Below are 43,778 nucleotides of genomic sequence, written 5' to 3' on the forward strand. Positions count from 1 at the left end.
TGATGGCGTATCTGGGCCTGGTGCCAAGCGAGCATTCCAGCGGCAAGCGCGAACGACGAGGCGGCATCACCAAGGCCGGCAACAGCCATGTGCGGCGGGTGTTGGTCGAGGCGGCCTGGACTTATCGTCATCCGGCGCGTAAGACGGCCATTCTCCAACGGCGCGCAGAGCGCACCACCGCACAGGTTCAGGAGATTGCCTGGAGTGCGCAGAAACGCTTGTGCCAGCGCTTTCGTCATCTGACTGCTCGCGGCAAACTGCCAGTGCAGGTCTGCACGCGATTGCGCGCGAACTGACGGGATTTATTTGGGCGATCGGCCAGCAGGCAGAGATCGGCGGGCCCTAAGCGAACCAATACAGCGCCAGTGTGTTTGGGCCAGGTCCGGCAGCGGTGGAGAACCCTCGCGGATACTAGGAGGCAACTGGAAACAGCACAACCCTCGAAACTAGACGGAGGCAGCTCCTCGACGAATCATTTGTCATGCGGTAACCAACCCGCGCATATCAGAATGACCCATTGTTCGTGGAGAAGGTGCGCGATATCGTGGGGTTGTACCTCGACCCACCGCTCAAGGCCATGGTGTTGTGCGTTGACGAGAAGAGCCAGATTCAGGCACTGGACCGCACGCAGCCCATTCTGCCGCTGGCGCCAGGCATCCCCGAGCGACGCACGCACGACTACATGCGCCATGGCACGACAACGTTGTTCGCCGCGCTGGACATCGCCACAGGAAAAGTTATCGGCGAGTTGCATCGCAGACATCGCAGCAGTGAGTTCCTGCAGTTTCTACGCACGATCGAAACCAACGTGCCACCCAACCTCGATGTGCATCTCGTCATGGACAACTACGGCACGCACAAGACGCCATCGATCAAGGCTTGGTTCGCTCGCCATCCGCGCTTCCATGTTCATTTCACACCGACCTCCGCCTCATGGATCAATCAGGTGGAGCGCTGGTTTGCAACCATCACCGAACAATACATCCGTCGCGGCACACATCGCTCAACCCGACAACTTGAGCAAGCCATCCGCCAATACCTTGACCTGAACAACGCCAACCCCAAGCCTTTCGTCTGGACGAAGTCCGCCGATGACATCCTCGCCAGCATCAAGCGATTTTGTCTACGAATTTCTGACTCAGGACACTAGTACAACATTCCGTAAATAGATTTAATAATTATCGGGCTGCAAATATGGCTCCAGTAAGGTGATGATCACCTCGGCCATCTCGTCGAGTGTACCGGCGCCTGGCAGAGGTTCCCAACGCCCACTATGGGTACGAAAGGCGGCGCCATAACGATTGCGGCTGAGCTCGGTCAGCCGAGCCACCACCGTCGGCTCCTCGTCGTCCAGACGTTTGATCAGCAGATGACGCCCGTAGGCCTGCGTGACGATCTGCTCGTGGCCGAGCAGGGTGCGTAGTTGCCGCTGCAGTTCGGCAGCGTAATGTTTGGCGGTAAAGCTGGCATGTCGATCCTCGATTACGATGCGCCGGTTTGCAGCGGATAGCCCCGGAAAGTCCATTTGAACGGGCGTGCCGCCTGATTGTGCGCGCGGACAAACTGCTCGGTGCGCTCGCGCAGGTGCGCGGTGCTGGTGTAACTCGCATGGCGCAGCACTCGGCGCGTGTAGCGGGCAAACCAGAGTTCGATCTGATTGACCCAACTCGCGTGCAATGGCGTGAAATGGAAGTGAAACCGCCCATCGTGCCGCGCGTTGAACGCCTGCCAGACCGAAATCGACATACAGCGTGCTATCGTTTTCCATGCTGGCCTCCGTGCCGAAAATCGCCGGGTGTGGCGCTGTCCACACCGTGCGGCTCTGGCAGAAATGCTAACCCGCGTCTGATTCCTCACGGCGGGCCAGCCTCTGCCTCACGGAAATGTTCATAAGGACTCGATCACGGTCGCCTATGCGATCGGTGCAGGCGAGGTTGAACTGCTCGGCAAGACCGGTGCGGACGCACGTCGCCGGCCTCCAGAATGCGCTGCACCTGGCTGCGGCTGATCTGCCCGACGACGCCGCGCTCCATGGCGCGCGTCACAATCTCGTCGAGCGTGGGCGTGACCCGTCCCTCAGGTTCCTGCGTTTCACACGCCAGCGCGATTACCTGTAGCCGCTCCTCGTGCGTGATGCGTGGCGGACGGCCACTGCGCTCGCCCCCGCGAATGCCTTGGGCATCTTGCTGGGCAATCCGCTTGCGCCACAGGCAGACCGTTTGCACCGACACGCCCAGTTCCCGCGCAATGATCGTATTGGAGTGGCCCTCGTGGGCCCACAACACGATTCCGGCGCGCATCACATCTCGCTGCGCAGCCGTCTTGCGTTCGATTAGCGATAGCAGTTCCTGTCTTTCTTTCTTCGCCAGCTTCACTGGCGTTGCATGGCGGCCTCGACTCATCCCGCCATGATATCCGAGGCAATTAATTATTCAACCTATTTACGGGATGTTGTACTAGGCCCGGACAAGCGAGGTGGTAAACCGTACAACTTGTTGGCCGAAGCCATGCGAAAGACGGGGACCTGTGCGCTCGCGCAGTGGGTCTGGAAAAGCAAGCAGTACCACGAAGGACGCAGCGCGGCGTCCGGCGCCAAATCCCCGTTTACTCGGGGGCCAAATTCAACAGCCTGTTAGGCGTTGCCCGCAGTGCGGGGTAGTAGCGCTACTTCGCCGCCGTCACCCGCCAAATTACATTGCCGACATCGTCAGCAACCAGCAGCCCCCCGCGCTTGTCGATCGCCACTCCCACTGGCCGCCCCTGCGCGTTACCGTCCTTGTCGAGAAAGCCCGTGAGCACGTCCGCAGGCGCGCCTGCCGGCTTGCCATTGGCAAACGGGACGAAGATCACCTTATAGCCGCTATGCGGCTTGCGGTTCCACGAGCCATGCTGGCCGACGAACATGCCTTCCTGGAAAGGGGCGGTGAGCGCGTTGCCTTCCGACGAGGTAAGGCCGAGCGATGCCGTGTGCGGGCCCACCGCGTAGTCGGGGATAATGGCCTTGGCTACCCTCTCCGGTTGCTGCGGTTGCACGCGTTCGTCGACATGCTGACCGTAGTAGCTAAAGGGCCAGCCATAGAAGGCGCCGTCTTTCACCGAGGTGATGTAGTCGGGCACGAGGTCGCTGCCGATTTCATCGCGCTCGTTGACTGACGTCCACAGCGCACCGGTGGCAGGTTCCCACGCCATGCCGTTGGGATTGCGCAAGCCACTGGCGAAGATGCGATGCGCGCCGGTATGGGGATCGACTTCCCAGATGGCCGCGCGCCCTTCTTCTTTGTCGATGCCGTTCTCGCCGACATTGCTGTTGGAGCCTACCGTGACGTAGAGCTTGCTGCCGTCGTTGCTGGCGATGATGTTCTTGGTCCAGTGGTGGTTGATGGGACCAGCCGGCAAGTCGACCACTTTAACGCCGGGCTGAGTGATCTCTGCCTGGCCCGCCACGTACGGAAAACGCAACACGCCATCCGTGTCGGCCACATAGAAATCATTGCCCACCAGCACCATGCCGAAAGGCGAATTCAGGTCCTTGAGGAAGACCGAGCGCATATCCGCTACGCCATCGCCATCGGTGTCGCGCAGCAGCGTAATGCGATTGGCGCTTGGCTCGCCGGCGCCCGCCCGCTTCATCACCTGCTTCATCATCCAGCCCCGAATGCCCTTGCCGTCGTCCGGCTTGGGCGGCGCATTAGTCTCCGCCACCAGCACATCGCCATTGGGCAGCACATAGATCCAGCGCGGATGGTCCAACTTGTCAGCGAACGCCGCGACGGACAAGCCGTCCGCTGCAACCGGCTTGGCGCCATCGGGCCAGCCTTTCGCGGGAGCGATCTCCACTGTGGGCAGCATGGTCTTGATCGGCGCCGGCAGCCGCGGATTCAGGCCGGTGCCGGCGGAGACCGGGAGGGTCGCGGTGTCGCCGCATGCCGCAAGCCCGGCGGCCACCAGCGCGCTGAGAGACAAGATGGACAAGCGCTGCAAAGACATGATCGGTCCTCCGGCAATAAGCCGCGGCGCCGCGGCGACGTGCACTACGCGGTGTATTGTAGGACGTATGCGTGGCCGCGCCTGTCGGCGGATCGGCAGCCGCGCTGTAGGGACAATGGTGGCCGCGCGCTCAACCGTTGACCACTTCGCCGCCGTTGATGTGCAAGATCTGCCCGGTGATGTAACTGGCGGCGTCCGAGGCCAGAACGACGTAGCCCGCAGCTACCTCGAACGGCTGGCCGGGCCGACCCATTGGGGTCTTCTTGCCAAACTCGGCCACTTCCTCGGCCGGAAACGTGGAAGGAATCAATGGCGTCCAGATGGGGCCGGGCGCCACGCCATTGACACGGATGCCGCGTTCGACTACCTGCAGCGCCAGCGACCGCGTGAACGACACGATGGCACCCTTGGTCGCCGAGTAGTCGAGCAGATGCGCGCTGCCGCGATAGGCGGTGACGGAGGTCGTATTGACAATGGCCGCCCCTTTCTTCAGATGCGGCAGCACGGCACGTGTCAGGTGGAACATGGCGAAGACGTTGGTGCCGAAGGTCGATTCCATCTGCTCCGCATCGACCTCTTCAAGCAACGCCTGCGGGTGCTGCTCGGCGGCATTGTTGATCAGGATATCGATCTTGCCGTACTGCTTAAGCACGTCCTGCACCACAGCTTCGGCGTGGGCCTTGTCCGCCAGGTCGCCGGCAATGGCCACGCACTTGTGGCTGCTTTGCTCCACCAGCGTGACGGTTTCTCTCGCATCGCTGTGCTCGTTGAGATAGGCAAACGCAATATCCGCGCCTTCGCGTGCAAACGCCACCACGATGGCGCGGCCGATGCAGCTGTCGCCGCCGGTGACCAACGCGACCCGTCCAGCCAGGCGGCCACTACCGACGTAGTCATCGGCGCCGCTGTCCGGCTTCGGGCGCATGCTGCTTTCCAGGCCCGGCCGGCGTTGCTGATGCTGCGGCGGAGGATTCTTCAGCGTAGGCACGAGGTGCTCCTTTGTGATTCGAATGCAGGCATGCGCTGGGGCGCAATTTCCATGCCGCTAGCCGAGTGTGCCATTTGTGCCATTGCTTCGCATCGGTGCTCGTGTGCAAGGTCCGGCACCAGGCACATTTTTTGCGGATCGAAGCATTGATCAAACGATCCGTAAGCGTCACCACATAGGAGTTCGACGATGACAGACAAGATTGTCAGGCCCAGTGCGAAGCTACAGGCGAAGTCCGGTGGCCGCAACCATATCGAGCAGCCGGGAGAAGGCCGCAAAACCACGCAGCCGGGTGAGCGCGACCCGCAAAGCGAACAGCTGGCGGATCCGATTGAGCCCTCCCGCGGGCACATGCTGCAGCGCTAGCGGCAGCAGCCGGTGGGGCGTGTAAATATTCTTCGCCTGGTAAAGGAATTCCATGAAGACCTTTCACTGCGATAGTTGCTCCAATCTGGTTTTTTTCGAGAACGTCACCTGTGAGCGATGCCATTGCGCTGCTTGGCTATGTCTACAACATCTCGCAGATTTGCGCGTTCGAACCGGCGCAAGGTAACCTGTTGCGCAGCTTGAATGCCGTTGCGCAAGACAAGAAGCTCTACAAGCAATGCCAGAATTACGCTGTAGAAGGTGTATGCAACGGGATGATTCCGGCCAATTCGGAAGACGTACTTTGCGAGTCATGCAAGCTGACGCGCACCAGGCCATGTTTGGATAGGCCTAATAACCGGCTCTACTGGGCCCGGCTTGAGGCCGCCAAGCGCCGCGTGCTCTATACACTTGATGCCCTGCGTCTGCCCTACGTATCCCGCGAAGCCGAACCGGAATTCGGATTGCAATTCGACTTCCTGGAAGACCTTGGCGAGGCGCGCGTGATGACCGGGCACGACAACGGCCTCATCACCATGAACATTGCCGAGGCTGACGACGCCCATCGGGAAAAGACGCGTTCGCTGATGGGCGAGCCGTACCGCACGTTGCTGGGCCACTTCCGGCATGAGATCGGCCACTATTATTTCGATCGCCTGATCGCCGGCACCCATTGGCAGGCACCGTTTCGCGAGCGCTTTGGCGATGAGCGCGCGGACTATGGCGAAGCCTTGAAGGCGCACTACGATCAGGGCGCGCAGCAGGGCTGGGAGCAGAACTATGTCAGCGCCTACGCGGCCATGCACCCGTGGGAGGACTGGGCCGAAACCTGGGCACACTATCTCCACATCGTCGGCACCATAGACACCGCCGTGGCATGCGGCCTTGCGCTCAAGCCAGGCACTGCAGGAGAGCCCACCCTGACGGACCAGACGCCGGTCGAGAATGCCAGCTTCCGAAGCCTGATGAACCGGTGGTTTCCGCTTACCTACGTGCTCAACAGCCTGAACCGGAGCATGGGCATGCATGATGTCTACCCGTTCGCGCTGAGCCCTGTGGCGGTCGATAAGCTGCGTTTCGTGCATGACGTGGTGTCGGCAGGGCCGAAGGCCGCATTGCCATATACGCCGTCTCCCGGCGATGTCAGGGAAGCGGGGCGCTCAGCCCCTGGCCCAACTTGCGTAGCGGGCTACCACGGCAACAGGCCCGGAGCGGGGGCCCGCCTAGCTTGCCATCCTTCGGATGGAAGGACCTAGGTTAGTTGCTTATGTGGACGCCTCCCGGACTGCAAGCTGATTGACATGGTGGTCGACAGGTGAAGGCAGCACGCTTATGTCCGGCCCGTTTGTGCAGGCCGTACAGCCTGCTGGCCCATATGGAATTCGCTGACGAGGTCCTGGTTTTCCTCGTCTCGGTCCAACGTGTTAGCCATCATGCGGGCGCGAGCGAGTGGCCTCACTTGGCCACCGGCACGCGATCGGAGCCGTTGGCCGTGGTATGGGTCTTGCGCCCGATACTTGGCGAAAGGCCATCCAAGGTGCTTCAGCCGCCTGACGGGATTCGGCCATGCGGCCGGGGGCATGCACTGCTTGCCAGATGCATGTGCGCACCCTTACCCTGACTGGCAGCCGGCAATTCATACAAAACATGTAAAACCGGGAGAGCAACATGGTGAAGCCGCGATGGCAAAAGTCCCGATAGTCATCTATGGCGCGATCGCGGCAAATATAGCCATCGCAATCACGAAATTTATTGCCGCCAGCGCCACGGGCAGTTCCGCCATGATGTCCGAAGCTATCCACTCTGCAGTAGACACAGGCAATGAACTGATCCTGCTGGTGGGGTTGGTACGCAGCCGACAGCTACCGGATATTGAACACCCATTCGGCTACGGCAAGGAGTTGTACTTCTGGACTCTGATCGTTGCGGTACTGATCTTTGGGCTCGGCGGCGGCGTCTCAGTCTACGAAGGAGTGCTGCACATCCGGCACCCGGAGCCGCTGCGGGATCCGCATTGGAACTACATCGTCTTGGGCTGTGCTGCCATTTTCGACGGAGCCAGCTTCGCGATCGCGCTACGCGAGATCTTCCATGAGAAGGAAGAGGAGTCGCTCTGGACCGCCATCCATGCCAGCAAGGACCCCACGACCTTTACCGTGCTCGCGGAGGACGGTGCGGCGCTGGTGGGGCTCTTGATCGCGGCTACAGGCGTTTACACCAGCCATCGGCTGGACGAGCCAGCGCTCGATGGTGTGGCTGCCGTCGCGATTGGTATCTTGCTGGCGGGCGTGGCTTCCGTTTTGATCTCGGAAAGCCGCAGCTTGCTGGTCGGTGAAGGTGTCGACCGGGAGATGGTGCGCGCCATCCAGATATTGGCGCAGGATGACCCGGCGGTGGTCTCTGCCGCGAATCCCCTCACCATGCACCTTGGGCCTGCGGAGGTCCTCGTTACGCTCGATGTACGCTTCGCTGATGGCGCATCGAGTTACGAGATCGCGATGGCCGTAGAACGCATTGAGGGTCAGATTCATGCTCGATTCAGCGAGGTGAAACGCATCTATATCGAGGCACGGCTGCTGAGTGCCGCCGCGCATGAGGGTCCGCCGGCGGCGCCACCGGGGTCGGCGAGGTCGGCGGGGAAGGCAACGACATGAGCTTCCGACCGCGCCGGAATACCAAAGCGGTCATCATGTCGAGCACACCGTCTTGTCGTCCAGGATTTTCTCGCGCCTGTCGGCCGAAGCCATTGCCAGCGCGGCACGCACGGTCTTGGGCACATGGCGATAGGTCAGGATGCAAAGCTGCGGTGCAGCGCTGTCGGCAAGGTGTGGGCACACGGTTGCAAGTTGGCCCTGGCAGGTTTTCTCTTCCTCGAGACAAAACCAACAAGTCCTGCCCATCGGTATCGTTCCGGTATTGTGCCTCCCTCGCTGGCTTCGGGAAGGCCACGCAAGCCCTGCCGCCTCCGACTTCTCAAGGTCGCGGTCAAACACGAGCGCTTTCATCGAGCTCTGCTAACGCACTGAAGCGAACACGCTACTCTCAGCCCGCAACGATGGATAGAGAGCTTGCGCGTATTCCTCCGCAGTGGCCCTTGTGGAAATCCGCTTCGGCTGCCCTCGCATGACGCCACCGCTCGACAAGAGACAAGCATACCATCCGGTCCCCACCGGGCCGTAGATTGCGACTTTTCCCGTGACGGCCACGCCACGGAGGGAGACTACGCTTTTACAGTTAGGCGATAGACCAAATGGACCACATGATGATGACGGCAAACCTTGGCAGCATTGTCCTTACCGCGGCCGATCTGCTGGCGCTTCGGGGTCTCGGAATTCCGCATCTGGGTTGTCTCATTCAAGGACGCGATGCCGCATCCTTCAGCTGATTTCCTGATGCCACTATGGTGGACGCTGGGCATCTGCCTGGTGGTGCTCACACTTAGCAGCTTCGGTGAAGTGGTTCGGCGCGCCATGGAGATGAGCGGCCGGCCGGTCGGAGAGCTGGCGGTGGTGCTGCCTGCGGTTTTTTCGAAGACTCACTTTGGGCGGGTGTGGCTGCTCCGGCCTGTCGCACTGGTGGTGCTATGGCCTGGCTGGGGACGAAGACGCCGCCTCGACTCGCCAGGCTCCTCGGCCGCGATGTTGGCGGCGGCCTGCCTGATTGCAGCCAGCCGAAGCTTGTCGGGCCATGCAGCCGACTGGGGCGATATCACGCTCCCTGAGCTGGTGGACTGGACGCATTTGCTAGCCGTATCCCTTTGGGACGGCAGTCTCAGGCCCAAGCCCTTGCCGAGCCGAGCCAGGCCGTGCGGTTCGGGCCCCAGCGGATCGAAGGCCCCCAGGAAGACGGCCTCCATCAGCAGCAGCGCGGTCCTGGGCGCATCCCTCGCCATTCCGACAGGACGCTACAACGCATCGCCAACACCCGACATAGGCACTGGCAATTTCTATACGCTGCGGGCGGCGGTGCGAGTGGCCTACCTGCCAACGCCGGATATCGCTCTCGCGGCAAAGATGACCTTGGGCCTGAATACGAAGAATCTGGACAATGGACTCCATAGCGGAAACTGGATGGGATTGGAGACGCGGCGGCATACCAGACCGGGATTGGCGTATTCGGACTGCACACCCTCTTCGCTAAACAGTGCCAGGACGACTCGAACAATTCCTGGGGCCCGAGCCGCTACCGATCGCTCAATGCCGGTGCGTTCTATACCGCGACGGTACCTGGCATTGACCCTGCTGCCAACCTTCGCGTTTCGCGAAGTGGTTGTCGCCACATTAACGCTCCGACGCGAAGGGAATAAGGTAGAGGTGCCGTCTACTAGGTAGGACAGTGCCCGATGGCATTTTTTACAAGCCTCTCCTATCCCTTTAGGCATCCCCCTCAAGAGACAGCTGAGATGCGACGAGATATTGTGGTTTGTGCAGCGCGCGCCGGTTGGGTCTTGAAAACATGCGGCGCGGCCACTGCGATCCTGGAATTTGAAGAAGCAGGCGAAGCGTTAAGTGTCGGAAGCGCCATAGCTGCCCGCAACGGCGTGGACCTGATCGTCGAGGAACCTGGCGGCCTGCAGCGGTATGTCCGGCAGTCACCCCTATTGGCGGCGTGACCGAAGTTGTTTTCTAAAGATCGCCATGACACAGAAAGGCAATTTTCACGTCATACCTCATGACACAGGCTGGGACGTCAAGCAGGAAGGGGCGTTGCATGCACGATTCCACTATGAAACCCAGGAGGACGCGATCCAAGCTGGGAGCGCGTTCGCCCAGCGCGAGAATGTGGAATTGCTGGTGCACGGTAGCGATGGTCATATCGTCTTCAAAACTGGCCCCGACAACTGAACACCTCGATCGCGACGCCACGGACTCATGTTCAAGAGGCGCACCTCTGCGACGCATGCCCTCTGGCAGGGTGAATACCCCCGCAGGCCGGACCTCTCCCCCTTCGCCCCGTCGGTCCCCGCCAGGCATCGGCGGGGCGCTTTTCTTGTCAAAAGCGGTCAGGGACCGCTCGTACCAGCGCGACTATTTGCCGACGACCTGCAGTCCGTCCACCACGGATTGCACGCCCTCTCCACGGCGCGGACCGCGTTCAAGGCTGTCAGCTTCTCTGAATCGCTTTAAGATGCACGACACCATTTTCAGTTCTCACGCGAATTCCAGTTGGTCGGAGTCCCTTCGCGGCAAGGAGTCCAGCTTTAACCTTCATGGTGATCGTGTTGTCGTTGAGCTTCGTCGCTAATTCGGAAGCCGGCGGCTTGCCGTCAAAGTCGGGACGCCCCGGCATTCCGGATGGGCTGTTCATGGGCGGGAACGCTATCTGATGCGGCAAGTGTGGCTGCATCCGCAAGGCTAGTGCTAGTGGCATCGCACACTGCACAGCAATCCAACAACGCTAGCGAGGCGTACCTTTGGGATTAATTTCAGTACTGTTTCCTGTTGGTACTTCGGTAGGCCGCAGCGCTTAGCGGCCTGCTCACACCGCTCCCCCGCGCGCTCTATCCACTGTCGCCAAGAGGCGTTGAACGACCGCCTATGTGGGCACGCAGGTGAGGCGCGCCACTGTCTGCCCGGATCGCCAGTGGCGGCGCTGGGCGCATCCGGCGATGCAAAACAGCCAGCGGCGACCAAGTCGGCCGGTGTCATCCCGTGTCGTTGACGCCGGCGGGCATCGGTAAAGCGCGGAGGCCCTGCCGCTCGGCCGGAGTCCGCTCGTGCTGGGCCAGCTGGATGTGAACCACGTGATCGCTTCCGCGCGCTCCCGTCAAATGCCAGAACCTGACCTCGACTCGCCGCGCGTCTGTCGTGGCGCAGCTGGCGCGAATCCGGCCGCGCAGGCATCCCATGGACCACGTTTATGGGATAACCTAGCCTTTCCCCGGGCCGTGCGTCCCGGAACAGTGCCTTCCGGGTCTAGACCGCAGTATCGCGAAGGGGCATCCGGGCGCCATCGCTGCCTTCCGCTCGGCGTTCGGGCGAATGCCGAGTGGTTGCAGATGTATTCTTCCGGCGATGTACCGGCGTTCTTTCGGACCTTCAGGCCACTCGCCAAGAGACGTCTGTATCTCGGATGCGTTGCGGCACGCCGTGATCATTGTGAAGACGAAGAGTCCGGGAGGCCGTCGCAGCCAGCTGACCCCTTTTGGAATTGCCCTCATCGAGGAGTTCGACAAGATCGATTCAGCTTGCCGAACCGCGGCCCAGCGAGGAATCGCGGCGATCAGAAGGCAGATTGACAGAGCGCCAAACGCTTTTTCCTCTGAGTGACCAGACAGGCAAAGAAGAGCCCTCCGGCCAAAGAGTGGTCGGAGTTGAATACCAAAAGTGGGTCGGTATCGGCGTATCAGCAATATAGTTAAAAAATGCTTGCGATTGCTCGCAAGTGCATCGTCGCACGTGGGGGCGGACTCGCTCAGTGCCGCTCTCCGGCAGGTATGGAGATGCCTAACCGGGCACGAAGGCGAAAGCGGGAGGCAGAAGGCTGCCACCCATCCACGCTAAAGGCGGTAAGCTGGCGGCAGTCGGCACTTCACGAGCGCAAAGGGATCGCGAATCCGGTTTTCCGAACCCTTCATGCGTGCCTCGTCGCACCGCACCAGGTAGGCTGCATTGACCACCACATCCGGGTAGGACACCGCGCCAGGCGTGGCGCCGCGCGAGCGGGATGGTGCTGGCGGACTGCGGCACCAAATTTTGCTCGGGAACACAGGGTCATGTTGTCATCGTTGCGTGAGAGATCACCATCACAGACTGCTATCGGATGTGTTCCGGCATAGGCATGCATCCACGTAGCGCGTAGAAGTGAGCAGTCGACCAACAACCTTCCAGTAGCAAAATGGCCCAAGCTGGGGCAGGCTACACGCGCCGGCTTGCTTTGTTAGCCATTGACAATCTCGCCCCCATTGATGTGCAGGATCTGCCCGGTGATATAGCTGGCCGCGTCCGACGCCAGGAACACGAAGCCCGCCGCTACCTCGAACGGCTGGCCCGGCCGCCCCATCGGTGTCTGCTTGCCGAATTTCGCCACTTCCTCGGCAGCGAAGGTCGACGGGATCAGCGGGGTCCAGATCGGGCCTGGCGCGACGCCGTTGACGCGGATGCCGCGCTCCACCACCTGCAGCGCCAGCGAACGCGTGAACGACACGATCGCACCCTTGGTGGCGGAGTAATCGAGCAGGTGCTCGCTGCCGCGATACGCGGTCACCGAGGTGGTGTTCAGGATCGACGCGCCGGCGTTGAGGTGCGGTAGCACGGCGCGCGTCAGGTGGAACATCGCAAACACGTTGGTGCGGAAGGTGGCCTCCACCTGGCTGGCGTCAACCTCTTCCAGCGAGGCCTTGGGGTGCTGCTCTGCAGCGTTGTTGACCAGGATGTCGAGCTTGCCGTACTGCTGCAGCGTCTGCCGCGCCACCGCTTGGGCATGCGCATGATCAGCCAGGTCGCCGGCAATCGCCAAGCATTTGCGCCCGGCTGCCTCGACCAGTTCGACAGTTTCGCGCGCGTCGGCATGCTCGTTGAGATAGGCGATGGCGACATCGGCGCCTTCGCGCGCAAAGGCCACCGCAATGGCGCGGCCGATGCCGCTGTCGCCGCCAGTGACCAGCGCCAGCCGTCCGTTGAGCCGGCCGCTGCCGACGTAATCATCCGCCCCACTGTCCGGTTGCGGGCGCATCGGAGCCTCCAGGCCGGGCTGGCGCGGCTGGTGCTGGGGCGGGACGCTCTGGGGTGTGGACATGGCCGTCTCCTGTCTGCAAGGCCGGGGCTCGGCCCATACAAGGGTGCCCGGGTAGCGCGCAAGTTCCATGCCGCAAACGGGACGGCGACGCCCACCCCGGCAGCCGCCGCTGCCGCTGCCGGCCTGCCGCGTCGCCCGTAATCTTTACATTAACCGGCAATCCTTACAGCACGCCGCGCTGCCAGGCTGCGTCACAGCGTTGGGGGCACGGATTTTGCGGCGATTGGTAGGCATCAACGTTATTGGTAGGCACAACGTTAACGGTTCCGGCGCGCCGCGCACTGCCTCGCCAGGCGGTGCGGACAGCGCCACGCCGCACAACCAGGAACGCAAACATGTTCAACTTCCGCGATGACCGCGGCAGCCGCAGCCGCCCCGGAGCGGAGCGCCGCGAACGCGGTCCGGCGCAACGGATGCACGACGAGAGCCGGGGCAGCAGCTCGGAAGACTGGAGGCGGGATGGGGCGAGGATTGGCACGCAGGGCTCCGACCACCCAGGCCGGCCATTTCGTTCACGACGAGATCGACGCCGTGCGCAAGGGTAAGCACGGCGTACGCTCGGCCAAGCAGGCCATCGCGATCGGTTTATCGGAGGCGCGCCGCGCTGGCGTGGATGTGCCGCCGAAGAAGGCTGCGACCAAGGCAGAGACCAAGTCCGCCGCCGCCAAGGCAGGCGCCACAAAGGCCGCGCCGCGACGGGCCAATTCAGAAAGCACGGCCAAGCGCGCCAGCGCTGCTTTGAAGGCGCTCAAGCGCGAAAGCACCGTCGGGGCTTCGCCCAAGGCGCTGTCCGCCCAAGCCAAGCGCGCGGCAGCCACGCGTACTGCGGCGGAACGTTCCGCTGCCGCCAAGAAGGCCGCCAGCACCAAGGGTGCCGCCGGCCGCTCCAAAGTCGTGCGGGCACACACATTGCATGTGCCGAGCATTCTCCCCCCATTTAACCGAAGGAGCACAACATGCAAACGCATACCCCAAGCACCCAGGGCGCCGCCATAGTCGGTTCCGGCGTGGGAGCTGGCCCCGGGCCGGAAGTCATGGCCGCATCCAGCCTTGATGGCACCAAGGCGTTTTCGTCCGACGGCGAGCACGTCGGCAAGATCTCGGAAATCATGCTAGACGTACGGCGTGGGTGCATCGCTTACGCAGTGCTGACGACTGGTGGTTTCCTGGGTATTGGCGATACGCTCCACGCGATTCCGTGGAGCGCACTTGTCATGGATACCGATGAGAAATGCTTCCGCATCGCCACGACTGCCGAGCTCATCAAGGCCGATCCGGGCTTCAATAAGGACCGTTGGCCGAGCATGGCAGACGAACAGTGGGGTCTGACAGTGCATGCATACTACGGTCAGAGTCCCTACTGGAACAGGCCGCTGTAATGCCGCACTCGGCCCGCAAATATGCTCGCGACCCGCAGCAGAGAGTTGCCTGAGCGGCATAGCGGCACGCTGCGGCTTTGTGATCAGGCCAGAGATCTCTCGGTGTTTGAGCCTTGGTCATATCGACCTTTAGGCGACAGGAGGCCCCCCATGGCGTTCCAACCTGTGCGGTAAGTCCTGTCGTAAGGTCAACCCAATCCACGGAAGGCTTTCAACTCGCCCTTGTCGGTGCTCGTCAAGGGCCTTTTGACTTCCTTGGGAAAACTCATTTCCCTACGAGGTGCTGCGCTGACGCAGCCCCGTCCCACCAGGAGCCCTTTATGACCGATAAACCGTTTCTTACAGACGTCAAGACCCTGCGTGAGCGTGCCCGCCAGCATATCGACGACGGCGCGGTGACCGCGGGTTACGGCGCAGACCGCGAGACCGTGCTGAAGCTGCTCAACGACGCGCTGGCCACCGAGATCGTCTGCGTGCTGCGTTATCGCCGCCACTACTATATGGCCAAGGGGCCCAACTCGAAAAGCGTGGCCGATGAATTCCTGGCCCACTCCAATGAGGAACAAGGCCATGCCGACCAGATTGCCGAGCGCATCGTCCAACTGGGCGGCGAGCCCGACTTTGCCCCGGACGGCCTCGCCAGCCGATCGCACGCGGAATATGTGGCGGGCACCTCGCTGACCGAAATGATCAAGGAGGACCTGGTGGCCGAGCGGATCGCCATTGACAGCTACCGGGAAATCATCCGGTTCCTGGGCGAGCGTGATCCGACCTCGCGCCGGATGATGGAAGGCATCCTCGCCGTCGAAGAGGAGCATGCCGACGAGATGGCCGACCTGCTGAGCCGGCATTCCGGCGGCTGAGCGCGGGATTGCCGCGCACTTGATATTGGTCAAGCCGCGGCGGCGGCCGAGCCGATAAGATGGAGATGGGGCGCTCTTCCTGGCTTGTCTATCCGTTTCCAGAATAGAAACTTGGGCCCGCACCGGCTTGCCGGTGCGGGCGCTGCCGCAAGCGGCTCGTGGTCAGCAATCTCGATGATTACGGGAACCTGACGGATCCGGGCTTCCTCGAATCGACCTGATCGACGCCATAGGCGCGGAAGCGCGATCCTCGTTGGGCAACGACGAGGGCACGGTCACAATCGCCGGGCGCCCACCGCGCTGCGTAAGGAAGGTGCTCAGGTGAGCGAAGGCGGCTCGCCGTACGATCCCTCGTTCGTGGCGATCAGCATCGTCGGCCGCCAGGGCATCTGCTGCCGCTTTGACGAACCGCTTGCTAACCACCTGGTTAGCCAATAAGCCGGTCAAGCCGCGACTGCGGGCCGGCATCCATTGGCGGCGACGGCGCGTAGCCACGTGGCAATTGCCACGCGTGATGCACAACCGTCAATTCCGCCGCGCGAGGGAGCGATGCCATGGCCCGAGAGCATGCGCGGCGCCCCATGGCGCAACGAGGCCATTGACGTCATTGCCCGAAGCGGCCGGCGCGAATGGAAAAAGTCCTGCGGCTATCACCGGCGTTCGCTGGCCGAGAACTTGATGTACCAGCTCAAGACGCTCACCGCCAATCGCTTGTGGGCACGCGAGGTCGGGTCGCAGGCGACCGAGGTGGCGATCCGCGTAGGCGTGCTGAACCGCTCGCTCGCCCTCAGTCCGTCCGCATCGCAGTATTCAAGACCACCAGAGCCCCATTAGCTTCAAACTCAAGCGTCGGCGCAAGACCAAGCCGCCTGCCAGACGCGGTGATGCGTGCCGAACAGATTCCCCACACCGTGTCGGAGGAACGAGGACGTATGATTCGGCGTTTGCCTGAACGAGAGATCATATCGCCGGCGGTAGATTGGAGAAACGAACATTCTTCAGGAGGCAATCATGAAACGCGGCTATATCATCGCCCTTGCACGTCGTCACGCATCATGCCCCGGTGATGGATTGGCATCGGGACCGCTATTGGGACGGTCATCGTTGGTGGTCACGCAAGGAGTGGAATGAGCACCGTCACGGCCGTCACCATGATGAGAATCATCACCATGATTAGGCCGACTGAGAGAGGCGGGATCACTCGCCTACGCTCCAGAGGCGGCATCGATTCCCAGTGAACAGCCGTGGACAGCGAACATTCCGCAGCCAGTATCCAGAGCCTGATAGACGCGTTCACACCGCGTGAGGGGATCCCCTTGCCGGGGCAAGGGCGGACGCTGGAGCGGTGGAAACTGCTGTCAAACGTGGCCGCGGCGCATGGCGCGGTTGCGATCAAGCTCTTTGAAGCCCATGCGGACGCGCTTGCGATTCTAGCGGAGGTCGAGCAGGCCATCCCCGCGCCCGGCACCAATTGGGCGGTATGGGCGGCCGAGCCACCCGACGCACGCGTCCGGATGTCCACCGTCCCGGGCGGTCACGGCCAGGCACACCGTGCGCTCGCCGCGAGCGCGGGGATGGCGGGCCATGCCGCGCCAGTCCGGCTGCACGGCCGCAAGGCGTGGTGCTCGGGCGCCAATCAGGTATCGCACGCGCTGCTGACTTGTTGGGACGAAGCCGGTGCTGCCCGCCTGGTTGCCATCGATCTCCATGCGCCAGGCGTTACGGTCACTACCGATGGCTGGCATGCGGTAGGCATGCGCGATACGTGCAGCGGCGACGTCGTGATGGAACACTGCGCGGCCCTTTGCCTGGGCGGCCCCGGCGCCTACTATGACCGCCCAGGCTTCTGGCAGGGTGGCGCGGGCATCGCAGCTTGCTGGTATGGGGCGGCGATACCGTTGGCGCTCGCCGTGCTTGGTATCGTGCAGTGCCGCAAGGATCCTCATGCGGCTGCGCACCTGGCAGCCATCGACGGGGAGTTGCACGCCGCGGCAGCATTGCTGCGCGAAACAGCGGCGTGGATCGATGACAATCCGGCGGGGGACGCCTTCGCTGCGGCCATGCGCGTGCGCGCGGTGGTGGAAGGCGCGGTACAGCGTGCGATCCATCGCGCCGGCAATGTACTGGGTGCCGGCCCGCTCTGTCGCAACGACCGGCTGGCCAGGCTGTATGCCGACCTGCCGGTATTCATGCGCCAGAGCCACGCGGAACGCGACCTGGCGGCGTTGGGTGAGCGGCTTGCGCAAGGCGCTGTCGACCATGGATTCGACGCTTCGCTATGACCCCGGCAATGCCTGCACCTGTCCCGGTCGATTTCGATGCCATGTTTGAGCAGGAGGATCCTTGGGGCCTTGCAACGCTGTGGTACGAAGCCCGCAAGCGCGACGTACTGCTCGCCGCGTTGCCGGATGCACGCTATGGCCGTGCCTTTGAAGCCGGCTGCGCTACCGGCATCCTGACCGAAATGCTGGCGGCACGCGCCGATGCGTTGCTTGCGATGGACGTCGCGCCGCGCGCCGTGGCACGCGCCCGCGCTCGCCTCGACGGGCAGCCGCAGGTTGAGGTGCGTGCAGGCAAGCTTCCCGCAGACTGGCCGGAAGGCAGCTTCGACTTGGTGGTGCTGAGCGAGCTGGGCTATTTCTTTGCGCTCGAAGACTGGGCAGCCATCGCGGAGCGAGCGGCCCAGTCGATCGGCACGCGCGGGACGATCGTCGCCTGCCACTGGCTGCGGCGATTCGAGCAGCGCCGGCTCTCTACGCGCTCCGTGCATGCTGCGATTGCCCGGCAGCCCGGGCTGCATCGGCATGTCCGCCATCTGGAACCTGACTTCCTGCTCGAAGTCTGGTCGCGCGATCCCCGCGCATTACGGCAACGGGAACAGACGTTATGATCGGCGTGGTGGTCCCGGTACACAACGAGGAAGCTTGCCTGGAGGCTTGTCTGATCGCGCTGACCGTAGCCTCTGCCCATCCCATGCTCGGCGGCGAGCCCGTCGTCGTGGTGCTGGTGCTGGATGACTGCAGCGATCGCTCGGCCGCCATCGCCAACCGGCATGCCACCCGGCATCGCCCCAACGGCGAGCTCACTTGCCTGACGGTCGCGGCGCGCAACGTCGGCAAGGCGCGTCATGCGGGAGCCGAACACCTGCTGGCGCGAGACGCGCGCTGGCTTGCCTTCACTGACGCGGATACACGCGTGGCTCCTGACTGGCTTGTGGCGCAACTCGCCTTGCGTGCCGATGCCGTGTGCGGCCTCGTCACCGTCGATGACTGGAGCCTGCACCCGCCGCATGTGCCGGATCGCTTCTTCGCCCAGTACCGGCGGCAGGACGATCATCGGCACGTTCACGGGGCCAACCTGGGTGTCTGCTCCCAGGCCTATCGACGAGCCGGCGGGTTTCCCCCGCAAACCGCCCATGAAGACGTCGCCCTGGTGCAGCAGTTGATGGCCATCGATGCCCACATCGTCTGGAGCAGCCACCCGCAGGTCATCACCAGTGCCCGCGCCCGAGGCCGCTTGCGCGGCGGATTCGCCGATCACCTCACCATGCTGGCCGCCGCTGCGGATCATCCTGGCCTTCGCCAGACATCTTGCGCCGCCGACACCGGGGACGACACAAATGCGGAAGTTGCTTGATCGCGTCGTCGTGGTCTCGCCCCACCTGGACGATGCCGTTTTCAGCTGTGGCTGCCTGCTGGCGGCTGCGCATCGGCCGGTGGTCGTCACGATCCTGGCAGGCGTGCCGGACTCGGCGAGCCCGCTGCAGGAATGGGATCGAAGAGCTGGCTTCGGCAGCGGCCCCGAAGCGGTGTGGGCGCGCCGCGAGGAAGATCTGCGCGGTCTGTACATACTGGGTGCCACGGCGCATTGGCTGGACTTTCTCGACGGGCAATACGGCGTGCAATACGCGCCCGCCGATCTGGCTTATGCGGTGGCGGAATGGCTGGCAAGCAATAAAGGGGGTACCGTGGTAGTGCCGATGGGCCTATTCCACAGCGACCACGTCCTGGTCAGCGACGCCTGCATGCTGGCGCGGCAACTTGTCGATAGGAAAGGCAGCGCGCGATGGCGTTGGCTCATCTATGAGGAAGCGATCCATCGCCGCCATCCAGGCGCGCTGCAGCAGCGGCTCGAAGCATGGCACACGGAGGGCCGGTTCGCGGCTCCCGCGTTGCCTGGCTTCACGCAATTCCTTGGCCAGAAAATGCAGGCCGCAAGCGCATACAAAAGCCAGACGCCACTGTTTGATCCGGCGTCCCTGGCCGATATTGGAACCCCTGAACGCTACTGGAAGCTCGACCAAGCCGCTGCTGACACATCGGTCTCGACAACGCGGCACGGAACTTGCTGAGCCAATGCGGGCCGAATCGATCGGCCTGCAGCCTCGGAGGCAAACCATGAACAAGAGTCAGATCAAGGGTGTCGGAGAGAAGGTCAAGGGCAAGATCAACGAGGTCGTGGGCAAGGTTAAGGGCGACAGGGTACAGGCAGTAAAAGGCCAGTTGCAGCAGGGGGCAGGCGAAGCCCAGAAACAAGCCGGGGACGCGAAGGAGCAGGTAAAAAAGAACAATCCGTGAAGTATCTTCGTTAAAGATTGCCATATGTTGCACCTGGCCTGATTTCAACTACCACGCGGATGTGCGCAATTCGACACCGGCTGCGGAGGGCTGTTATCGCTTAAAGGAAGAGCAATACTGTTCGGCCGCCCTCGGGCGGCTTTCATCTCTTAGATTGGTCGCGACTGTCTTTCGGCGAGGGTGCCTCGAGCAGCGGAGTTCGAATGGAAACCGATTTTACTCCTGCGCCCGTACCGGGCGCTCAGCCCAGTCCCTGGCTCGAGAAACTGGGGCCCGGCATCGTAACGGGCGCCGCCGATGACGATCCGAGTGGCATCGCCACGTACTCGCAGGCAGGTGCCGCTTTCGGCTTTAACATTCTCTGGACGGTCCTGTTTACTTATCCATTGATGGTCGCCATCCAGATCATCAGCGCGAGAATCGGTCGGGTTAGCGGCCACGGCCTTGCGACGAATATCCGTCGCCACTATCCGTTATGGCTTCTCTACGGCGCCGTCGTCCTCCTGCTTGTGGCCAATACCATTAATATTGCCGCCGATCTGACGGCCATGGGTGCGGCCATCAACCTGGTTGTGGGCGGCCCGACGCGCCTCTATACCGTTGGACTTGCCTTGTTTTCACTCGTGCTGCAGGTGTTCGTTCCCTACAAAAGCTACGTGCGGATACTCAAGTGGCTAACACTTGCGTTGTTTGCCTATGTAGGCGTCGTGTTTGCCGTCAGGATTCCCTGGACAACCGTCGCGATCCGGACGGTGTTCCCACATCCGTCCTGGAGCAGTGTCTATCTCACCACCATCGTCGCCGTGTTCGGGACGACCATCAGCCCCTATCTGTTCTTCTGGCAAGCCTCACAAGAGGTGGAGGAACTCCAGGCAGCGCCCGGCCAGCACGCACTGAGCAAGGCGCCTTGGCAGGCGTTGGCGAATCTCAGGCGCATTGGTTCTGATACGCGGATCGGCATGGCGTTTTCGAACCTCATCGCGTTCTTCATTATCCTTGCCACCGCCGTGACGCTCCATGAACACAACATCACCGATATCCAGACGTCGTCGGAGGCGGCGGCAGCGCTTAAACCGATCGCAGGGGAGTTCGCATTTCTGCTATTTAGCCTGGGCATCATCGGGACAGGACTGCTCGCATTGCCGGTGCTCGCCGGCTCTGCGGCTTATGCAATGGCCGGCGCCTTCCGGTGGAAAAACAGCCTTGAACTGGAACCGCGCCTTGCCAAGCGATTCTACGGAACTATCGTGTTTGCCACCGTGGTGGGCCTCGGACTGGGCTTTACATCGATCGACCCGATCAAGGCGCTGTTCTGGAGCGCTGTCATCAATGGCGTGACCTCGGTTCCGATCATGGTACTCCTGATGAAAATGGCCGCGCGCGTGGACGTGATGGGAAAACTCACCATTTCGGGCAGTCTGCGAGTCGTAGGCTGGCTTGCGACCGGAGCAATGGGCGCTGCGGTATTGGCAATGTTCATATTGCCAATGCTCAGTTGAATCACGGCAGGCTGGCCGACTCAGGCGCACCCGAGCATGGTACGGGATGCTAAGATGATTTTAACCGGGGCTCATTTGCTGGCGTAGACGTACCGCGAGAAGGTCATTGGTATCATGCTCAAATATCTGCGTCGCCGACGGATCTTTCCCATCGCGGTGGTTTTACTCGCGGCCCTCTCAATGCCCCGTCATGCAGCGGCGGAAGATGATATTGACGCCACATCGAGCCTGGAGGCCATAGCGCCGGCCAGCGATAGTGAAATCTCAAAACCCGAGGAGAGGTTTTCAGTACACGGCCAGACCACCTATGTTTGGCAGTACAAACCAGCATTTTCCGCCGCATATTCCGGTGCCAAGAGCCTGTTGCCAGTAGCCGAACACGGCTATTCCTGGACCGCCACGCTGAGCGTGGGCATGCGTCTGTGGCACGGCGCCACCGTGTACCTGGACCCCGAACTGATTCAGGGAGTGGCCTTTTCCGGATCGCAAGGTCTAGGCGGGCTCGCTAACGCTGAACTGGCCAAAGCGGCAGTTGCCAGCCCGACCATTTACAGGGCCAGGCTCTTCCTTCGGCAGGAGATCGGCCTGGCTGGAACAACTGAGACTGTGGATTCTGGACTCCATCAGTTGGCAGGCCAGCGGAGCAGTCGCCGGATAGTCCTGACGGTTGGAAACTTTTCAGTGTTGGATGTTTTCAACAGCCTAGAATACGCTCACGAGCCCAGAAGCGAATATCTCAATACCGCCTTCGCCTCGCATGCTTCATTCGATTATCCGGCCGACTCCCGAGGCTACACCTGGGGCGCATCCGTTGAGTACATTGACGGCGATTGGGCTATACGAGCTGGACGATTCCTGCAACCTCATGAGCCAAACGGCTTGCAGCTCGATACCCGCTTCTTTGAACATTACGGTGACATGCTTGAGGTGGAGCGTGGCTACAAGCTATATGGCAATGCGGGTAAGCTGCGCCTGCTGGTTTGGCGCAACCACGCTCACATGGGTTCGTTTGTTGATGCCCTCAGAGCTGCCGGGGGTGGCGCTCCGGACGTGGCGCAAGTGCGCCGCGAGCATGCCAAGGTTGGCCTGGGTATCAGTCTGGAACAGAAAGTTGGCGAATCTCTGGGACTCTTTGCGCGGGCCGATTGGGCCGACGACAAAACCGAAAGCTACGCTTTCACAGAGGTAGGCAGGAGTGCTTCCGTTGGAGCCATCCTGCGGGGCTTGGGCTGGCACCGGGCCACTGATGCCGTGGGCGTTGCGATAGCCGCCAACGGGCTTTCGGGGGACCATCGAGCCTATCTGGCTGCTGGCGGCCTGGGCGGGTTTCTAGGGGACGGAACCCTCAGGTACGGGGCAGAACAAGTGTTCGAAGTCTTCTATAGCGCAAGAGCCTCGCCGCATCTTTTCATCAGTCCGGATTTCCAGTACATCCGACACCCCGGCTATAACAAGGATCGCGGCCCCGCACGATTCTACGGTGTCCGAGTTCATGTCCAATTCTAGACCAGTCGCAACGGAGCCGATCAAGGAAGCAGAGACAATCGGAGCGGCGCCCTCACGTCAAATTTTGCCCCTCCTCTTTGCCAAACTAGACATGCTGTTGGATCAGGGCTCGGACGATGGGATAGATCGATAGATCTCATTACGCCAGTGTAGCCCCGAAAACGGATCGTATGACCACATCGAGGTACCCTAGCCTGCCGCTTGTGGCATGGATGGCGTACCTGGGAAAAGTTGGGGGACACCAAGCCCGATAATCGAACGAGGCCATCGCGCGCGTCCTCTACGGACCTCGCACGACCTGCGATATTGCAACTGCTTGATCCGCAAGAATTTTTAGGACCAAACCGCCAGAATTTACTGGGATGGACCCGACGCCTCCCTTCGGGGGACACTGAGGGCCTCAAACCGGACGTCTGGAGGTTCAGCATGGAAATCGATATGCTCGGCATTGATCTCGCGAAGCAGGTTTTCCAACTCCACGGAGCCGATCGCCGCGGGCGAGCAACACACCGGGGGAAGGTCTCCCGCGGTTCGCTGTTCGAATCCGTGCGCATCCTAACGCCCAGGATGGTCGTGATGGAGGCGTGCAGCACCGCCCACCATTGGGCACGGCGTTTTCAGTCGCTGGGCATCGAAGTCCGGCTGATCAGCCCGCAATATGGCGCCCCGTTCGTCAAGACGAACAAGAATGACCGCAATGATGCGGAGGCAATCGTCGAAGCCGCGAGTCGGCCGGCCATGCGCTTCGTCACGGTCAAATCGGTCGAACGGCAGGATATCCAGGCGGCGCACCGTCAATCGCGCTCAGGTGCTGCAGAAGTTCCGTGAGCAGCGTCTGGCAAAACGCAGTCAGTTCGTCGCCGCTCACGCGCAGCAGCTCCGGAATCGCGCGCTTGAAGGCTTCCGGCGATCGGGCAATGGCATGGCGCGCGACCGTACCGCGCTGATCAATCAGATGCGCGGCCTGTACTCGTCCGGAGGCAAATCACGCCTGCAGGGCATCAGCCGGCGCGGCGACACATACTTGCGCACGTTGTTGATTCACGGTGCACGAGCGGTGCTCAGATACATGAAAAGCAAGACTGACGCCCCCAGTATCTGGCTGCAGCAGTTGATCGCGCGACGCGGGTACAACTGCACCGCGGTCGCGCTGGCCAACAAGAATGCACGCATCATTCAAGCACTACTCAGCAGCGACGCAAGCTACCTTCCGCGAGGCACGCCCGTATAGACGAACAGAACAACTCTGAAGGAGAGTACTACCCACCTTGGTTTGCGAAGCTTCTCAAAAGCGATGACGAAATAGGTTGAGCCAGCACCCTGAATCCTGTTTTTTGTGCCGTTCGGCGAGCCGTGAATTTGCTAAGGACGAGGTGCGCGGGTCTCATCGAGGCTGCGGGCGTGCTTCGGCTATCGCCCAAGTGCAAGCCGGATACATGCATGCAGACCGTTTCGACATCACGAACAAGAAGCTTGCAAAAGGCGTCGGGTCCATACATGCACGAAAGGTGCGACTACCCCGGCCAGCCCGCGAATTAGTCAGTAGTTCAGCAAGGACGGCGTAGTCCACCGGCTTGACGAGATGGGCGTTGAAACCAGCTTCGCGGGATTTCTCCCGATCATCATGGCGGCCCCATCCGGTCATTGCCACCACACCATGTGCTTACCCCAGGGCATTGCGCGAATTTGCCGAGCAGCCTCGTAACCACTAACAACCGGTAGATCGATATCGAGCAGGGCGACGTCCGGTCGGAGCGAGGCCGCACTTTCGACCGCGTCACCACCATCAAATGCGGTGAATACCTGATGACCGGCCAGCTTGAGCAATACGCCGAGAGATTCTGCCGAATCCCGGTTATCATCAACAATGAGAATGCGGCGTGGCGCGGGACCTTTTCGCTCGCCATCGGCCGGCACTGCCGACTGTCGTGGTGTCGCAGCCGAGAGCGGAAGGCGCACAGTAAACTCGCTACCCTGACCGACGCCAGAACTGCAAGCTTTTACCGTTCCACCATGCAGTTCCACCAGGCTTTTCACCAGTGTCAGGCCAAGACCAAGGCCGCCCTGCGCGTGTTTCCCAGCCGAATCCACCTGAATGAATCTGTCGAAGATGGGCAGCAGCATGTCACTGGCGATGCCAATGCCGGTGTCACGCACCCGGATAACGGCATCTCCACCTTCCCGCTTCAGCGTGAGCCGAATCCGGCCACCCTGGGCCGTGAACTTGCAATCATTGTCTAAGAGGTTGGCGACGACTTCCACCAGTCGTGCGGCGTCTCCATCCAGATACAGTGGCGTCGCTGGCACGTTGACGACGAGTTTGTGTTTCGCTTGCTCGATAGCGGGGCGACTGGCTTCGAGCGCATGCTGTACCACCGATGCCAAATCGACCAGTTCTTTGCGCAGCGCGATCTTGCCTCGGCTGATACGGTGCACGTCTAGCAAGTCGTCGACGAGGCGGACGATCTGCCCGATTTGACGCTGCATCATCTCGGTGATTGGTTTCACCTTTTGCTCGTCGCCGCCCACTTGGCGCAGAATGTCCACCGCGCTTCGGAGCGGCGCAAGAGGATTGCGTAGTTCATGGCCCAGTTGCGCGAGGAATTCGCTTTTGCAGCGGTCAGCCTCCGAGAGTGCTTTTACGGCACGCTCACGCTCGGCGATTTCCGTTTGCAAGTGCGTGTTGGCCATGCGGATTTGGTATGCGGCTGCGGCAAAGCGTGCAAAACTTTCGAGCAGCCGCTTATCTTCACGATCGAATTTGCGGGTCTGATCATGCGTGACTACCCAGACAGTGCCGACGGCTTGGCCTTCGATGTGGAAGGGCGCCAGCAGTCCTTCCACCAGCATCGGACGAACATCCGCGAACTGGGCATAGTAGCGATGGGATAGGTGAATAGCAACACAGTGTCGCGATCGACAACGGTGCCGCAGGGACCATTGTCGCGTGGCGTGGTCGTGTGCCAGACTAGCGGCGCCCATTGCCCCGCGACAGCGTACCAGCGGAAGTGGTCCCCTCTTGCGCTCAATTGCCCTGCGGGGCCGGCTTCCTCCAACAGGCTGATCCCCGCGGAATGGTCTTTGCATAAGTTCAGTGCGATGTCCACGAGCTTTTGCAGAACATTGGCCGACGAATGGGTCAACTCCTGCATCAAGACCAGCAGCGCTGCATTTTCGGCTTGGAAATCGGGCGGCGCGACGCCCGTGTATTTAAGTCCCCGGTACACAACACCGATTCAAGTGGCACACGCGCGCTGCCAGCACTGAATATGTCCACGAGGCAACTCCTTTCGATGCGTATCTTCGGCCACTAGGACGGACGAACCGGCGCAACCGTTGCGGGTCAGCGCCAGGGAACGACTGTCGTGAGAGCCTCGCAGCACACGCCTGGCTGACCGATCTCGACGGACCGCACTTGCCTTCCGCGTCCCGCCACCGAGCAGCGTTGGGCCCGGGCATAGAGCTTGCTGTGGTAACTGTTTGGGGCCGAGACATGAAAGTACTGATTGCGGACGACGATCGAGCTGCGCGTGAAGCGCTTGGCGCGTTAGCACAGTGCTATGGGCACGAAGTGTTTTTCTGCGCGGACGGAATGGAAGTCATAACCGCTGTTGCATGGGTCTGGCCTGATCTGATCATTCTCGATATCGATATGCCCGGAATGGACGGGATCTCTGCGGCTCGGCGCTTGGGTGGGCTATATCCATCCGCCAGATGGTGCCTCATTGCCTATACTGGCAAAACTCACCAGCACAGCGCGAAGCTACAATCGCAGCGGGCTTTACCGAGCATTTCTGCAAGGGACGCGAGTTGGCAAAGCTCAAGCATATCCTGGAAGGTGGTGCGAGCGCGGGCAGCGCATCTTAGGACCGGGCTGCAGTTACTGCGGCAGGGGTGCGCGGTTCGTGGGCTGACTTCTCGCCCGGCCACGCGCCACTTGCGCCGACGCCTGCCGCGTGGCGTTCGAGGCCGTGACAGTAGCATTGTCCCAATTGCTTTGGGCAACGTCGATCGCATGTTTGGCCGTTGCCGCGTCAGCCCGCACCCTGGCGCCCGCCAAACTCGCCCGGCTCCCCTCTGACCTCGTCATATTCATAGACCCCATAGGCACTCACATAATGGTTGCGCGTGTCGGCTTCGGGCACTGCGCGCTCATGCCATGGCTGAGCGCGCCAGTTGTCTCTGCGATCCATCATCGTCCCTTGCCCCGGCTCATTGGTCAGTTTGCATTCTGCTACTTCTGCCGGGGTGGCACCAGGCCTTGGTCGGGCGCGCGCAAGTCGCCTGCGCGCAGCTGCCGCACCGCGCAGGCCAGCGCGCGCGCCACGTTGTCGACCTCACCCTGCACGCCGAGATCCTCGTCCAGCGCGACGTGGCTGGTGGCATAGGGCTCGTAGTAGCCGATATACCGGTCCAGCCGCGCCTGCGGGCCCGCATCGATCAGTCCCATCCAGTCCAGCCAGTCGGACAGTGCGCGGCGCACGCCCTCGATGCCGGCCACGTCGCCGTGCACCACCAACCCGTAGGCACGCCCGGACAAGTGCTTGGGATAGTCCCACCCTGACAGCTCGATCGCCTTGGCGCGCACCACGTCCTTGCCGTGCGTGCTGGTGGGATCGGGATTGCCGCCATCGGCACAAACCAGCCGGTCCATCATCAGCTTCAGCGGGCTGGCGGCCTGGTACCAGTACACCGGTGTGACGATCAGCACCCCGTGACAGGCAGTCCAGCGCGGATAGATTTCGTTCATCCAGTCGTTGACCTGGCCCAGCGCAGGGTTGGGATAGCAGCTGCATGGCCAGTGGCACAGCGGCATCGCCGTCGATACACACCCCTTGCAAGGATGGATGTGCAAGTCGGCATCCGATGTAAGGTGGCTCAGGTCGAGCAGATCGACCTCGATGCCCTCCGCCTCCAGCCATTCGCGCGCTCGCCCGGCCAGGCGCCAGGATTTCGACATTTCCCCCGGGCAGGTGTAGTCGTTGCGCGCAGAGGCACAGACCAGCAGCACGCGCGATGGCAAGGCGGGATCGGCCTGGCGCTGCTGGGCGATGTGCACCGCCTCACTAGCGGCGCGCCATTCGTCAGAGAGGTCGTAGCCGGGGTCGGCATAGCCAAGTCCGGCCTTGTGCGTCTGGGGCGCCTTGCGGCCTTCGTGGTAGGCGTCCCAGGCAATGCGCTCGAGGCGGTCCAGCGCCTCGTCTTCCTGCCGGTAGGCGGGGTCGGTGAAGCGCGCGAGAAAGCGCTGGCGGAAGGTGTCGCGCGGCAGCGGGCTGGTCACCTGGCCCTTGCGCACATCGTTAGGGTTGCCGGGATGGCTCGGCGCACGTGGCGCATCCTGCGAGGGCCGGAGTGGCTTGGGCAACTGCTCGGGCATGGCGGTCTCCATTCAGGTTATGGGGAGCAGACATGCAAGATGAGCGCCATCGCCGCGCCCCCCGCGCCCAAGGCGCGCGCCCACGCAGCTTTTACGGGCCCGGTCCGGCGCTGCACGTAGATTTTTCCCCGCATTCCTGCGCGAGTGCGTCGTTTGTGGCGCGCGAATGAGACATGTACCGCAGCACGACCAGCGCCGTCAGCCTGGCACGGAACCTGCGACCCCACTCAGAAAATCGACTGCGGACTCCAACATGGACAGCATGGAAGTGATCGCCGATGTGATGCGCAGGCTTGTCGGCGAAGGCGACAACCTGGCCTGGTGGCAAGGCGCCGTGCGTGCCGCCATCATCTTCGCCGGCACCTGGGCGATGTTGCGGCTGGCCGGAAGGCGGGCCTTTGCGCAGAAAACGTCGTTCGACCTATGTATCGTGCTGCTGCTGGGCGCGGTGCTTTCGCGCGCTGTGGTCGGGGCGACTTCGTTCGGGGTGGCATTTGCCGCGGCGCTGGCGTTGGTGTTGCTGCACCGGGCCGTGGGCTGGCTGTCGAGCCGCTATCCGGCATTCGACCGCGCCACCGGCGGCGACGCGCTGGATCTGATGCGCGAGGGCGAACTGGACCGCGAACGCGTGCGCCGCGCGATGCTGACCCAAGATGACCTCAAGGCCAACCTGCGCGCGACGCTGCAGACGGACAGCTTCTTTCCGGGCACGCGCAACGCGGGTGCGCGGAGCCGCGGCCGACTGGGCGCTGGCGCGCGTCTGCCACTATCACGAACTGGCGCGGCGCGGGGAAGGCAAGCGCAACCCGCGCGCATGAATTGCCGGAGCGCCAAAACGGCGCGCTGGCCATCCCGAGGCCCATGGGGCCCGATCGACGTAGTCTTGCAACGGAGACCACTATGAAACGCACCCTCGCTACCACGGCACTGGTCGTCGGCACCGCGCTGTGCCTGCCAGCCCTTGCCCAGCAAGCGCCGGCCTCGCCGACCGCACCGAACCCCAGCGCGCCGCCGATCGAAGGCGCCGGCGCCTCGCGCAACCAGCCAGCCGCCAGCGACATGAGCCCCTCGGGCCCGGGCGCCACGGACACCATGAAGAAGCCCAAGTCCGGCTCGGACAAGGCCTCGAACACTGCGCGCAGCAAGAAGCCACGCGAGCAAGGCGCGCCACATGCGCCGACGGCCGACGCGCCAAGCGGCCCGAAGGGCGATTCGCCAGATCCGGTGCCCAAGCAGTAGACGGGTCATGACACGGGAATGGCCGCGCGCGGAATCCCGCGGGTCCGATGCCTGAGGGACGGCGGCTTTGACCTGCCGGCGGGGGTCAGTTACTTTTGGCGATGCTGCGTCCGGCTAAGGCAGCCGAGGCTGCCGGCTGCGCGTCAGGCAACTGCGCGAACGGGGTCCTGTTTCCGGCGCGACCAGCTCGTGCGTGATTGCCTTGGTCGAGGCGAAGGCAAACGGCACCGCGCCGCCAAAGAGAGGTCCCCCGCATCGCGAATGCCAAGCACCGCGGTCCCTGGCCGCTGCCGCACCGTGACGATGCCGGCGCCGCGCGCCAGTTGGCGACCGGCTCGTCGGTGCGCGGCGAGTTGCGCGCGGAGCAGCGCGAGCGGGTGCCGGTTCAGCGTCAGTCCCATCGACCGGTAATCCCCCACGATTTCCTCGCCCTCGCTCGGCGGTGCGAGTACGGGCGGTTCCTCCACCAGGTCTGCGGAACGCAACAAGTCCTTGTCGGGCACGGCAACGGAGGCCTGCCACAGGGCCTGTCGTCGGTTTCCCGTGAGGACGCGCAGGGCATTCCCAGCGGCCAGCCCCTGGATGTCGTGCCGGTGCGCGGCGGGCCAGATCCGCGGCGCTCGTGAATGCGCGCACCGAGCGTGCGTCTTCGATGCGCAGAGCCGCTTCTTGCCGCATGCCGCGCAGCAGGGACAGGCCAAGGTGGACCGCCGGAGGCTTGCGCTCGCGCGTCTCCAGCGCCGAATCCCAGCAACTGACGGTGATGTCCGCTGGCAGGACCTCGACGCCATGCCGCTTGGCATCCTGCACGAGTTGAGAGGGGCTGTAGAAGCCCATGGGTTGGCTGTTGAGCATGGCGCAGAGGAAAGCCGCTGGCTCATGGCGTTTGAGCCAGGCACTGGCGTAGACCAGTAGTGCAAAGCTGGCCGAGTGGCTTTCCGGGAAGCCATATTCCCCGAAACCCTGGATCTGACGAAAAATGCTCTCCGCGAACTCGCGCTCGTAGCCGCGCTCGAGCATGCCGGAGATGATGCGGTCGTAATAGCGCTCCAGTCCGCCCTTGCGCTTCCAGGCCGCCATGGCGCGGCGCAGCTGGTCGGCCTCGCCAGCCGAGAAGCCGGCCGCGAGCATGGCCACCTGCATCACCTGTTCCTGAAAGATCGGCACGCCGAGCGTGCGCGACAGCGCCTTTTCCATTTCCGGACTGGGGTAGGTGACGGGTTCCTTGCCCTGCCGGCGGCGCAAGTAGGGGTGCACCATGCCGCCTTGCACCGGGCCCGGGCGCACGATGGCCACCTCGACGACCAGGTCATAGAAGGTGCGTGGCTGCAGCCGGGGCAGCATGGACATCTGCGCACGCGATTCAACTTGGAACACCCCCACGCTGTCGGCATGGCAGAGCATCTCGTAGGTCTCAGGATCCTCGGCGGGGATGTCCTGCAGCTCGAATACCTCGCCGCGTTGCTCCGATACGAGATCCAGCGCGCGGTGAATGGCGGAGAGCATGCCCAGTGCCAGCACGTCGACCTTGAGCAAGCCCACGGCATCGAGATCGTCCTTGTCCCACTGGATCACGCTCCGGTTTGGCATGGCGGCGTTCTCGATCGGCACGAGGCGCGACAGCTTGCCTCTGGAAAGCACAAAACCACCCGAGTGCTGGGACAGATGGCGCGGGAAGCCCAGTAGCTGCGTGGCCATATTGGCCCAGCGCTGCGCCAATTCGCTTTCCGTATCCACACCGCTCTCGGCAAAACGTTTGAGCAAATCGGCTTTGGAGTCGAACCAGTGATGTGCCTTGGCGACCAGGTCAACGATGGCCGGATCGACGCCCAAGGCCTTGCCAGATTCGCGCAGGGCGCTGCGCGGGCGGTAGGTTGCCACAGCCGCGGCGAGGGCCGCCCGCGTGCGGCCATACTTGCGGTAGAGGTACTGGATGACTTCCTCGCGACGCTGGTGCTCGAAATCCACGTCGATATCGGGCGGCTCGGCGCGCTCCTTGGAGATGAAGCGCTCGAACAGCAGGTTGCCGCGCGCCGGATCCACCTCGGTGACGCCGAGGCAGTAGCAGACGGCCGAATTAGCCGCCGAGCCGCGGCCCTGGCAGAGGATGCCGCTGGAGCGGGCAAAGCGCACGATGTCATGTACGGTCAGCCTCGAGATCCTGCTCGAATGCCACCGCCCAGCAGTTGCCTCTGCCGCCAGCGTACAACAGAGATACGCCAGTCTCGGGCCGTAGGATGCTGACCATGCGTATGCCGCTCTCGTCCCGGCGATCCAGCACCTGGAAATCTGCCGCGATGAATCCGTATCGCCGGCAGGCGTTGGCAAAGGCTTCACGCTCCGCAGCAGGAAAAGTCTCCAGGTTTGTCATAAAAATGCCTCCACACATCCATCCCGCCTATCCAGCCATTTTCTGGACGGCGGGACTCAGTTGTTGCGTCTTCCCGGTATCAGAATATTCGGCCCACGGAGCCACCGGCCTCAGCGGAGTTCCCGCAAGGAGGACAGCGTGACTGGACCAGAGGGACCCGGCAGTGCCGGATTCGACATGCGCAGTAGGCATGCGTCGTGAGTCAACAGCGTCGATACACGGTTCCAGGCGCAGAGCGGGAATCTCTATTCCGAACGGGCATAACAAATAGTCCGTCGAACGCGCTTCCGCCGACTTTGGCCTGCGGATAGTCTTCAAGGCGTACCCCTTGTCGAAACCGACAGTTGGCAAACACGAGTTTGCGGAAGGGGAAGAGTAACGACGACGTGGAGCTTATGATGGGCGTGCGAAACAAAGTGGTGGTGGCAGGAGCGAGCGGATTGATCGGCGTTGCCGCCATCGAGTCCTTTCTGAATGCGGGCTGGGACGTGGTCGGTATTTCCCGACGCAAACCGGTGCTTCCGAGCGGTCGGGACTTCGAGTTCGTCTCGGTTGACCTGCGCGACGAGAAGGCTTCGAATGAAGTGCTTTCGGGTCTAGCGGGCGTCACTCACGTTGCCTATGCGGCGATCTATGAGAATGCCAAAGACCTTGTGGGGGGCTGGTCGAATGCTGAGCAAATTGAAGTCAACAATGCGATGCTTCGCCACGTGGTGGAGCCCCTTGTCGCCGGGAAGTCGAGTCTCAAGCATGTGTCGATCCTGCAAGGCACGAAGGCGTATGGCGTCCATCTTCATCCGATCGCCGTGCCGGCGCGGGAGAGCGATCCTCGCGACGATCATGCGAATTTCTTCTTCGACCAGCAGGACTATGTCCGCGACGCAGGTGCGAAGCACGGGTTCACCTATACTGTACTGCGTCCGCAATTAGTGACGGGGAAGACGCCTGGTGCTCTGAACGTGCTGCCAGCAATCGGCGTGTATGCGGCGATTCGGCGCGAGAAGGGCGAGCCGTTCAGCTTCCCCGGAGGCCCGGCCTTCGTATGGGAGATGGCAGATGCAGACCTAGTGGGCAAAGTGATGGCGTGGGCCGCACAAGTCCCGCAGGCGGCAAATGAGATCTTCAACGTAACCAATGGAGATGTGTTCGCTTGGCGACATGTCTGGCCCGCGCTGGCCAAGACGCTTGGCGTTGCAACGGGTCCTGATGAGCCGATGAGCGTGGCTCAGTACATTCGGGACAACGCTGACGTCTGGGCGAAAATCGTGGCCAAGCACGGTCTGGCAAGCGGGGATCTTGGGGCCTTCGTTGGTCAGGGCGACCAGCACGCGGACTTTGCGTTCGCCTATGGTGCCTCGGCCGGTCCGGTGGCCTTCGTCAGCACCATCAAGCTGCGCAAGGCGGGCTTTGGCGAGGTGATTGACACCCGGGACGCGTTCAGCGACGCGCTGCAGTTCTTCATCGACCAGAAGCTACTGCCACCCCCGGTCTGATATCGGGTCGCCTGCTGCGCCACGCAGTGCCTTCCAGAGCCAGAGCCAGGGCGCGGGAACGGGAGTATCGGAGGGGTACCGGCGTCGGTGCCCCCTTTAGATCTTGGCGTTTATCGCGCACGATAGCGGATGCCCGGCGATACCGATCCGTGATTGGTCTCGCGACGCGGCGTGCGTCTACGACGGTCACGAAGTCTGTATCCGGAATGATTCCTGAGTTCCTTCGAACATCTATCGGCCAGCCTGGCCCGATTCAGCGGTGCGCGCACTTGATTTGCACGCAACTCCTGGTCACAGCAGTTGCTGCCTGATTCAGCCGCCGCAAACGCCACAGGCACTCGCCTTGGCCAGCTGGGGCGTGCCGCCCGAATGTCTGCTGTGGAACCAGCATACTGTGCATTTATACAGTGATCACGCCTGAAATGAAATGTGTTTATAGAGGCGCGCAGACACAATTGTCAATCAGGAACACTCCCAAAGATCTCGGAGAGCAGGTCCTGCTCGAAGTCTGCCCGTTTCTGACTTGACTTCTTGAGGCAAGCCGGCCCCCGTCGCTGTCGTTCATTGTTTTGCACCACGGCGGGTCGGCAAGACGTTCTTCCTGGACCAGGATCTCACTCCTGTATCCCGAAAAGCGCGGTTCGTTCCCGTTTATGCGGATCTCTGGCTGAATCAAGCTGCGCCATTGGCGGCAATCAACCATGCGCTGGAAGAAGCGCTGGATGATCTCACTGTGCCCACGACCCGCGCCGGAAAGATCGGGAAAACACCCGTCAAGAAAATTGGGATGCTCAGCGCCAGTGTTGAGTTGGGCGAAGAGCCCACCAGGCGCAAGCTGCCCGACGATCCTGCACTCCGGTTTGACACGCTGGTCGCGCGACTGGCGTCGCAATCTGGCCATACGATTCTGTTGATGTTGGACGAAGTGCAAGTGCTGGCGGAGCTAGCCGACGGTCGATCGGCCATCGCTACGATCCGAGCGGTACTACAGAAGCGCAAGCGAGACGTTCTCGCGGTTTTCACGGGTTCCTCGCAAGAGGCCTTGGCAGCGATGACGGTCGCTTCCGGCGGACCGATGTATCAATTTGCGCAGTTGCTCGATTTTCCCACACTGGGTATCGAGTACCCCAAGGCCCTGGCCAAACACTTTGCATCAGTGCACACCGACAAGACCCTTGATGTCGACGATCTTGTGAAAGCATTCGAGTATCTCGGCCACAAGCCAGCATTGATGAAGGACCTGGTGAAATGGATGTCGGCCGAGGGCGTGATGGACGTGCAGTTCGCCTTGAATCGCTTCGTTCAAGACGGACGACTTATCGCGGGCTGGGAAGGTCTGCTTGCAAGCCTACAGCCATTTGAACAGGTATTGCTGAGCGTCATCGCGAAGGGTCACGCACCGTTCGCGAAGGGCACGATTACATTGCTCAACAAAGACCCACGATTCACCGCTTCGGTGTCGAAGGTCCGTGCCGCGCTGGAACGCCTGCGCAAGTCCGGTGTTCTGGCCAAGACGGCAGGTCGCGGCTACCTCATAGATGACACGTTGTTCGCCGAGTTTCTGAAACGGCATTAAAGGGTTGGGGTTGCTTAACCGAGCAATCCAGCAGGGGATCGTTTCGCACGTGATTGACGCAAGATAGGCGGATGGCTCGCGCCCAGAATAGCATTGTTAAATACTATAACTATTTAACATAACTATCATTGTGCGTTCTGTTGGTATGTTCTGAAGTGTTGCGTGTGGGACGGCACGGAGACTTCAGATACCGCAACGGAAAAGTGCTTTTGTGGTATCTTTCGCCGTTGCGTTTTGTTGTGGGTTTAGGTTTTATGTTCGTTCAGGTCAGCGCCGCCGCCGTGCCGCGGGCGCTCCGGGGGGTTGCGCTGGTCGACAGCAACCACATGCCCAGGTACTGGGCCGCGGTCTGGCTGGTCATCGCGGGTGCGCAATGGGCAACGTCCACGCAGACCATGCGGCTGCGGTACATCGAGAACCTGTATGAGCATGCGGATCGGTCATTCAAGGCGAATGCGCTGGATGACGCGCTATCCGACCTTGACGATGCCCGGCTTGCGGACATTCTCGAGTCGTGGTTCGTGAGTCTGCGTAATCAGCCTGTTGCCACTCGCAGCAATGAGGACCGGTGGCAGACCGGACTGGCATTCGTGACATCGGTGATCACATGGCTGTCGAAGTCGGCGGACGCGAAGATGCGACAGATCGAGGCGCGCATCCACCGACTATCAACGCTTTACCGCCAGCTTCACATTCGCCAAGGTGCCCGCAGCGAGACCGTTCGGTCGTTGCCCTCCAGCGTGGTCGAGAATCTCTATCAGATCCTGGATCCGGAATCGGATGCCAATCCCTTCCAGCGCGCGCACACCCGCTGGCGGGTCTTCATCGCATTCGTGCTGACGCTGCATCAGGGTCTGCGCCGCGGCGAACTCTTGCTGCTGCCAGCAGACGCCATCAAGAGCAGCTATGACCGCGAACTTGGCCGGACAAGGTACTGGCTGAACGTCCGGCAAAACGAGTATGAAGAAGTTGGCAGCGACAGCCGTTACTCGAAACCCAGCATCAAAACGCGCCATTCGGTCAGGCAAATTCCCGTCAGCGACGCAACGGCGAGCCTGGTGCAGATCTATTGCGAAAATTACCGGGGCCGGCCTTCCCATTCGTTCATGTTAAACGCCCAGACTGGCGGCCCTCTTTCCACAGAGTCGTTGACGAAGATCTTTACAACGATATCGAAAGCGTTGCCTACGGATGTGCTGCGGGAACTGCACGACCGCACCGGAAAGAAGTCGGTCACCTGCCACGACCTCCGGCACACCAGCGCCGTATTGCGGCTTCACCAGCTGCTGGAGCGAGGCGACTCGATGCCCGAAGCGCTGCAGAAACTGCGTACATTCTTCGGATGGTCGAAAGAGTCGGACATGCCGTCGCGCTATGCTAGGGCTGTCTTTGAAAGCCGACTCGCGAGCGTATGGAACGACGCATTCGACGATCGTGTGGCCTTGCTGCGCGCGCTGCCGCAGGGACGCTGATCATGCTGGAGGCCTTCCCATCCCGGCTTCGTGGGCAAGCCGAGCCATCGGTGCTCGAAAGCATGGTGGCGTCACTGCCGGAGCTACCGCCCGTTGTACGCTACTACGACGACTTCGACGACCAACTCCGCTCCATCCCGGCAGTCCGTCAGACAGATGTCTTCGGACTTCACATCAATGGTCGGATATTCCGGCTCGACTTTGGCCGGTATCCTGCTGTCTACGGCGCTCTGCAGAAGCATCTACTGGTCTTCCTGTTGGGCGAAGACTTGCATATCTCGACCTGCTTCAATGTATTGATCGCAGCAATGCATCTCGATGTGCATGACGTCGACCGCGTTGTTGCAGCCGGCCCAACCCGCATATCAACGATATGGATGGCGCTGCGCGCCCGTCAGTTGCCGGTTCACGCCTATCGTTTCGTTAAGGCGGTTCTGCGGCTGCTATGCAGACATCGTCAGCACGGGTGGTCCGAGTCCTATCTGACCTATGTCAGCGCTGCCCTGCCCGGCCCCGCGTCGGACTCATATGCCGGTGTGCGGTCGGGCGATGTCTTCCTGAGTGCTGATGAAGAAGCCGTAATCGTTCGCTACCTGGACGAAGCGTCGGACCTCGTGAGGGCCCGAGGCTGGTCAGGCATCGCGCACGACGAGCTTTGCGAGGCTGCGATGGTGCTCTGTTTTTATCAGTTCGCCATGCGCCCAATTCAGGTCGCGATGCTGACGATGCGTGATGTACGGGTCTGGCAGACAGAGCTTCGCGGCGAACCGGCCGTTCACCTCACGTTTCTCATGGTCAAGCAGCGGGGAAGGCTCCGAAAAAGGCCGATGGTCCGTCGTGTGAAACAGGAGTGGGCGGTGCTGTTCACGGCCCTGGTCGCCTATACAGATTTGCAAGGTCGTGACGCAAGCGATCGCGTCTTCGACGTCAGTTCCAATCATGAGGCCGGCTCTCGCATCGCCCGCTGCATGGAACGCCTCATCGGGGACGACGCTTGCGCGATGGACCTTCGTCATACGGCAGCCCAACGCCTCGTTGACGCTGGTGCAAGCCACGAAGAACTCGCCGAGTTCATGGGGCATTCCGATGTACGGACGGGGCTGGTGTACTTTGCGGCATCAGCCTCTCACGCGGAACGGGTCAACCGAGCACTCGGCGCGTCAGATATATACCGGCGGGTGGCAAAGATCGCGCACGATCGGTTCATCTCCCCGGAAGAACTCACCCAGCTCAAGGGAGAGCAGCAGATCGCCGGCGTGCCTCACGGCATCCCGATCGCCGGCATCGGCGGCAACGCGCAAGCCCTCGACGTAGACTTCACCGTCGTGGGTGCTCGCCAGGCTAAGGCCCACTTGAGACCGCCACGCGACTCAGGTCCGCGCGATGAACATCTATCCAATTCCCAGACTACCGCCACCTAGTCCTTCTCAGCATGACCTCGCAGAAGCAGAGTCCCGGATCGGCGTTCGCAGAGCTTCTTCAGGAGGTGCGGGCGTTTAGCCGACACTTGGAACGCCGTGCAACACAGGCAGCGAGACGCGGCAGTTCGACAGCGTACCCGGAGATGCTGTGCACCGTAATCGACGAACATATGCGCACTCGGGTGACACGGGATCGCATCCTGTGCTACGCGGCAGCCGCAGAACTTGGTGTCAGGGTGGATCTTGCCCCGGAGCGCTGCGAGACCATTATGGCGGGAGATGCTGGGCTTCCATTGCGAGTATTGTTCTGGGCAGCCCACCGGCGCATGTGGACCAGGGCCCAAAAGCAACATGAACGAGTACTAACTCGATAGGCGCTTACGGCGCCGCGGTGCACCACCACCGAAAGCTAAAACTCGACCCACGGCGGATGCCTTGGCCTCCATCCGCACCACCGGCAGGGTTGGTACGCAATTCTGCACTTTGCCGGACAAGGCTGAGGGTGGGCAGGAGACGTATCTTCAAATGCACATGCGCGCTCGACCCGGAAGGCAATCGCAAGCATGAGGCGTCCCAGCGACAGCACGATATCCCCGCCCGATTCAGCTCCAGCGACCACGACACCATCGTGCAAAACAAGGGAAAGCTGCCACGTGAATCCCTACTACTCGTACATATCGCACTAAGCGTTCTGGCAATAAGCTTGCGTCATATCGGAATGGGTGCAGCGGCTTGAAATTATGCATTACCGCGACACACCCACACTACTCAACTGATTCGCTACAAGCAAGGCGCCGGAGCGCGAACATGCCGCAAAACCACCTAGACCACTTGAGCACCATCGTCGGCGCAGCCAACCTACTGGCGGGCCAGGATGCCGAGCCCTACGCGACCGACTACCGGCGAGTCTACCGCGGCAAGGCAATGGCGGTTGTTCGGCCGGGTAGCACGGCCGAGGTCAGCGCGGTTATGGCGTACTGCTATGAACAGGGCATCTCCGTAGTGCCACAAGGCGGCAATACTTCACTCCTGGGTGGCAGCGTGCCGGATGACAGTGGCCAGTCGTTGATCCTCAGCCTGTCTCGCCTCAACAATGTGCGCTCCGTGGATGCGGTCAATGCAACCATGGTGCTCGAAGCCGGCGTGACTCTGCACCGGGCGCGCGGCGTCGCGGAGGAGGCAGGAAGTCTGTTCCCGCTGCGCATCGGCTCGGAAGGTAGCTGCCAGATCGGCGGCAACCTCTCTACGAACGCCGGCGGCACGGCGGTGCTTCGCTACGGCAACATGCGTGATCTGGTGCTCGGGCTGGAGGTCGTGCTTCCGAACGGCGAGATCTGGGATGGGCTGCGCGCCTTACGCAAGGATAATGCTGGCTACGACCTCAAGCACCTGTTCATCGGCACCGAAGGCACGCTGGGCATCATAACGGCAGCCGTGCTCAAACTGTTTCCCCGCCCCCGCTCGGTATCCATGGCTTTCCTCGGCGTCCCCGATCCGGCCGCAGCGCTTTCCCTGTTCGGCTACCTCCGCGCGCGCCTCGGCAATGACGTCACCGCCTTCGAACTGATTTCCTCTGATGCGATGGACTTGGTGCTGGCGCATATCGGCAGCCAGGCGTCGCCCTTGCCGGGCACGCACGGCTGGTACGTGCTGGTCGAGTCTTCGTCGACGGCCGACCAGGCGAGCGCGGACGACGCCTTCTGCGCCGCGCTCTCCGACGCCGGCGAACATGGCTGGATCGCCGATGCAGCACTCGCCTCCAGCGATCGCCAGGCTGCCGACTTCTGGCTGATCCGCGAAGAGATTTCCGATGCGCAGACCCAGGCGCGCGGTAGTGTGCGCTGCGATGTCTCCGTGCCGCTGTCGAGCATTCCCGGCTTCATCGCGTCCATCACGCCTGCAGTGCTGAACGAAGCGCCCGGCACCCGCATGATCGTCTACGGGCACATGGGCGACGGCAACGTCCACTTCAACCCGCTGCGCCCGATTCAGACGGAAGCCGAAGCCTACCTGCAAGTCCACGGCGAAGCCATCACGCGCATCATCGACGACGCCGCCACCGCGCTTGCCGGTTCGATCTCGGCCGAGCATGGCGTGGGCGTGGCCAAACGTGACGAACTGCTCACAGTGCGCAGCCGCACTGAGCTCGATCTGGCCTGGAGGGTTAAGCGCGCGCTCGATCCCCGCCACCTGCTCAATCCCGGCAAGGTCCTGCCTACCCTGGACAGCGCCGCCAACACTGCTCCGTAGCCAGCAGGCGCGCCTCGCCCACCGCCCAGTCCTATTCAGAGAAGACCGACCATGTCGAATACACGATCGCTTGTCGAGCAAGACCGCGCCCATTGGGTGCATCCCGTCGCACCGCTTAGGCAACACGAAGCACGCGGTGCACGCATCTGGCAGTCCGCCGAAGGTGTCCACCTGATCGACACCGAAGGCCGCCGCGTACAGGATGCCTTCTCGGGGCTGTGGTGCGTGAATGCCGGTTATGGCCAGGCGTCGCTGGTAGAGGCTGCGACGCGGCAGTTGGAACAATTGCCCTATGCCACCGGCTACTTCCACTTTGCGAGCGAGCCGGCCATACGTCTTGCCACGAGGCTGGCCGAACTGGCGCCGAAAGGCCTGAGCCGGGTACTGTTCGGTCAAGGCGGCTCCGATGCCGTCGATACGGCAATCCGCGTCGTGCGATACTTCTTCAACGTCACCGGCCGCCCCGAGAAGAAGCACTTCATCGGTCTGCAGCGTGGCTACCACGGCAGCTCCACCACTGGCAGCGGCCTGACCGCGCTGCCACTGTTTCATCGCTATTTCGACGTGCCGGCGGCGAACCAGCACCACATTCCCTCGCCGTACCCCTATCGCCATCCGGATGGCCCTGATCCGGCCGCCGTACTCGACAGCACCGTCCGTGCGCTGGAGGCCAAGGTAGAGGAAATCGGCGCGCAACGCGTAGCCGCTTTCATCTGCGAACCCATCCAGGGTTCGGGCGGCGTGATCGTGCCTCCGTCTGGTTTCCTGCGCGCAATGCGGACCACCTGCGACCGCCTCGGCATCCTGCTGATCGTCGACGAGGTCATCACCGGCTTCGGTCGCACGGGCCCTTTGTTCGCCTGCGAGAGCGAAGGCGTGAGCCCCGACATCCTGACGCTCGCCAAGGGTCTGACTTCGGGCTACGCGCCCATGAGTGCCACCCTCATCAGCGAGCAGATGTACAGTGCCATCGCCGACGCAGGCGAGGGTCAGGCCTTCGGCCACGGCCAGACATACTCCGGCCATCCGGTCAGTGCCGCCGTTGCCAACGCCGCGCTCGATCTGTACCTCGACGGCGGCCTGCTCGACAACGGAGTACGGGTCGGCGAGTACTTCCTCAATCAGCTCAAGGCACTCGAAGCGTTGCCCTACGTGGGCGAGGTGCGCGGACGCGGCATGTTGGCGGCCGTCGAACTGGTGACCGATAAAACCTCCAGGCAAAAGCCTTCGAAAGACCATCGACTGGGCGAACGCGTATTGACTCACGCACTCGAGGAAGGCCTGGTATTCCGCGCCTTCTCCGACGACATCCTCGGATTCGCTCCGGCCCTGAACTACACCAAGGCCGACGTGGATACACTGATCCAAATCCTGCGATTCTCCCTCGACAAAGCAGTCGCAGACACTCTCTAACCAGGAGCCACCATGAAACTCAAAGACTTCAAAGTACTGACCTTCGATTGCTACGGCACGCTGATCGACTGGGAGACCGGCATCTTCAATGGCCTGCGGCCGCTGATCGAGAAGGCTGGCATGACCGCCAAGTCGCGTGACGAGATCCTGGAGGTTTACGCCAAGCATGAAGCCGACCAGGAGATCCTGACGCCGGCCCTGGCCTACTCGGTGCTGCTGGGTGTGGTGTACCGCCGCCTGGCCAACACCTGGAACGTGGGCGTGACCGACGAGGAAGCCAACATCTTTGGCGCATCGGTGCATGACTGGCCCGAGTTTCCCGATTCCGTGGAAGCGTTGCGCTACCTCAAGCAGCATTTCAAGCTGGTGATCCTGTCCAATGTCGACCGCGTCTCCTTCCGCGCCAGCAACGCACGACTTGGCGTGGAGTTCGATGCGATCTACAGCGCCCAGGACATCGGCTCGTACAAGCCGAGCCCGCGCAATTTCGAATATATGCTCGCGCGTTTGAGGCAGGATCATGGCCTCGATAAGGCGGACATCCTGCACACCGCGCAGAGCCTGTTCCACGACCACGCGCCTGCCAACGGCTTTGGCCTAGCCTCCGCTTGGATCGATCGCCGCCACGCCGACAAGGGCTGGGGTGCGACCATGCCTCCCCCGGGCACGCCCAAGTATGACTTCCGCTTCGAGAGCATGGCCGCGCTGGTACGTGCGCATCAGGAAGAGCTGAAGGGCTGAAGGGCTTCCCCTCGCGTGCCTGCCGACGGCTCATGCGATCGACAGGCAGCGCCGCGGCGGCCGCTGCCGCCTCACCAGGATTTCGACATGATCAAATTGACGGACCCGGCACTGCTGTGCCAGCAAGCATTTATCGGCGGTGAGTGGGCAAATGCCCGCTCCGGCCAAACACTCGACGTAGTCAACCCCGCCTCCGGCGCCAAGCTGGGTACCATCCCCGACTGCGACGAGCAGGACACCCGCGCAGCCATCGAGGCCGCGAATCGCGCCTTGCCCGCCTGGAGCGCGCTGACCACCCACGAGCGGGCGGCCATGCTACGCAAGTGGCATGACTTGATGCTGGCGCACGTGGACGACCTGGCGCTGCTGATGACCCTGGAACAAGGCAAGCCGCTGGCGGAATCCCGTGGTGAGATCCTGTACGGTGCATCGTTCGTTCAATGGTTTGCCGAGGAAGGTATCCGCGCCTACGGCGAAACCATCCCGGCTACGCAGGCCGGTCGCCGGATCCTGGTACGCAAGGTGCCTGTGGGGGTCTGCGCGGCAATTACGCCCTGGAATTTCCCCAATGCGATGATCACCCGCAAGCTGGCACCGGCACTAGCCGCCGGCTGCACCGTCGTGGTCAAGCCCTCGGAGCTGACGCCCTATTCGGCGCTCGCGCTGGCCGAACTGGGCAAGCGCGCGGGCTTCCCCGCCGGCGTGCTCAACATCGTGACCGGCCTGCCGCAAGCCATCGGCGGCGAACTCACGTCCAATCCCATCGTGCGCAAGCTGACGTTCACCGGCTCGACCCATGTCGGCAAGCTGCTGCTGCGCCAGTGCGCGGACACCGTCAAGCGTGTGAGCATGGAGCTCGGCGGCAATGCGCCGGTGATTGTGTTCGACGACACAGACCTCGACGCGGCCGTGGCCGGCGTGATGGCCAGCAAGTTCCGCAATAGCGGCCAGACCTGCGTCTGCGCCAATCGCATCTACGTGCAGGCCGGCATCTACGATCAGTTCGCCGCGCACCTGGTGGAAGAAGTGAAGAAGCTGCAAGTCGGCGTTGGCACCGAGGCCGGCGTGACCGTCGGCCCGCTGATCAACAAGGCAGCGCTGGACAAGGTGGCGAGCCACGTCAGCGACGCGGTGGCAAAGGGCGCGCAGGTCATGCTGGGTGGCAAATCGACGGAGCGCGGTGAGCAGTTCTTCCAACCAACCGTGGTCGCCGGCGCCACCGACGCGATGCTGGTGGCCAACGAGGAGACCTTCGGTCCGGTGGCGGCACTCTTCCGCTTCGACAGTGAGGCAGAGGTGATCAGCCGCGCCAATGACACGCCGTACGGCCTCGCTGCCTATCTGTTCTCCCGCGACCTGAACCGCGTGTTCCGYGTCGGCGAAGCACTGGAGTACGGCATGGTCGGCATCAATACCGGTGTGATCTCCTCGGCGGTGGCACCATTCGGCGGCGTCAAGGAATCGGGGCTGGGCCGCGAAGGTTCACACCACGGCATCGACGAGTTCCTGGAATCGCAGACCCT

At 62.2% G+C, this 43,778-nt stretch carries 37 protein-coding genes and 9 pseudogenes; 32 read left to right on the forward strand and 14 right to left on the reverse strand.

Annotated elements, in window-relative coordinates; genetic code table 11:
- A pseudogene (locus AC1DQ3_RS32315) lies at positions 1-346 on the forward strand (transposase); the annotation flags it as partial.
- Between the two features lie 162 nt (positions 347-508).
- Positions 509-1,150: pseudogene (locus tag AC1DQ3_RS32320) on the forward strand (IS630 family transposase); the annotation flags it as partial.
- 21 nt (positions 1,151-1,171) lie between these two features.
- On the opposite strand, the gene AC1DQ3_RS32325 reads toward AC1DQ3_RS32320, so the two are convergent.
- From AC1DQ3_RS32325 to AC1DQ3_RS32350, 6 genes and pseudogenes are all read right to left on the reverse strand, one after another.
- Positions 1,172-1,525, reverse strand: a complete 354-nt coding sequence (locus AC1DQ3_RS32325) for a hypothetical protein (RefSeq protein WP_477124194.1) — start codon at positions 1,523-1,525, stop codon at positions 1,172-1,174.
- Positions 1,483-1,737: pseudogene (locus tag AC1DQ3_RS32330) on the reverse strand (IS630 family transposase); the annotation flags it as partial. The gene AC1DQ3_RS32325 and the pseudogene AC1DQ3_RS32330, both read right to left, overlap by 43 nt.
- Positions 1,738-2,039: 302 nt before the next feature.
- Positions 2,040-2,402 (reverse strand): annotated as a pseudogene (locus AC1DQ3_RS32335) (helix-turn-helix domain-containing protein); the annotation flags it as partial.
- A 262-nt stretch (positions 2,403-2,664) separates the two neighbouring features.
- Positions 2,665-3,987, reverse strand: coding sequence for a PQQ-dependent sugar dehydrogenase (locus tag AC1DQ3_RS32340; RefSeq protein ID WP_477124195.1), 1,323 nt, complete (start codon positions 3,985-3,987; stop codon positions 2,665-2,667).
- Between the two features lie 130 nt (positions 3,988-4,117).
- Positions 4,118-4,975 (reverse strand): SDR family oxidoreductase, encoded by an 858-nt coding sequence (locus tag AC1DQ3_RS32345; protein ID WP_477124196.1) that lies wholly within the window; start codon positions 4,973-4,975, stop codon positions 4,118-4,120.
- A gap of 222 nt (positions 4,976-5,197) precedes the next feature.
- The gene (locus tag AC1DQ3_RS32350) at positions 5,198-5,395 is read right to left on the reverse strand and encodes a hypothetical protein (protein WP_477124197.1); all 198 of its coding nucleotides are present in this window, start codon (positions 5,393-5,395) and stop codon (positions 5,198-5,200) included.
- Here AC1DQ3_RS32350 and AC1DQ3_RS32355 point away from each other — a divergent pair.
- Positions 5,394-6,456 (forward strand): annotated as a pseudogene (locus tag AC1DQ3_RS32355) (zinc-binding metallopeptidase family protein); the annotation flags it as partial. The gene AC1DQ3_RS32350 and the pseudogene AC1DQ3_RS32355 sit on opposite strands and share 2 nt — an antisense overlap.
- A 567-nt stretch (positions 6,457-7,023) precedes the next feature.
- Positions 7,024-7,995: a cation diffusion facilitator family transporter gene (locus AC1DQ3_RS32360; RefSeq protein ID WP_477124198.1), complete on the forward strand. Its 972-nt coding sequence runs from the start codon at positions 7,024-7,026 to the stop codon at positions 7,993-7,995.
- 33 nt (positions 7,996-8,028) lie between these two features.
- Here the strand turns inward: AC1DQ3_RS32360 and AC1DQ3_RS32365 are convergent, their stop codons facing one another.
- Positions 8,029-8,346: a hypothetical protein gene (locus AC1DQ3_RS32365; RefSeq protein WP_477124199.1), complete on the reverse strand. Its 318-nt coding sequence runs from the start codon at positions 8,344-8,346 to the stop codon at positions 8,029-8,031.
- A 245-nt stretch (positions 8,347-8,591) separates the two neighbouring features.
- On the opposite strand from AC1DQ3_RS32365, the gene AC1DQ3_RS32370 reads away from it, so the two are divergent.
- From AC1DQ3_RS32370 to AC1DQ3_RS32385, 4 genes are all read left to right on the forward strand, one after another.
- Entirely contained in the window at positions 8,592-8,726 is a 135-nt protein-coding gene (locus tag AC1DQ3_RS32370; RefSeq protein ID WP_477124228.1) for a hypothetical protein, read from the forward strand.
- A 253-nt stretch (positions 8,727-8,979) separates the two neighbouring features.
- Positions 8,980-9,672 carry a transporter gene (locus tag AC1DQ3_RS32375; protein WP_477124225.1) on the forward strand — a complete coding sequence of 231 codons (693 nt, stop codon included), beginning with the start codon at positions 8,980-8,982 and terminating at the stop codon, positions 9,670-9,672.
- A 71-nt stretch (positions 9,673-9,743) separates the two neighbouring features.
- Positions 9,744-9,953: a hypothetical protein gene (locus tag AC1DQ3_RS32380; protein WP_477124200.1), complete on the forward strand. Its 210-nt coding sequence runs from the start codon at positions 9,744-9,746 to the stop codon at positions 9,951-9,953.
- A gap of 25 nt (positions 9,954-9,978) precedes the next feature.
- Positions 9,979-10,185 (forward strand): DUF2188 domain-containing protein, encoded by a 207-nt coding sequence (locus tag AC1DQ3_RS32385; RefSeq protein WP_477124201.1) that lies wholly within the window; start codon positions 9,979-9,981, stop codon positions 10,183-10,185.
- A 259-nt stretch (positions 10,186-10,444) separates the two neighbouring features.
- On the opposite strand, the gene AC1DQ3_RS32390 is transcribed toward AC1DQ3_RS32385, so the two are convergent.
- Positions 10,445-10,648, reverse strand: coding sequence for a BON domain-containing protein (locus tag AC1DQ3_RS32390; RefSeq protein ID WP_477124202.1), 204 nt, complete (start codon positions 10,646-10,648; stop codon positions 10,445-10,447).
- 1,572 nt (positions 10,649-12,220) lie between these two features.
- The gene (locus AC1DQ3_RS32395; protein WP_477124203.1) at positions 12,221-13,078 is read right to left on the reverse strand and encodes an SDR family oxidoreductase; all 858 of its coding nucleotides are present in this window, start codon (positions 13,076-13,078) and stop codon (positions 12,221-12,223) included.
- Positions 13,079-13,537: 459 nt separating this feature from the next.
- On the opposite strand from AC1DQ3_RS32395, the gene AC1DQ3_RS32400 reads away from it, so the two are divergent.
- The 13 genes and pseudogenes from AC1DQ3_RS32400 to AC1DQ3_RS32460 all read left to right on the forward strand — a co-directional run.
- Positions 13,538-14,074: a DUF6496 domain-containing protein gene (locus AC1DQ3_RS32400; protein ID WP_477124226.1), complete on the forward strand. Its 537-nt coding sequence runs from the start codon at positions 13,538-13,540 to the stop codon at positions 14,072-14,074.
- Entirely contained in the window at positions 14,035-14,457 is a 423-nt protein-coding gene (locus AC1DQ3_RS32405; protein ID WP_477124204.1) for a PRC-barrel domain-containing protein, read from the forward strand. The genes AC1DQ3_RS32400 and AC1DQ3_RS32405 overlap by 40 nt, the downstream gene beginning before the upstream one ends.
- A 320-nt stretch (positions 14,458-14,777) precedes the next feature.
- Positions 14,778-15,320, forward strand: a complete 543-nt coding sequence (locus AC1DQ3_RS32410; RefSeq protein ID WP_477124205.1) for a ferritin-like domain-containing protein — start codon at positions 14,778-14,780, stop codon at positions 15,318-15,320.
- A 480-nt stretch (positions 15,321-15,800) separates the two neighbouring features.
- Positions 15,801-16,126: pseudogene (locus tag AC1DQ3_RS32415) on the forward strand (IS5/IS1182 family transposase); the annotation flags it as partial.
- Between the two features lie 438 nt (positions 16,127-16,564).
- Positions 16,565-17,602 carry an acyl-CoA dehydrogenase gene (locus AC1DQ3_RS32420; protein ID WP_477124206.1) on the forward strand — a complete coding sequence of 346 codons (1,038 nt, stop codon included), beginning with the start codon at positions 16,565-16,567 and terminating at the stop codon, positions 17,600-17,602.
- Between the two features lie 8 nt (positions 17,603-17,610).
- Entirely contained in the window at positions 17,611-18,210 is a 600-nt protein-coding gene (locus AC1DQ3_RS32425) for an SAM-dependent methyltransferase (RefSeq protein WP_477124207.1), read from the forward strand.
- Positions 18,207-18,956, forward strand: a complete 750-nt coding sequence (locus AC1DQ3_RS32430; RefSeq protein WP_477124208.1) for a glycosyltransferase family 2 protein — start codon at positions 18,207-18,209, stop codon at positions 18,954-18,956. Before AC1DQ3_RS32425 ends, AC1DQ3_RS32430 begins: the two co-directional genes overlap by 4 nt.
- Positions 18,940-19,671 carry a PIG-L deacetylase family protein gene (locus tag AC1DQ3_RS32435; RefSeq protein WP_477124227.1) on the forward strand — a complete coding sequence of 244 codons (732 nt, stop codon included), beginning with the start codon at positions 18,940-18,942 and terminating at the stop codon, positions 19,669-19,671. The genes AC1DQ3_RS32430 and AC1DQ3_RS32435 overlap by 17 nt, the downstream gene beginning before the upstream one ends.
- Positions 19,672-19,717: 46 nt before the next feature.
- On the forward strand, positions 19,718-19,897 hold the full coding sequence (locus tag AC1DQ3_RS32440; RefSeq protein WP_477124209.1) for a CsbD family protein: 180 nt from the start codon (positions 19,718-19,720) through the stop codon (positions 19,895-19,897).
- A gap of 203 nt (positions 19,898-20,100) precedes the next feature.
- Positions 20,101-21,396, forward strand: coding sequence for an NRAMP family divalent metal transporter (locus tag AC1DQ3_RS32445; protein WP_477124210.1), 1,296 nt, complete (start codon positions 20,101-20,103; stop codon positions 21,394-21,396).
- A gap of 114 nt (positions 21,397-21,510) precedes the next feature.
- Positions 21,511-22,902: a carbohydrate porin gene (locus AC1DQ3_RS32450; protein ID WP_477124211.1), complete on the forward strand. Its 1,392-nt coding sequence runs from the start codon at positions 21,511-21,513 to the stop codon at positions 22,900-22,902.
- 426 nt (positions 22,903-23,328) lie between these two features.
- Positions 23,329-23,688: pseudogene (locus AC1DQ3_RS32455) on the forward strand (IS110 family transposase); the annotation flags it as partial.
- Positions 23,603-23,926, forward strand: a pseudogene (locus AC1DQ3_RS32460) (hypothetical protein); the annotation flags it as partial. The pseudogenes AC1DQ3_RS32455 and AC1DQ3_RS32460, both read left to right, overlap by 86 nt.
- 617 nt (positions 23,927-24,543) lie before the next feature.
- Here AC1DQ3_RS32460 and AC1DQ3_RS32465 read toward each other — a convergent pair.
- Positions 24,544-25,752, reverse strand: coding sequence for a hybrid sensor histidine kinase/response regulator (locus tag AC1DQ3_RS32465; protein WP_477124212.1), 1,209 nt, complete (start codon positions 25,750-25,752; stop codon positions 24,544-24,546).
- Between the two features lie 643 nt (positions 25,753-26,395).
- Between AC1DQ3_RS32465 and AC1DQ3_RS32470 the strand changes: the two genes are divergently transcribed.
- The gene (locus AC1DQ3_RS32470; RefSeq protein ID WP_477124213.1) at positions 26,396-26,983 is read left to right on the forward strand and encodes a response regulator; all 588 of its coding nucleotides are present in this window, start codon (positions 26,396-26,398) and stop codon (positions 26,981-26,983) included.
- On the opposite strand, the gene AC1DQ3_RS32475 is transcribed toward AC1DQ3_RS32470, so the two are convergent.
- Both AC1DQ3_RS32475 and AC1DQ3_RS32480 read right to left on the reverse strand, forming a co-directional pair.
- Entirely contained in the window at positions 26,937-27,098 is a 162-nt protein-coding gene (locus AC1DQ3_RS32475) for a hypothetical protein (RefSeq protein WP_477124229.1), read from the reverse strand. The two genes, AC1DQ3_RS32470 and AC1DQ3_RS32475, sit on opposite strands and share 47 nt — an antisense overlap.
- Before the next feature lie 38 nt (positions 27,099-27,136).
- Positions 27,137-28,279, reverse strand: coding sequence for a flavodoxin family protein (locus AC1DQ3_RS32480; protein ID WP_477124214.1), 1,143 nt, complete (start codon positions 28,277-28,279; stop codon positions 27,137-27,139).
- Between the two features lie 253 nt (positions 28,280-28,532).
- Between AC1DQ3_RS32480 and AC1DQ3_RS32485 the strand changes: the two genes are divergently transcribed.
- Both AC1DQ3_RS32485 and AC1DQ3_RS32490 read left to right on the forward strand, forming a co-directional pair.
- A complete protein-coding gene (locus tag AC1DQ3_RS32485; protein WP_477124215.1) occupies positions 28,533-29,183 on the forward strand; it encodes a DUF421 domain-containing protein in 651 nt (216 codons plus the stop codon).
- Positions 29,180-29,518: a hypothetical protein gene (locus AC1DQ3_RS32490; protein WP_477124216.1), complete on the forward strand. Its 339-nt coding sequence runs from the start codon at positions 29,180-29,182 to the stop codon at positions 29,516-29,518. The genes AC1DQ3_RS32485 and AC1DQ3_RS32490 overlap by 4 nt, the downstream gene beginning before the upstream one ends.
- Positions 29,519-29,661: 143 nt before the next feature.
- Here AC1DQ3_RS32490 and AC1DQ3_RS32495 read toward each other — a convergent pair.
- Positions 29,662-31,669 (reverse strand): annotated as a pseudogene (locus AC1DQ3_RS32495) (error-prone DNA polymerase); the annotation flags it as partial.
- Positions 31,656-31,889, reverse strand: a complete 234-nt coding sequence (locus tag AC1DQ3_RS32500) for a hypothetical protein (RefSeq protein WP_477124230.1) — start codon at positions 31,887-31,889, stop codon at positions 31,656-31,658. The pseudogene AC1DQ3_RS32495 and the gene AC1DQ3_RS32500, both read right to left, overlap by 14 nt.
- Before the next feature lie 344 nt (positions 31,890-32,233).
- On the opposite strand from AC1DQ3_RS32500, the gene AC1DQ3_RS32505 reads away from it, so the two are divergent.
- The 8 genes from AC1DQ3_RS32505 to AC1DQ3_RS32540 form a co-directional block, all read left to right on the forward strand.
- A complete protein-coding gene (locus AC1DQ3_RS32505; protein WP_477124217.1) occupies positions 32,234-33,382 on the forward strand; it encodes an SDR family oxidoreductase in 1,149 nt (382 codons plus the stop codon).
- 685 nt (positions 33,383-34,067) lie between these two features.
- On the forward strand, positions 34,068-34,958 hold the full coding sequence (locus tag AC1DQ3_RS32510; protein ID WP_477124218.1) for an ATP-binding protein: 891 nt from the start codon (positions 34,068-34,070) through the stop codon (positions 34,956-34,958).
- A 209-nt stretch (positions 34,959-35,167) separates the two neighbouring features.
- Positions 35,168-36,430 carry a site-specific integrase gene (locus tag AC1DQ3_RS32515; RefSeq protein WP_477124219.1) on the forward strand — a complete coding sequence of 421 codons (1,263 nt, stop codon included), beginning with the start codon at positions 35,168-35,170 and terminating at the stop codon, positions 36,428-36,430.
- On the forward strand, positions 36,370-37,851 hold the full coding sequence (locus AC1DQ3_RS32520; protein WP_477124220.1) for a site-specific integrase: 1,482 nt from the start codon (positions 36,370-36,372) through the stop codon (positions 37,849-37,851). Before AC1DQ3_RS32515 ends, AC1DQ3_RS32520 begins: the two co-directional genes overlap by 61 nt.
- Positions 37,852-38,658: 807 nt before the next feature.
- Positions 38,659-40,101: an FAD-binding oxidoreductase gene (locus tag AC1DQ3_RS32525; protein WP_477124221.1), complete on the forward strand. Its 1,443-nt coding sequence runs from the start codon at positions 38,659-38,661 to the stop codon at positions 40,099-40,101.
- A gap of 51 nt (positions 40,102-40,152) precedes the next feature.
- Positions 40,153-41,514, forward strand: a complete 1,362-nt coding sequence (locus AC1DQ3_RS32530; protein ID WP_477124222.1) for an aminotransferase class III-fold pyridoxal phosphate-dependent enzyme — start codon at positions 40,153-40,155, stop codon at positions 41,512-41,514.
- Positions 41,515-41,526: 12 nt separating this feature from the next.
- On the forward strand, positions 41,527-42,255 hold the full coding sequence (locus AC1DQ3_RS32535) for a haloacid dehalogenase type II (protein ID WP_477124223.1): 729 nt from the start codon (positions 41,527-41,529) through the stop codon (positions 42,253-42,255).
- 87 nt (positions 42,256-42,342) lie between these two features.
- Positions 42,343-43,778, forward strand: a 1,436-nt coding sequence (locus tag AC1DQ3_RS32540) for an NAD-dependent succinate-semialdehyde dehydrogenase (RefSeq protein ID WP_477124224.1), incomplete at its 3' end; no start/stop codon positions are given.

It is taken from the genome of Cupriavidus sp. 01T418, from assembly GCF_056398885.1.

Excerpts from the sequence above, each read along its gene's own strand:
- AC1DQ3_RS32325 (WP_477124194.1), bottom strand. The coding sequence starts at position 1,525 with ATGGACTTTCCGGGGCTATCCGCTGCAAACCGGCGCATCGTAATCGAG.
- AC1DQ3_RS32340 (WP_477124195.1), bottom strand. The coding sequence starts at position 3,987 with ATGTCTTTGCAGCGCTTGTCCATCTTGTCTCTCAGCGCGCTGGTGGCC.
- AC1DQ3_RS32350 (WP_477124197.1), bottom strand. The coding sequence starts at position 5,395 with ATGGAATTCCTTTACCAGGCGAAGAATATTTACACGCCCCACCGGCTG.
- AC1DQ3_RS32360 (WP_477124198.1), top strand. The coding sequence starts at position 7,024 with ATGGCAAAAGTCCCGATAGTCATCTATGGCGCGATCGCGGCAAATATA.
- AC1DQ3_RS32365 (WP_477124199.1), bottom strand. The coding sequence starts at position 8,346 with ATGAAAGCGCTCGTGTTTGACCGCGACCTTGAGAAGTCGGAGGCGGCA.
- AC1DQ3_RS32370 (WP_477124228.1), top strand. The coding sequence starts at position 8,592 with ATGGACCACATGATGATGACGGCAAACCTTGGCAGCATTGTCCTTACC.
- AC1DQ3_RS32375 (WP_477124225.1), top strand. The coding sequence starts at position 8,980 with ATGTTGGCGGCGGCCTGCCTGATTGCAGCCAGCCGAAGCTTGTCGGGC.
- AC1DQ3_RS32380 (WP_477124200.1), top strand. The coding sequence starts at position 9,744 with ATGCGACGAGATATTGTGGTTTGTGCAGCGCGCGCCGGTTGGGTCTTG.
- AC1DQ3_RS32385 (WP_477124201.1), top strand. The coding sequence starts at position 9,979 with ATGACACAGAAAGGCAATTTTCACGTCATACCTCATGACACAGGCTGG.
- AC1DQ3_RS32390 (WP_477124202.1), bottom strand. The coding sequence starts at position 10,648 with ATGAACAGCCCATCCGGAATGCCGGGGCGTCCCGACTTTGACGGCAAG.
- AC1DQ3_RS32395 (WP_477124203.1), bottom strand. The coding sequence starts at position 13,078 with ATGTCCACACCCCAGAGCGTCCCGCCCCAGCACCAGCCGCGCCAGCCC.
- AC1DQ3_RS32400 (WP_477124226.1), top strand. The coding sequence starts at position 13,538 with ATGGGGCGAGGATTGGCACGCAGGGCTCCGACCACCCAGGCCGGCCAT.
- AC1DQ3_RS32405 (WP_477124204.1), top strand. The coding sequence starts at position 14,035 with ATGCAAACGCATACCCCAAGCACCCAGGGCGCCGCCATAGTCGGTTCC.
- AC1DQ3_RS32410 (WP_477124205.1), top strand. The coding sequence starts at position 14,778 with ATGACCGATAAACCGTTTCTTACAGACGTCAAGACCCTGCGTGAGCGT.
- AC1DQ3_RS32425 (WP_477124207.1), top strand. The coding sequence starts at position 17,611 with ATGCCTGCACCTGTCCCGGTCGATTTCGATGCCATGTTTGAGCAGGAG.
- AC1DQ3_RS32430 (WP_477124208.1), top strand. The coding sequence starts at position 18,207 with ATGATCGGCGTGGTGGTCCCGGTACACAACGAGGAAGCTTGCCTGGAG.
- AC1DQ3_RS32435 (WP_477124227.1), top strand. The coding sequence starts at position 18,940 with ATGCGGAAGTTGCTTGATCGCGTCGTCGTGGTCTCGCCCCACCTGGAC.
- AC1DQ3_RS32440 (WP_477124209.1), top strand. The coding sequence starts at position 19,718 with ATGAACAAGAGTCAGATCAAGGGTGTCGGAGAGAAGGTCAAGGGCAAG.
- AC1DQ3_RS32445 (WP_477124210.1), top strand. The coding sequence starts at position 20,101 with ATGGAAACCGATTTTACTCCTGCGCCCGTACCGGGCGCTCAGCCCAGT.
- AC1DQ3_RS32450 (WP_477124211.1), top strand. The coding sequence starts at position 21,511 with ATGCTCAAATATCTGCGTCGCCGACGGATCTTTCCCATCGCGGTGGTT.
- AC1DQ3_RS32465 (WP_477124212.1), bottom strand. The coding sequence starts at position 25,752 with ATGCTGGTGGAAGGACTGCTGGCGCCCTTCCACATCGAAGGCCAAGCC.
- AC1DQ3_RS32470 (WP_477124213.1), top strand. The coding sequence starts at position 26,396 with ATGAAAGTACTGATTGCGGACGACGATCGAGCTGCGCGTGAAGCGCTT.
- AC1DQ3_RS32475 (WP_477124229.1), bottom strand. The coding sequence starts at position 27,098 with ATGATGGATCGCAGAGACAACTGGCGCGCTCAGCCATGGCATGAGCGC.
- AC1DQ3_RS32480 (WP_477124214.1), bottom strand. The coding sequence starts at position 28,279 with ATGCCCGAGCAGTTGCCCAAGCCACTCCGGCCCTCGCAGGATGCGCCA.
- AC1DQ3_RS32485 (WP_477124215.1), top strand. The coding sequence starts at position 28,533 with ATGGACAGCATGGAAGTGATCGCCGATGTGATGCGCAGGCTTGTCGGC.
- AC1DQ3_RS32490 (WP_477124216.1), top strand. The coding sequence starts at position 29,180 with ATGAAACGCACCCTCGCTACCACGGCACTGGTCGTCGGCACCGCGCTG.
- AC1DQ3_RS32500 (WP_477124230.1), bottom strand. The coding sequence starts at position 31,889 with ATGACAAACCTGGAGACTTTTCCTGCTGCGGAGCGTGAAGCCTTTGCC.
- AC1DQ3_RS32520 (WP_477124220.1), top strand. The coding sequence starts at position 36,370 with ATGGAACGACGCATTCGACGATCGTGTGGCCTTGCTGCGCGCGCTGCC.
- AC1DQ3_RS32525 (WP_477124221.1), top strand. The coding sequence starts at position 38,659 with ATGCCGCAAAACCACCTAGACCACTTGAGCACCATCGTCGGCGCAGCC.
- AC1DQ3_RS32530 (WP_477124222.1), top strand. The coding sequence starts at position 40,153 with ATGTCGAATACACGATCGCTTGTCGAGCAAGACCGCGCCCATTGGGTG.
- AC1DQ3_RS32535 (WP_477124223.1), top strand. The coding sequence starts at position 41,527 with ATGAAACTCAAAGACTTCAAAGTACTGACCTTCGATTGCTACGGCACG.